This is a genomic window from Streptomyces sp. NPDC088706 (assembly GCF_044752765.1).
Taxonomy (GTDB): Bacteria; Actinomycetota; Actinomycetes; order Streptomycetales; family Streptomycetaceae; genus Streptomyces.
Genome location: NZ_JBIVLW010000002.1, coordinates 1 through 57671 on the forward strand (window position 1 = coordinate 1; position 57671 = coordinate 57671).

Annotated in this window: 34 protein-coding genes, 2 rRNA genes and 2 pseudogenes (1 of these 38 running past the window's edge); 21 read left to right on the forward strand and 17 right to left on the reverse strand. The window is 72.2% G+C overall.

What is annotated here, in order from left to right; all coding sequences use genetic code 11:
• A 23S ribosomal RNA gene (locus tag ACIQAK_RS05640) occupies positions 1 to 144 on the forward strand; the annotation flags it as partial.
• Positions 145 to 222: 78 nt separating this feature from the next.
• Positions 223 to 339 (forward strand): 5S ribosomal RNA (gene rrf, locus ACIQAK_RS05645).
• Positions 340 to 497: 158 nt separating this feature from the next.
• Here rrf and ACIQAK_RS05650 read toward each other — a convergent pair.
• The 5 genes and pseudogenes from ACIQAK_RS05650 to ACIQAK_RS05670 all read right to left on the reverse strand — a co-directional run bounded on the left by ACIQAK_RS05650 (position 498) and on the right by ACIQAK_RS05670 (position 6004).
• Complete coding sequence (locus tag ACIQAK_RS05650; protein WP_366387027.1) at positions 498 to 1811, reverse strand: DUF58 domain-containing protein; 1314 nt, start codon at positions 1809 to 1811, stop codon at positions 498 to 500.
• A 10-nt stretch (positions 1812 to 1821) separates the two neighbouring features.
• The gene (locus ACIQAK_RS05655) at positions 1822 to 2841 is read right to left on the reverse strand and encodes a MoxR family ATPase (protein ID WP_366387028.1); all 1020 of its coding nucleotides are present in this window, start codon (positions 2839 to 2841) and stop codon (positions 1822 to 1824) included.
• A pseudogene (locus ACIQAK_RS05660) lies at positions 2838 to 4094 on the reverse strand (DUF4350 domain-containing protein). The gene ACIQAK_RS05655 and the pseudogene ACIQAK_RS05660 overlap by 4 nt, the downstream one beginning before the upstream one ends.
• Positions 4091 to 4788: pseudogene (locus ACIQAK_RS05665) on the reverse strand (DUF4129 domain-containing protein). The pseudogenes ACIQAK_RS05660 and ACIQAK_RS05665 overlap by 4 nt, the downstream one beginning before the upstream one ends.
• Positions 4789 to 4792: 4 nt before the next feature.
• Positions 4793 to 6004 (reverse strand): hypothetical protein, encoded by a 1212-nt coding sequence (locus ACIQAK_RS05670; RefSeq protein ID WP_366387029.1) that lies wholly within the window; start codon positions 6002 to 6004, stop codon positions 4793 to 4795.
• 140 nt (positions 6005 to 6144) lie between these two features.
• On the opposite strand from ACIQAK_RS05670, the gene mtnA reads away from it, so the two are divergent.
• The 7 genes from mtnA to ACIQAK_RS05705 all read left to right on the forward strand — a co-directional run bounded on the left by mtnA (position 6145) and on the right by ACIQAK_RS05705 (position 14695).
• On the forward strand, positions 6145 to 7287 hold the full coding sequence (mtnA, locus tag ACIQAK_RS05675) for an S-methyl-5-thioribose-1-phosphate isomerase (RefSeq protein ID WP_366387030.1): 1143 nt from the start codon (positions 6145 to 6147) through the stop codon (positions 7285 to 7287).
• Between the two features lie 4 nt (positions 7288 to 7291).
• The gene (gene mtrA / locus ACIQAK_RS05680; RefSeq protein ID WP_007448372.1) at positions 7292 to 7981 is read left to right on the forward strand and encodes a two-component system response regulator MtrA; all 690 of its coding nucleotides are present in this window, start codon (positions 7292 to 7294) and stop codon (positions 7979 to 7981) included.
• A gap of 1 nt (position 7982) precedes the next feature.
• Positions 7983 to 10007 carry an MtrAB system histidine kinase MtrB gene (gene mtrB / locus ACIQAK_RS05685; RefSeq protein WP_366387031.1) on the forward strand — a complete coding sequence of 675 codons (2025 nt, stop codon included), beginning with the start codon at positions 7983 to 7985 and terminating at the stop codon, positions 10005 to 10007.
• 34 nt (positions 10008 to 10041) lie between these two features.
• Positions 10042 to 11871, forward strand: coding sequence for an LpqB family beta-propeller domain-containing protein (locus ACIQAK_RS05690; RefSeq protein WP_366387789.1), 1830 nt, complete (start codon positions 10042 to 10044; stop codon positions 11869 to 11871).
• Between the two features lie 140 nt (positions 11872 to 12011).
• Positions 12012 to 12740, forward strand: a complete 729-nt coding sequence (locus ACIQAK_RS05695; protein WP_366387032.1) for a ComF family protein — start codon at positions 12012 to 12014, stop codon at positions 12738 to 12740.
• 327 nt (positions 12741 to 13067) lie between these two features.
• Complete coding sequence (hpf, locus tag ACIQAK_RS05700; protein WP_366387033.1) at positions 13068 to 13757, forward strand: ribosome hibernation-promoting factor, HPF/YfiA family; 690 nt, start codon at positions 13068 to 13070, stop codon at positions 13755 to 13757.
• 185 nt (positions 13758 to 13942) lie between these two features.
• Entirely contained in the window at positions 13943 to 14695 is a 753-nt protein-coding gene (locus ACIQAK_RS05705) for a response regulator transcription factor (RefSeq protein WP_366387034.1), read from the forward strand.
• Positions 14696 to 14716: 21 nt separating this feature from the next.
• On the opposite strand, the gene ACIQAK_RS05710 is transcribed toward ACIQAK_RS05705, so the two are convergent.
• Complete coding sequence (locus ACIQAK_RS05710; RefSeq protein ID WP_366387035.1) at positions 14717 to 15904, reverse strand: DNA glycosylase AlkZ-like family protein; 1188 nt, start codon at positions 15902 to 15904, stop codon at positions 14717 to 14719.
• A gap of 55 nt (positions 15905 to 15959) precedes the next feature.
• Complete coding sequence (locus ACIQAK_RS05715; protein ID WP_366387036.1) at positions 15960 to 16571, reverse strand: GNAT family N-acetyltransferase; 612 nt, start codon at positions 16569 to 16571, stop codon at positions 15960 to 15962.
• 240 nt (positions 16572 to 16811) lie between these two features.
• On the opposite strand from ACIQAK_RS05715, the gene secA reads away from it, so the two are divergent.
• Positions 16812 to 19628, forward strand: coding sequence for a preprotein translocase subunit SecA (secA, locus tag ACIQAK_RS05720; protein ID WP_366387037.1), 2817 nt, complete (start codon positions 16812 to 16814; stop codon positions 19626 to 19628).
• A 68-nt stretch (positions 19629 to 19696) separates the two neighbouring features.
• Here secA and ACIQAK_RS05725 read toward each other — a convergent pair whose 3' ends face one another.
• Entirely contained in the window at positions 19697 to 20143 is a 447-nt protein-coding gene (locus ACIQAK_RS05725; RefSeq protein WP_366387038.1) for an Rv3235 family protein, read from the reverse strand.
• Positions 20144 to 20419: 276 nt separating this feature from the next.
• On the opposite strand from ACIQAK_RS05725, the gene ACIQAK_RS05730 reads away from it, so the two are divergent.
• The 3 genes from ACIQAK_RS05730 (at position 20420) to ACIQAK_RS05740 (ending at position 27037) form a co-directional block, all read left to right on the forward strand.
• On the forward strand, positions 20420 to 20926 hold the full coding sequence (locus ACIQAK_RS05730) for a DUF6912 family protein (RefSeq protein ID WP_366387039.1): 507 nt from the start codon (positions 20420 to 20422) through the stop codon (positions 20924 to 20926).
• Positions 20927 to 20966: 40 nt separating this feature from the next.
• The gene (locus tag ACIQAK_RS05735; protein WP_366387040.1) at positions 20967 to 21644 is read left to right on the forward strand and encodes an HAD family hydrolase; all 678 of its coding nucleotides are present in this window, start codon (positions 20967 to 20969) and stop codon (positions 21642 to 21644) included.
• Positions 21645 to 22039: 395 nt separating this feature from the next.
• Complete coding sequence (locus tag ACIQAK_RS05740; protein ID WP_366387041.1) at positions 22040 to 27037, forward strand: NAD-glutamate dehydrogenase; 4998 nt, start codon at positions 22040 to 22042, stop codon at positions 27035 to 27037.
• Between the two features lie 175 nt (positions 27038 to 27212).
• Here the strand turns inward: ACIQAK_RS05740 and ACIQAK_RS05745 are convergent, their stop codons facing one another.
• Entirely contained in the window at positions 27213 to 28022 is an 810-nt protein-coding gene (locus ACIQAK_RS05745; RefSeq protein WP_366387042.1) for an ABC transporter ATP-binding protein, read from the reverse strand.
• Positions 28015 to 28974, reverse strand: a complete 960-nt coding sequence (locus ACIQAK_RS05750; RefSeq protein WP_366387043.1) for an ABC transporter permease — start codon at positions 28972 to 28974, stop codon at positions 28015 to 28017. Before ACIQAK_RS05750 ends, ACIQAK_RS05745 begins: the two co-directional genes overlap by 8 nt.
• 154 nt (positions 28975 to 29128) lie before the next feature.
• Here ACIQAK_RS05750 and ACIQAK_RS05755 point away from each other — a divergent pair, with 154 nt between their 5' ends.
• Positions 29129 to 29737: a TetR/AcrR family transcriptional regulator gene (locus ACIQAK_RS05755; RefSeq protein ID WP_366387044.1), complete on the forward strand. Its 609-nt coding sequence runs from the start codon at positions 29129 to 29131 to the stop codon at positions 29735 to 29737.
• Between the two features lie 167 nt (positions 29738 to 29904).
• Here the strand turns inward: ACIQAK_RS05755 and ACIQAK_RS05760 are convergent, their stop codons facing one another.
• Together ACIQAK_RS05760 and ACIQAK_RS05765 are read right to left on the reverse strand one after the other, a co-directional pair.
• Positions 29905 to 31128 carry a hypothetical protein gene (locus ACIQAK_RS05760; RefSeq protein WP_366387045.1) on the reverse strand — a complete coding sequence of 408 codons (1224 nt, stop codon included), beginning with the start codon at positions 31126 to 31128 and terminating at the stop codon, positions 29905 to 29907.
• Positions 31129 to 31224: 96 nt separating this feature from the next.
• Positions 31225 to 34905: a CDP-glycerol glycerophosphotransferase family protein gene (locus ACIQAK_RS05765; RefSeq protein ID WP_366387046.1), complete on the reverse strand. Its 3681-nt coding sequence runs from the start codon at positions 34903 to 34905 to the stop codon at positions 31225 to 31227.
• A gap of 293 nt (positions 34906 to 35198) precedes the next feature.
• Between ACIQAK_RS05765 and ACIQAK_RS05770 the strand changes: the two genes are divergently transcribed.
• The 6 genes from ACIQAK_RS05770 (at position 35199) to ACIQAK_RS05795 (ending at position 45893) form a co-directional block, all read left to right on the forward strand.
• Positions 35199 to 36344, forward strand: a complete 1146-nt coding sequence (locus ACIQAK_RS05770; protein WP_366387790.1) for a CDP-glycerol glycerophosphotransferase family protein — start codon at positions 35199 to 35201, stop codon at positions 36342 to 36344.
• Positions 36345 to 36499: 155 nt separating this feature from the next.
• Positions 36500 to 37252: a methyltransferase domain-containing protein gene (locus ACIQAK_RS05775; protein ID WP_366387047.1), complete on the forward strand. Its 753-nt coding sequence runs from the start codon at positions 36500 to 36502 to the stop codon at positions 37250 to 37252.
• 11 nt (positions 37253 to 37263) lie between these two features.
• Positions 37264 to 38142 carry a TylF/MycF/NovP-related O-methyltransferase gene (locus ACIQAK_RS05780; protein ID WP_366387048.1) on the forward strand — a complete coding sequence of 293 codons (879 nt, stop codon included), beginning with the start codon at positions 37264 to 37266 and terminating at the stop codon, positions 38140 to 38142.
• A gap of 277 nt (positions 38143 to 38419) precedes the next feature.
• The gene (locus ACIQAK_RS05785; protein WP_366387049.1) at positions 38420 to 41902 is read left to right on the forward strand and encodes a CDP-glycerol glycerophosphotransferase family protein; all 3483 of its coding nucleotides are present in this window, start codon (positions 38420 to 38422) and stop codon (positions 41900 to 41902) included.
• Positions 41899 to 44754 (forward strand): CDP-glycerol glycerophosphotransferase family protein, encoded by a 2856-nt coding sequence (locus ACIQAK_RS05790; protein WP_366387050.1) that lies wholly within the window; start codon positions 41899 to 41901, stop codon positions 44752 to 44754. The genes ACIQAK_RS05785 and ACIQAK_RS05790 overlap by 4 nt, the downstream gene beginning before the upstream one ends.
• Positions 44751 to 45893 (forward strand): glycosyltransferase, encoded by a 1143-nt coding sequence (locus ACIQAK_RS05795; RefSeq protein WP_366387051.1) that lies wholly within the window; start codon positions 44751 to 44753, stop codon positions 45891 to 45893. Before ACIQAK_RS05790 ends, ACIQAK_RS05795 begins: the two co-directional genes overlap by 4 nt.
• Before the next feature lie 131 nt (positions 45894 to 46024).
• Here the strand turns inward: ACIQAK_RS05795 and ACIQAK_RS05800 are convergent, their stop codons facing one another.
• The 5 genes from ACIQAK_RS05800 to ACIQAK_RS05820 form a co-directional block, all read right to left on the reverse strand.
• Positions 46025 to 48268 carry a CDP-glycerol glycerophosphotransferase family protein gene (locus ACIQAK_RS05800; RefSeq protein ID WP_366387052.1) on the reverse strand — a complete coding sequence of 748 codons (2244 nt, stop codon included), beginning with the start codon at positions 48266 to 48268 and terminating at the stop codon, positions 46025 to 46027.
• A 189-nt stretch (positions 48269 to 48457) separates the two neighbouring features.
• On the reverse strand, positions 48458 to 49336 hold the full coding sequence (locus ACIQAK_RS05805) for a carbohydrate ABC transporter permease (protein ID WP_366387053.1): 879 nt from the start codon (positions 49334 to 49336) through the stop codon (positions 48458 to 48460).
• Entirely contained in the window at positions 49333 to 50619 is a 1287-nt protein-coding gene (locus ACIQAK_RS05810; protein WP_366387054.1) for a sugar ABC transporter permease, read from the reverse strand. The genes ACIQAK_RS05805 and ACIQAK_RS05810 overlap by 4 nt, the downstream gene beginning before the upstream one ends.
• Before the next feature lie 115 nt (positions 50620 to 50734).
• Positions 50735 to 52096, reverse strand: coding sequence for an ABC transporter substrate-binding protein (locus tag ACIQAK_RS05815; RefSeq protein ID WP_366387055.1), 1362 nt, complete (start codon positions 52094 to 52096; stop codon positions 50735 to 50737).
• A gap of 277 nt (positions 52097 to 52373) precedes the next feature.
• Entirely contained in the window at positions 52374 to 56225 is a 3852-nt protein-coding gene (locus tag ACIQAK_RS05820) for an FHA domain-containing protein (RefSeq protein WP_366387056.1), read from the reverse strand.
• Between the two features lie 475 nt (positions 56226 to 56700).
• On the opposite strand from ACIQAK_RS05820, the gene ACIQAK_RS05825 reads away from it, so the two are divergent.
• A protein-coding gene (locus tag ACIQAK_RS05825) for a protein kinase domain-containing protein (RefSeq protein WP_366387057.1) crosses the window boundary here: on the forward strand, positions 56701 to 57671 show its 5' portion. The gene runs 718 nt beyond the window's last position; only the first 971 of its 1689 coding nucleotides appear in the window; it begins with the start codon at positions 56701 to 56703; its stop codon lies beyond the right edge, outside the window.

The window sequence follows — 57671 nt, forward strand, 5'->3', positions numbered from 1 at the left end:
AAGCGGGAAGCCTGCTTCGAGATGAGTATTCCCACCCTCTTGAGGGGTTAAGGCTCCCAGTAGACGACTGGGTTGATAGGCCAGATGTGGAAGCCTGGTAACGGGTGGAGCTGACTGGTACTAATAGGCCGAGGGCTTGTCCTCAGTTGCTCGCGTCCACTGTGTTAGTTCTGAAATAACGAACGGCCGTGTTGTTGCCCGGTGTTCAAATTTTCATAGTGTTTCGGTGGTCATTGCGTTAGGGAAACGCCCGGTTACATTCCGAACCCGGAAGCTAAGCCTTTCAGCGCCGATGGTACTGCAGGGGGGACCCTGTGGGAGAGTAGGACGCCGCCGAACAATTTTTCCGGGAAAGCCCCGCACCGTATGGTGCGGGGCTTTTCTGCGTTCTGAACGTGGAGAGGACGTCGGGCGCCGGGCGAGTGGCGACGCATGGGCGTAGATCACCCCGTTACCGCCAGACCGTTGCCCGCTCATCATTCATTCCTTTCATTCCTTCAGAGGCGGCCCGCAGCCTTGAGCGCCAGGTAGGCGTCGGCGAGGGCGGGCGCAAGATTGTCCGGGGTGGCGTCCACGACGACGCCGCCGTGGCGCTGGAGCTTCTCTGCCGTGCTGCGTCGTTCAGCCTGGGCCTGAGTGCCGGCGGCAGCGTCGTACACCGGGTCCACCGTTCCCCGGCTCTGTGCCATCTCCTCGACCCGCGGGTCGGAGACGGCTGCCAGCAGCACTGTATGACGCTGGGTGAGCTGCGGCAGCAACGGAAGAAGCCCCTCCTCGATGGAGGCGGCCTCCAGAGTTGTCAGCAGAACGATCAGTGAACCGAGTGTGGCGTCTGCGAGGGCTGCCGCGCTGAGTCCCCTGGCGTCCGTCTCGACGAGCTCGGGCTCCAATGAGGCGAGGGTGTTGACGACCGTCGCCAGGACGTCACCCGGTGCGGTTCGGCCTCGTACCCGCGCCCGTACGCGGCGGTCGTAGGCGAGGAGGTCCACCCGGTCACCGGCGCGAGTAGCTAGCGCGGTGAGGAGGAGCGTGGCGTCCATGGCCGCATCGAGGCGTGGGACGTCGCTGACCCGGCCTGCGGAGGTGCGACCGGTGTCCAGGACGATGAGGATGTGCCGGTCACGCTCGGGACGCCAGGTCCGGACCGCGACAGCCGACTGGCGGGCCGTGGCCCGCCAGTCGATGGAGCGGGTGTCGTCTCCCGGTACGTAGGCGCGCAGGCTGTCGAACTCCGTTCCCTCACCCCGGGTCAGAACGCTGGTTCGTCCGTCGAGTTCCCGGAGCCGGGCAAGCCTGGACGGGACGTGCTTCCGGCTGGTGAACGGGGGCAGCACCCGCACCGTCCATGGGACGCGGTGCTGGCCCTGGCGTGCGGCGAGACCGAGCGGGCCGTACGAGCGGACCGTGATGCGCTCAGCGTGCCGGTCGCCGCGGCGGGTCGGCCGCAGAACAGTGGCGAGGCGTCGCTGTTCACCGGGAGGGATGGTCACGGTGCTGCGGGACGCGGCCTGTTCGGTGCCGGCGGGCCAGCTGCTCGGCGGCCAGGCGTCGCGGATCTGGGCCCGGAGTCGCCGCCGCGAGCTGCTGGTCACGGTGAGCTGCACTTCCGCCGCGTCACCGAGTCGAACAGATGTATCACCAGATCGAGTGAATCGAAGCGTACGCACTGGCGCTGCCAGGGCGTAGTCGCACAGAATCGCTAGTGAGAGCGGTGCGTTGACCGCGAGCATCCCGGTCCAGCTCGGAGCGAGGATGCCTACGGGGACTGATCCCAGCGCGGCCAGCAATGCGGTACGTCCGGTGAGGGCCATGGTCACCGCCTCATCGGGGTACGGGGACGTGGGCGAGCACCGAGGTGATGACGGAATCGGGGGTGACTCCCTCCATTTCCGCCTCGGGCCGCAGGTGGATGCGATGACGGAGCGTGGGGAGCGCCAGGGCCTTCACATCGTCCGGGGTGACGTAGTCCCGGCCGGTGAGCCAGGCCCAGGCGCGTGCGGTCGAGAGCAGTGCAGTGGCGCCTCGAGGGGAGACGCCGAGGGCGAGCGAGGGGGATTCGCGCGTGGCACGACAGATATCCACGACATAGCCGGCTATCTCGGGGGAGACCGCGGTCTTGGCGACGGCTGAGCGGGCCGCCTCCAGGTCGGCGGGACCTGCGACGGGGCGTATGCCTGCTGCCTTGAGGTCTCGGGGGTTGAAGCCGTCGGCGTGACGGGTGAGGACGTTGATCTCGTCCTGCCGGGAGGGAAGAGGCACCGTCAGCTTGAGCAGAAAGCGGTCCAGTTGGGCTTCCGGGAGCGGGTAGGTGCCCTCGTACTCCACGGGGTTCTGGGTGGCGGCGACGAGAAAGGGGTCCGGCAACGGGCGGGGGGTGCCGTCGACGGTGACCTGACGCTCTTCCATCGCCTCCAGGAGGGAGGCTTGCGTCTTGGGAGGGGTGCGGTTGATCTCGTCGGCGAGCAGCAGATGGGTGAAGACCGGGCCGGGCTGGAAGGAGAACTCGGCGGTGCGGGCGTCATAGACGAGTGAACCCGTCACGTCGCTCGGCATCAGATCGGGGGTGAACTGGACCCGCTTGGTGTCGAGTTTGAGGGAGGCGGCGAGGGCCCGGACGAGCAGGGTCTTGGCGACACCGGGGACACCCTTGAGGAGAACGTGCCCGCGGCAGAGCAGCGCGACGACGAGTCCGGTGACAGCCGGGTCCTGACCGACCACGGCCTTGGCGATCTCGGAGCGGAGGGCTTCCAAGGACGCGCGGGCGCTGTCGGCGGACTCCGGCGCCGCAGGGGTCACGGAGACCGCTGTGGGTTCGGCCGGCTCGGGGGTCGGGGCGCTCATGAAGTGCGTACCTCTCGTTCGAGGGCGTCGAGGTGCTCGGCCAGGAGGACAAGTGCCGCGTCGTTGGTGGGGGCCGGGCCGAAGAGCAGGGAGCTCAGGTCGTCGCCTGTGGTCGTGGTGCGGGCGGACACGGCAGGGAGGAGAACGTCAGGGGTGTGTGCCTCGCGGGCGGTTACGCCGGAGAGGCGGGCGATACGGGTTCGGGCGGCGGCTCGAAGCGAGTCGGCGGCCCGGTCACGGGCGTTGGCCTTGCGGTAGAGGCCTGCGCGGCCTTCCGCGGTTTCCGACGCGCGGATGGATACCGGTAGCCGTTCCATGACCAGGGGGCCGAGCCGGCGGGCCCGCCAGATCGCGGCGAGGGCCGCGGCGACGGTGAGTTAAAGCGTTCCCCAGAGCCAGCCGGAGGGGATCAGGTCGAGGAAGCTGCTTGCGTCCCCTGAGGCTTCCTCACCATTGCGGCCACCGCTGTTCCCGTCGTCGTCACTGCCGTTGGAGACGCCGTCATCGCTGGTGGCGGACGGATCAGCCAGAGAGGGGAGGTACCAGACGAGATGTGGACGCGAACCGAGGAGTTGCAGGGCGAGAGAGGCGTTTCCCTGTTTGTCGAGACGCTCGTTGTGGAGGAAGTCGGGGGAGCCGAGAAGGACGCTGTCGCCGTTCCGGCGGTTCTCGAGGAGCAGCAGGCTGGGGGTTCCGTCGCTGGGGTAGCAGGCGGTGGCGGAGGAGTCCGGTGGCGTGTAGCGGACGCCGCCCATGTCCGCCGTGCCGGCGCTACGGGCTGCGGGGAGTGCACACGACGGTGGGAGGGCGCGCACCGGGCGGTGGGGTGCGGCCCGTACGCCGGGGGCCAGCCTGGATATGGCTGCCCGGCCGGGGGCGATCAGGAGGGTGCGGCCGGCGGAGGCGGCTGTTGCCTCGTGGAGCCGACGCTGCTGCGACGGGGTCAGGAGATTGGGGCCGGTGACCAGGAGCGTGGTGTGGGGGCCCGTCGAGGCGGTGGCTTCGTCGAGGGTCGTTGCGACGGTGACGGATATCCCACGCTTCTTGAGGAGCTCCGCTGCCGCGCGGCTGCCTTTCGGGTCGGTGGAACGAGGGTCGAGGTGCCCGTAGTTGTCGCCGGAGCGGACGGCGGCGAAGGTGACGCCCCCGATGACGAGGATGAGCAGGGCGACCAGCAGTCCTTGCGCGCGCTTCCAGACCTGGTGCGGGGTGGGCGCGGTCGAGGTGGGGGAGGGGGCGGTGGCCGTGCTCATCCGGCGGCTCCCAGGAGGGCTCCGGGCAGCACGGGCTTCGCCTCGTCGAGCTCGGTGTCCAGGGCGCGCAGCGCCAGATATGTGGACTGGCCCGCGGTGCGGCCGCCGTATGTGACATCGTCGAAGTCCCGGGCGGCGGAGCGCAGTCGGGTGGCGTGGCCGGGCAGGGCGCGGCCTGCTTCCGCTGCGGCTTCGTCCGCCGTGCGGCCGGGGCGGGGGTCGAGCAGGGCTCGTTCCTCCAGCGACCGGACGATCGCACGCATGCGCTCCTGGGCGGCTTCGGTCCAGCGGAGAGCGGCGGCGTGTGCCTCGGCCGCGGCGCGGTGCTGGGCGGCGCTGCGGGGGCCGTCGCTCTCGAAGAGGGCGTCCGCGGGCCGGGGGAGGCACGCTGTGGGGTGCCGAGCCGCCACCAGAGGGCGAGGGCGAGGGCAAGGCCGATGACGAGAAGGACCAGGACGACGAGTCCGGCCGGGCCACCGGGGGCGGCGCCCGCCGCGGCGTCGAACACACCGGAGACCCAGTCCCAGAACTGGTTCAGGGCGCGTTGGAGGACGTTCGGATCGTTCTCGTGGTACATCGGCTCGGACAGCTCGCTCTCGGCCGCCTCCCGGGCGGGAACACGTGGAGTGTCCACGGGTACCTCGCCCGCGCCGATGACGTGCCGTGCCGCTGCGCTGGCCCCCGCCCCCGGCACCGCATCAGCTCCGAGGGGCGTCGGTGTCGTAGCCGGGCAGACCGGCGGCCCGTGCCAGGTCCAGGTCGAGCGCCTCGCAGCGGATGCGCTGGTCCACGTAGAGCAGTGCCATCACACCGGCGACGAAGGGGTAGACCAGCGTGGAGACGATCACTTCGCCGATGCCCGAGATGATCAGGAAGGGCCAGCCGAAGGAGGCGGCCCCGCCCTCGAAGAACTCGCTGACGTCGGTGCCGTCGGCGATGACCGCGACGACGCCGAAGGGGATGGAGACGAAGAAGCCGATCAGGATGACGAGCAGGTAGGTCAGGGCGAGGATGCCGAAGGTGCGCCACCAGGCGCCGCGGACCAACTTCGCCGACCTGCGCAGGGCGGCGATGATGCCTTGCCGTTCCAGCATCAGCGCGGGGGCCGCGAGGGCGAAGCTGACCTGGAGCCAGACGATCACGACGCACGCGGCGGTGAAGCCGAGGAGCGCGAGCGCCGCACCGGCTCCGGAGCCCATCAGCAGTCCTGGGCCGACACCGATGGTCATGACCGTTGCGATGATCAGGGAGACCAGCAGAGTCAGCCCCATCAGGGGGAGGACCCGCGGGCGCGCTTCGGCCCAGGCTTCGGAGAGCCTGACCGGGCGGCCCAGCACCGAGCGGCTGATCACCACGGTGACGATGGACGCCGTGAAGAGCGTGGCGATCATCGTGAGGAGCGATGCCGGGGCGAGGGAGAGCAGCGTCGTCCGGGCGGACTCGGACGCCTGACGGAGGGCTTCGGTACCGGTGGCGTTCGGGTTGACGGCGGTCGGCTCGGGCAGGAGGTAGCGCTGCATGAGGATGACGGCGACCTGGGTGACCACGGAGACCGCGAGGCTGAAGCCGAGCGCGGTACGCCAGTGGGCGCGCAGGGCCGAGACGGAGCCGTCGAGGATTTCGCCGAGGCCCAGGGGGCGCAGCGGGATGACGCCGGGCTTCGCCGCCGGGGGCTTTGCACTCCAGCCCGGGCGCTGCGAGCCGCCGCCCCAGCCGGGGGCGGGCGGGGGTGCTCCGGGGCCACCCGTCGGGCTGCTCGGCGGGGACCACTGCCCGGGCGGCGGCTGCTCGGGGGACCACTGTCCCGTCGGCCCGCTTCCGTCCTGGGGCTCGGTGGGGCGGGGAATGCCCGCCTTCTGGCCGTCGGAGGGGGCAGATCCGGGCGGCGCCCAGCCCGGAGAGTCGTTCATTCTCGCTCCTTCACCGTCCTGACCGCTCATCGGGGCGGCAGGTTGGCAGCCATCGTGCCACGGGCCGGTGCCGTGCGGACCAGGAGCCTTCTCTCCTTCGTGCCTTCATTTGTGGGCAGCTCACCGGGCAGACTGGGCGGATGGCTGATCAGGACGCGCAATCGCCGGTGGGCAGCGAGCCTCCCGCGCTTCCCGTACTCCGTTGGGACGAGCTCCCGGAAGGTCCCGTACTGGTGCTCCTCGACCAGACGCGGCTGCCCGCGGAAGAGGTCGAGCTGGTGTGCACGGATGTGCCCGCGCTGGTGCGGGCGATCCGGACACTGGCGGTACGGGGTGCCCCGCTGCTCGGGATCGCCGGGGGGTACGGGGTGGCGCTCGCGGCGGCGCGGGGATACGACGTGGCGGAAGCCGCCGAGCTGCTGGAGCAGACGCGGCCCACCGCGGTGAATCTCGGTTACGGGGTGAGACGGGTGGCCACGGCTTACCGGGCGGCCGCTGAGAAGGGGGCCGGGGCGGTGGAGGCCGCCCGTGTGGCGCTGGCCGCGGCGCAGGCCCTGCACCGGGAGGACGCCCAGGCCAGCGGGCGTATGGCGGAGCACGGGACGGCGTTGCTGGAGGAGCTGATGCCGGGCCGTGGCTACCAGCTGTTGACCCATTGCAACACCGGGGCGCTGGTCTCCGGGGGTGAGGGGACGGCGTTCGCGGTGGCGCTGCGGGTGCACCGGCAGGGGCGGCTGCGCCGGCTGTGGGTGGATGAGACCCGGCCGCTGCTCCAGGGGGCGAGACTGACGGCGTACGAGGCGGCGCGCAGCGGGATGGCGTACAGCGTGCTCACGGACAGCGCGGCGGGGTCCCTGTTCGCCGCGGGTGAGGTGGATGCCGTACTCATCGGGGCGGACCGCATCGCCGCGGACGGCTCGGTGGCCAACAAAGTGGGGAGCTATCCGTTGGCAGTGCTGGCGAAGTACCACCACGTGCCGTTCATCGTGGTGGCACCGACGACGACCGTGGACATGGACACGGCGGAAGGCACATCGATCATCGTTGAGCAGCGTTCAGGGCAGGAAGTGACGGAGCTCACATCGCCGCAGGCCGTATCGGTGGGAGGTGGGAGTGGGATGGTCGTCGCACCCCTCGGGGCCCCGGCGTACAACCCGGCTTTCGACATCACGCCGCCCGAACTGATCACGGCGATCGTCACCGAGGAGGGGGTCGTTTCCCCGGTCACGGGGGTCGGACTGGCAGAGCTGTGTGCCAGGTCATCGCAGGTAACGATTAGCTAATGGGATGATGTCGATTATGAAGGGACGCGTCCTTGTCGTCGACGACGACACCGCACTGGCCGAGATGCTCGGGATTGTGCTGCGTGGAGAAGGTTTCGAGCCGTCGTTCGTAGCGGACGGCGACAAGGCACTGGCCGCATTTCGTGAGGCCAAGCCGGACCTGGTGCTGCTCGACCTCATGCTGCCCGGAAGGGACGGCATCGAGGTGTGCAGGCTGATCAGGGCCGAGTCCGGTGTGCCGATCGTCATGCTCACTGCCAAGAGCGACACCGTCGATGTCGTGGTCGGCCTGGAATCAGGTGCCGACGACTACATCGTCAAGCCGTTCAAACCTAAGGAGTTGGTCGCCCGGATCAGGGCACGCCTGCGGCGGTCCGAAGAGCCCGCGCCGGAGCAGTTGACCATCGGTGACCTGGTCATCGACGTGGCCGGACACTCCGTGAAGCGAGAGGGGCAGTCCATCGCCCTGACGCCGCTGGAGTTCGACCTGCTGGTCGCCCTCGCCCGCAAGCCGTGGCAGGTCTTCACCCGTGAGGTCCTGCTGGAGCAGGTCTGGGGCTACCGTCACGCGGCTGACACCCGGCTGGTGAACGTGCACGTCCAGCGGCTGCGCTCCAAGGTCGAGAAGGACCCGGAGCGGCCGGAGATCGTGGTGACCGTCCGAGGGGTCGGTTACAAGGCGGGACCGAGCTGACATGGCCCGAGGCAGTGCTGCTCCGATCCCCGGGGAGCCGGGAGTCCGTGCGGAGCGGGCTGCCGGTCCGGGACGGAAGGCTTCTCGTATGAGCCGTTTCCTGCAGGGCGGCCGGTTGTTCCAGGACCGGGCGCCCGGCGGGCCCGTACCGCGTCTGCTGATGCGGTGGGTGCGCCGGCCGCTGCTGCCCGCCGTGCGGTTGTGGCGGCGCAATCTGCAGCTCCGCGTCGTCGCGGGCACCCTGCTGATGTCGATGGGTGTGGTGCTGCTGCTCGGTTTCGTCGTGATCGGGCAGGTCCGCAACGGCCTGCTCGACGCCAAGGGCAAGGCCGCCCAGACCCAGGCCGCCGGTGGTTTCGCCGCGGCCCAGGAGAAGGCGAACGCCACCCTGGCACCTGGTGGGCAGGGCACCGAGGGGCCCGACGGCGTGACCGCCAACACCTCCTGGCGCACCGAGCTCGTCGACCAGCTCGCCAGTGGCGGCAAGAACGCCTTCAACGTGGTCGCCCTCAGCGCGGACTCGGTGAACGAGGGCGCGGGCAGCCGCGCTCCGCGTGGTTCGGGCAGCGTCGAGGCCTCCAGCGTGCCCGAGCGCCTGCGCCAGGACGTGGGCAAGGGGCAGGGGGCGTTCCAGACGTACTCCTTGATCCGGTACGCGTACGGCAAGGAGTCGCAGCCGGGGCTCGTCGTCGGCAAGCGGCTCTACGACATCGACCAGCACCCCTACGAGCTCTACTACCTCTTCCCGCTCACGCAGGAGGAGAAGTCCCTGACGCTGGTCAAGACGACCCTGGCGACCGCCGGACTGTTCGTCGTCGTGCTGCTCGGTGCCATCGCCTGGTTCGTGGTGCGCCAGGTCGTCACGCCGGTGCGGATGGCGGCCGGTATCGCCGAGCGGCTCTCCGCCGGGAAGCTCCAGGAACGGATGAAGGTCACCGGTGAGGACGACATCGCCCGGCTCGGTGAGGCCTTCAACAAGATGGCGCAGAACCTCCAGCTGAAGATCCAGCAGCTGGAGGAGCTCTCCCGGATGCAGCGGCGCTTCGTCTCCGACGTCTCGCACGAGCTGAGGACCCCCCTCACGACCGTACGCATGGCCGCCGACGTCATCCATGAGGCGCGTGCCGACTTCGACCCGATCACCGCACGCTCCGCCGAGCTGCTCGGCGACCAGCTCGACCGTTTCGAGTCGCTGCTCTCGGACCTGCTGGAGATCAGTCGGTTCGACGCGGGCGCGGCGGCGCTGGAGGCCGAGCCGATAGACCTGCGGACCGTGGTGCACCGGGTGATCGGCGGCGCCGAGCCGCTCGCCGAGCGCAAGGGCAGCCGCCTCCTGGTCGTCGGTGACGACCAGCCGGTGATCGCCGAGGCCGACGCCCGGCGCGTCGAGCGGGTGCTGCGCAACCTCGTGGTCAACGCCGTCGAGCACGGTGAGGGCCGGGACGTCATCGTGCGGATGGGCGTGGCCCAGGGCGCGGTCGCCGTGGCCGTACGGGACTACGGGGTCGGGCTCAAGCCCGGCGAGGCGACCCGCGTCTTCAACCGGTTCTGGCGTGCCGACCCGGCGCGGGCCCGGACGACCGGCGGGACCGGACTCGGGCTCTCGATCGCCGTCGAGGACGCCCGGCTGCACGGCGGTTGGCTCCAGGCCTGGGGTGAGCCGGGGGGCGGGTCCCAGTTCCGGCTGACCCTGCCGCGTACGGCGGACGAGCCGCTGCGCGGTTCACCGATACCGCTGGAGCCCGAGGACTCGCGGCGCAACCGGGAGAACCGGGAGCGCGAGGAGGCGCCGACGGGGGAGAACCGGCTGGGGACCGTGCCGAGCCAGCACGGGGTGGAGCGCTCACCGCTCCCCGTGCCCGGCCGCGGCGCCACGGTGCCGCATCCGGTCCCCGCCTCGGTGCATCCGGCGGCGCTGCCCGGCAATGGAGCCCGGGTCGTGGCGCGCCCGGCTCCGGAGCGTTCCGGCGGCGCGGGTTCCCCAGCGCACCGTTCCGACCAGGAGGACACCACTCGTGGGTACTGACCGCCGTCGTGGTGGCCCCGGACGCGGCGTGCGGATGACCGCGCTGCTCGGCTGCTCCGTCATCGTGCTCGCCGGCTGCGGGTCGATGCCGGTGACCGGGGACGTCAAGGCGGTCGACGCCTCGCAGCCGGGGGACTCCCAGGTGCAGGTGTACGCGGTGGAGCCCCGTGAGGGCGCGGCGCCCAGTGAGATCGTCGACGGTTTCCTGGAGTCGATGACCAGCGACGACCCCGGGTTCCGGACCACGCGCCAGTATCTGAGCGAGGACGCCGCGAAGGCCTGGCAGCCCAGCCGGGGCACCACGGTGCTGGCCCAGGCCCCCAACCGCAGTGGGCCCCTGCTCCACGACGAGGAGCGGCGGGACTCCGAGACCTCGTACACCCTGACCGGCGAGAAGGTGGCGGCGGTCGACGCCCAGAGCTCCTACCAGCCGCTCGCCCCCACCGACTACTCCCAGCGGCTGCACCTGGTGCAGGAGAAGGGGGCGGACGGGAAGACCGAGTGGCGCATCGACATCGTGCCGGACGGCCTGGTGCTCGGACAGTCGGACTTCAAGCGGCTCTACCGCTCAGTGAACAAGTACTACTTCGCCACCGGCCGGACGAGCGGACAGCCGGCGCTCGTCGCCGACCCCGTCTACGTACGTACCGGCACCGATCCGGTCACACGGATGAGTACGGCGACGCAGACGGTCAGGACGCTGCTGGAGGGGCCGACGAACTGGCTGCGGCCCGTGGTCGACTCCCGGTTCCCCACCGGGACCGCGCTGCGCAAGGGCGTCGTCGCCCTGGCCCCCGACGACCAGAACGTGCTGAAGGTGCCGCTCAACGCCAAGGCCGACAGGGCGGGCCGGGCGGCCTGCCGGATGATGGCCGCCCAGGTGTTCCTCACCCTCCGGGACCTGACCTCCGCGCGGGTCGAGCAGGTGGAGCTGGAGGGCGGGAAGGGCCGGCTCTGTGCGCTGGACGCGGACGAGGCGGCGAAATTCTCCTCCGACATGGGCTCGGACGGGCCTGACAGCCAGTACTTCATCGACGCCAAGGGAAGGGTTCAGCGCCTTCCCGGTGCCATGGAGGGCGACGGCACACCCGAGGTGGTGCACGGCCCCCTCGGCACCGGCACGGTCGTGATGGGCGCTGTCGGGGTGTCCCGGGACGAACAGCGGGCCGCCGCGGTCTCGGCCACCGGACAGAACCTCTACGTCGCTTCCCTGGACGCGAAGGGCGAACTGCCCGCCCCCCTCGTGACCAGCACGGGGGGCAAGGCCGCCGACCGGCTGTCCGCGCCGAGCTGGGACGGGCGAGGTGACCTGTGGGTCGCCGACCGCGATCGGGCGCGCCCGCGCCTGCTCCGGCTGGTCAAGGGCGTGGGCGAGCCGCAGGAGGTCCGCGTCCCCGGTCTGGAGGGCGCGCGGATCGAGGAGCTGCGGCTGTCGGCGGACGGCGTGCGGATCGCTCTGCTGCTGACCGAGGACGGGCGTACGACGCTGATGATCGGCCGGGTCGAGCGGCGCGGGTCCGACGAGGCGCCGGCGATCTCGGTCGAGGACCTGCGCCAGGCCGCGCCGCAGCTCACGGACGTCACGGCCCTCTCCTGGTCGGGCCGCAGCCGTCTTGTGGTGGTGGGCAAGGAGGCGGGCGGTGTCCAGCAGGTGCGGTACGTGCAGGCGGACGGTTCCACACCGTCCTCCGGCGCCTCCGGGGTGCTGCCCGGTGTGAACCAGGTCCAGGCGGTCGCCGCGGCGGACGACGAGCTGCTTCCGCTGATGGCGGAGACCGAGGGCGACGGCATAGTGAAGCTCTCGCCGGGGGACAACTGGCAGACGGTCCTGGAGGAAGGCACGTCGCTGGTCTACCCGGGCTGATCCGCCGCCGGCCCACCGGGGCGGATCAGGATCGTCTCTCCCTGGTCTCCCCCCACCCGGGGCCCTCTGGAGGTTTCTCTCCCTCCGCAGGGTTTTCCACAGGGGTGGTCCGCTCCCCGGTGGCCGGGCACTGTGGAGCCATGCGCGAGTGGTGGCGGGAGTTCTCCGGCCTGGTCCTGCCGGTGGCCTGCGCGGGCTGCGGCAGGCCGCGTACGCAGCTGTGCCCGGCGTGCGAGATGGCTCTGAACGGGACGCCGCCCCGCAGCGTGCGGCCATCGCCCCGGCCCGCGGGGCTCCCCGCGGTGCACGCGGCGGCGCCCTACGAGAACGCCGTACGCGCGGTGCTGCTGGCCCACAAGGAGCGTGGGGCACTCGGACTGGCCGTACCGCTCGGACGGGCTCTGGCGGCCGCTGTGCGGGCCGGGGCGGGGCAGGCGGGAGCCGTGGGACCCCTGCTGCTGGTGCCCGTACCGTCCGCACGCTCCGCGACCGCGGCACGCGGCCATGATCCGGTGCTCCGGATCGCCCGGGCGGCGGCGGACGAGCTGCGGCGCACGGGCCGGGCGGTCCGGGTTCTGCCGGTGCTGCGGCAGCGCCGGGCGGTCGCCGACCAGTCGGGTCTCGGGGCACGACGGCGCCGGGCGAATCTCGCCGGGGCGCTGGAGGTGGCCACGGGGGGAGAGCGGCTGCTCACCCACGGGAGGGTGATCCTGGTGGACGACCTGTTGACGACGGGATCGACGCTGGCCGAGGCGGCGCGGGCCGTCACCGAGGCGCTCGGCAGCGGTGGGAGACCCACCGGCCGCGGAGCCTGCGCGGCGGCGGTCGTCTCCGCTTCTCCGTCCGCCTTCGAAATAAACCGGAACTGACCGAGAACTTGCATCGTTGCAGGTAATGGCTGGGTAAAACCCCCTGAACGGAGGTAGGTACCGGCAGCGGGTGCCGATACCCCGGTGTGCAGGCTATGTTCAGTTGTGAGGAGCGGTGAAGGCCGAACCTCGATGAATGCACCGTGAGGTTCCGGGCAGGTAACTCACCGATAGACCGCAAGCGCTCGAGCCGGTGGGGTAGTGACCTCTCCGACGGGGGAGGAGGCGAAAGTCACCGAGTCCGAGGCCCCCGGGGATCACCGGGGGCTGGTGCAAAAGGGAGATGCCCCGCCGTCGAAGCGGGGTGATCCGGGAACGGAGTTCTGCGTGGACATCGTCGTCAAGGGCCGCAAGACCGAGGTGCCCGAGCGGTTCCGCAAGCACGTGGCCGAGAAGCTGAAGCTGGACAAGATCCAGAAGTTCGACGGCAAGGTGATCAGCCTCGACGTCGAGGTGTCCAAGGAGCCGAATCCCCGTCAGGCCGACCGTTCCGACCGGGTGGAGATCACGCTTCACTCGCGCGGCCCGGTCATCAGGGCGGAAGCGGCGGCGGGCGACCCTTACGCAGCGCTCGACCTGGCCACCGGAAAGCTGGAGGCCCGGCTGCGCAAGCAGCACGACAAGCGCTACAGCCGCCGGGGCAACGGCCGTCTGTCGGCCGCCGAGGTCGGGGACGTGGTGCCGGGTGTCGCCTCGTTCGACGAGGACGGCGAGCTGGTCGGCGAGCAGCCGTCGGAACCCGTAGCGACCACGAAGGTCGGATCGCTCGAGGTGCAGGGTGAAGGGCCTCTCGTGATGCGCGAGAAGACCCACACCGCCGCACCCATGGCGCTCGACCAGGCGCTCTACGAGATGGAACTGGTCGGCCACGACTTCTACTTGTTCGTCGACTCCGAGACGAAGGAGCCCAGTGTCGTCTACCGGCGACACGCCTATGACTACGGTGTCATCCACCTGAGGACCGATCCGCTCGCCGCTGACGAAGCAGGCGGCGCGGGTGGTGCGCTCGGCGGCTGACGCCACACCGTCACGGTGCCCCTGGAGCGTTTTCACGCCACCGGGGGCACCTGCGCGCGAGGGCAGGACCACCGCTTCGGCGTCGCGGCATGGAATCATGGCGTCCCAAGCCAATCGGCGGCCGGTGAAACGCCGTTGGCGGACGACTGATGACTATCAGGCCGTGGCCTTCAGGGGGAGGAACGATGGCGGACACCTTCGGGCCCGTGCGCGATGCGAGTGGTTCCGACGACGGCGGTGCCCACACCGTCGGCGGCCCGGACGGTACGTCGCGCAAGGAGCCCATCCGGGTCCTCGTGGTCGATGACCACGCGCTCTTCCGCAGAGGTCTGGAGATCGTCCTCGCACAGGAGGAGGACATCCAGGTCGTCGGCGAGGCCGGAGACGGTTCGGAGGCGGTCGACAAGGCCGCCGACCTGCTGCCCGACATCATTCTGATGGATGTGCGGATGCCCAAACGCGGTGGCATCGAAGCCTGTACGTCCATCAAGGAGGTGGCCCCCAGCGCGAAGATCATCATGCTGACGATCAGCGACGAGGAGGCCGACCTCTACGACGCGATCAAGGCCGGCGCCACCGGATACCTCCTCAAGGAGATCTCCACCGACGAGGTGGCGACGGCCATTCGTGCCGTCGCGGACGGGCAGTCCCAGATCAGCCCCTCCATGGCCTCCAAGCTGCTCACCGAGTTCAAGTCGATGATCCAGCGCACCGACGAGCGCCGGCTCGTCCCCGCTCCCCGGCTCACCGAACGGGAACTGGAAGTTCTCAAACTGGTGGCGACCGGCATGAACAACCGGGATATCGCCAAAGAGCTGTTCATTTCCGAGAACACGGTGAAGAACCACGTCCGCAATATCCTGGAGAAGCTGCAGCTGCACTCCCGCATGGAAGCCGTGGTCTATGCCATGCGCGAGAAGATCCTGGAGATCAGGTAGCCGCGGCGGCGGCCAGGGCCCTCAGCGGTAGGCTCGCTGCAGCGCCCGGCCGATCTCGTCCCTGAGCGCGTCGCGCAGCTCCGGGGCGTCGATCCGCTCCAGCCGGATGTCCGTACAGCCCACCCAGGCCGCCGCCTCCACCAGGGCCTGAGCCATCGGGACCACCGCCTTCGGGCCGGCCAGGGACGCCTGCCGGGCGACCAGCGTGGTGCCCTCACGCGCCGGATCCACGCGGCCCTGGAGCTTCCCGCCCGCCAGCAACGGCATGGCGAAATAGCCGTGGATCCGCTTCGGCTTGGGGACGTACGCCTCCAGCCGGTGCGTGAAGCCGAAGATCCGCTCGGTGCGCGCCCGCTCCCACACCAGGGAGTCGAACGGCGACAGCAGCGTCGTACGGTGGCGTCCGCGCGGCTCCGTGGCCAGCGCCTCGGGGTCCGCCCAGGCGGGCTTGGCCCAGCCCTCCACCACCACCGGCACCAGACCCGAGTCCGCCACCACCGCGTCGAACTCCTCGCCCCGCAGCCGGTGGTAGTCCGCGATGTCGGCGCGGGTGCCGACCCCCAGCGACCTGCCCGCCAGCGCGACCAGCCGCCGCCGGCACTCGATGTCGCTCAGGTCGTCGTGGAGCACGGCGTCCGGGATGGCCCGCTCGGCGAGGTCGTAGACGCGCTTCCAGCCGCGCCGCTCGGTGCAGACCACCTCGCCGTACATCAGGGCCCGCTCGACGGCGACCTTGGAGGCCGACCAGTCCCACCACTCGCCGCCGTTCTTCGCGCCGCCGAGCTCGGTCGCCGTCAGCGGGCCCTCGGCGCGCAGCTGCTTGATCACGGTGTCGTACGCGCCGTCGGGCAGGTCGTGGTGCCAGTGCGGGCGGGCGCGGTAGGCGCGGCGGCGGAACGCGAAGTGCGGCCACTCCTCGACGGGTAGGATGCACGCGGCGTGCGACCAGTACTCGAAGGAGCGGCCGCCCGACCAGTACGCCTCCTCCACCGTGCGCCTGCCCACCGCGCCGAGCCGGGCGTAGGGGATCAGCTCGTGCGAGCGGGCCAGCACCGAGATGGTGTCCAGCTGGACGGCCCCGAGGTGGCGCAGCACCCCCGGCACCCCCGCCCTGCGGTCCGGAGCCCCCAGGAAGCCCTGGGCGCGCAGCGCTATGCGGCGGGCCTGGTCGGCGGAGAGTTCGACGGCGGGAGGAGGCACAGGCGTCATACGTCGAACCCTAGACCGCACCACTGACAGCGAGGGAGGGAATCCGGCCGCTGCCTCACCGCGCGGAATCCGGAGCGGCCCCGGGCCGCTCGGCGTGCCGTCCGGGGAGGTACGGGTGGGCTCCGGGCAGCCCCAGGTCGGACGGGAGCAGGGCCGCCGTCCAGGCGTCGCGCCGCACCCCCTTGTTGAGCAGCCCGGACCGCTGGTCGCCCTCCAGCCGGAACCCGGCCCGCAGGGCGACCGCGCGGGAGGCCGGATTGCCGATCTCGGCGCGCCACTCCAGCCGGTCCGCCCGCAGTGAGGTGAAGGCCCAGCGGGCGGAGCCGAGCACCGCCTCGGTGACGTACCCGCGACCGCGGTGCTCCTTGGCGGACCAGTACCCCACCTCGTACGTCCCCGGCCGGCTGCGGCGGGCGATGCCGAGCGCCCCGACGAGCGTCCCGGTCTCCCGCAGCACCAGCGCGAAGCTGTACGCCGAGTCGTCCCGCCAGCCGGCCTGGGAGAGCTTCACGGTGGACAGCTCCGCGTCGGTGAGCCGGTGGGGGGAGGGGAGCACCGTCCAGCGCTGGATGTCCGGGTCCTGGCAGGCCGCGTGCACCCGGTAGGTGTCCTGCGGGCCGAACGGCCGCAGAAGAAGGCGTCGCGTGGTGAGAATGATCGGCTCCATACGGTGATTCTCGGCAGCGGAGACCCGCGATGCGACCACTTTCGGGGCTTCCCGGCACCTTCCGCGCCTCCGGGCCGTTGTCCGTAGAGGGTGCGGCGAGGTCCACGCGACGGCAGCCCTCCCGACGCGGTGGTGTCCTCGCTTACGATGGCCGTTGCGGTGGGGCCCACCTGCCGTGCCCGCGCCAGAGTCCATCACACGACCCAGTGCCAGGCCCGACCGGCAAGGAGACCAGCCTCAGTGTCCGTCTTCAACAAGCTCATGCGTGCAGGCGAAGGCAAGATCCTGCGCAAACTGCACCGCATCGCGGACCAGGTCAGCTCCATCGAAGAGGACTTCGTCAACCTCTCCGACGCCGAGCTGCGGGCGCTCACCGACGAGTACAAGGAACGGTACGCGGACGGCGAGAGCCTGGACGACCTGCTTCCCGAAGCGTTCGCCACGGTCCGTGAGGCCGCCAAGCGCGTCCTCGGACAGCGCCACTACGACGTACAGATGATGGGCGGAGCCGCCCTGCACCTCGGTTATGTGGCCGAGATGAAGACCGGTGAGGGCAAGACCCTCGTCGGCACCCTGCCCGCGTATCTCAACGCGCTCTCCGGCAAGGGCGTGCACCTGATCACGGTCAACGACTACCTCGCCGAGCGTGACTCCGAGCTGATGGGCCGGGTCCACAAGTTCTTGGGCCTGAACGTCGGGTGCATCGTCTCCAACATGACCCCGGCGCAGCGCCGCGAGCAGTACGCCTGCGACATCACGTACGGCACGAACAACGAGTTCGGTTTCGACTACCTCCGCGACAACATGGCGTGGTCCAAGGACGAGCTCGTCCAGCGCGGCCACAACTTCGCCGTGGTCGACGAGGTCGACTCGATCCTGGTCGACGAGGCCCGTACGCCGCTGATCATCTCCGGCCCGGCCGACCAGGCCACCAAGTGGTACGGCGACTTCGCCAAGCTGGTCACGCGCCTCACCAAGGGTGAGGCGGGCAACCAGCTCAAGGGCATCGAGGAGACCGGCGACTACGAGGTCGACGAGAAGAAGCGGACCGTGGCCATCCACGAGTCCGGTGTCGCCAAGGTCGAGGACTGGCTCGGCATCGACAACCTCTACGAGTCGGTCAACACCCCGCTCGTCGGTTACCTGAACAACGCCATCAAGGCCAAGGAACTGTTCAAGAAGGACAAGGACTACGTCGTCATCGACGGCGAAGTCATGATCGTCGACGAGCACACCGGCCGTATCCTCGCCGGCCGCCGCTACAACGAGGGCATGCACCAGGCGATCGAGGCGAAGGAAGGGGTGGACATCAAGGACGAGAACCAGACCCTCGCCACGATCACCCTGCAGAACTTCTTCCGCCTCTACGACAAGCTCTCCGGCATGACCGGTACGGCGATGACCGAGGCCGCCGAGTTCCAGCAGATCTACAAGCTCGGCGTGGTGCCGATCCCGACGAACCGGCCGATGGTCCGGGCCGACCAGTCGGACCTGATCTACCGCACCGAGGTCGCCAAGTTCGCCGCGGTCGTCGACGACATCGCCGAGAAGCACGAGAAGGGCCAGCCGATCCTGGTCGGCACCACCTCGGTCGAGAAGTCCGAGTACCTCTCGCAGCAGCTCTCCAAGCGCGGTGTCCAGCACGAGGTCCTCAACGCCAAGCAGCACGACCGGGAGGCGACGATCGTCGCCCAGGCCGGCCGCAAGGGCGCGGTCACTGTCGCCACGAACATGGCCGGCCGAGGCACCGACATCAAGCTCGGCGGCAACCCCGACGACCTCGCCGAGGCGGAGCTGCGCCAGCGCGGCCTCGACCCGGTGGAGAACGTCGAGGAGTGGGCGGCCGCGCTACCCGCCGCGCTGGAGTCGGCCGAGCTGGCCGTGAAGGCGGAGTTCGAAGAGGTCAAGGAGCTCGGCGGGCTGTACGTGCTCGGTACGGAGCGGCACGAGTCGCGCCGTATCGACAACCAGCTGCGCGGTCGTTCCGGCCGCCAGGGCGACCCGGGCGAGTCCCGCTTCTACCTGTCGCTGGGCGACGACCTGATGCGCCTGTTCAAGGCCCAGATGGTCGAGCGCGTCATGGCGATGGCGAACGTCCCCGACGACGTGCCGATCGAGAACAAGATGGTCACCCGCGCCATCGCCTCCGCCCAGTCGCAGGTCGAGCAGCAGAACTTCGAGACACGTAAGAACGTCCTGAAGTACGACGAGGTGCTCAACCGGCAGCGCGAGGTCATCTACGGCGAGCGCCGTCGCGTCCTGGAGGGCGAGGACCTCCAGGACCAGATCCGGCACTTCATGGACGACACGATCGACGACTACATCCGGCAGGAGACCTCCGAGGGCTTCGCCGAGGAGTGGGACCTGGACCGGCTGTGGGGCGCCTTCCGGCAGCTGTACCCGGTGAAGGTCACCGTCGAGGAGCTGGAGGAGGCGGCCGGGGACCTGGCGGGCGTCACCGCCGAGTTCATCGCCGAGTCGGTCAAGAACGACATCCACGAGCAGTACGAGGAGCGCGAGAAGACCCTCGGCTCCGACATCATGCGTGAGCTGGAGCGGCGCGTGGTCCTGTCCGTGCTGGACCGCAAGTGGCGTGAGCACCTCTACGAGATGGACTATCTCCAGGAGGGCATCGGCCTGCGGGCGATGGCGCAGAAGGACCCGCTGGTGGAGTACCAGCGCGAGGGCTTCGACATGTTCAACGCCATGATGGAGGGCATCAAGGAGGAGTCCGTCGGCTACCTGTTCAACCTGGAGGTCCAGGTCGAGCAGCAGGTCGAGGAGGTTCCCGTGCAGGACGCGGCCGAGCGCACCTCGCTCACCAAGGAGGACGTTCCCGCCGCGCGTCCGGAGATCCGGGCCAAGGGCCTGGAGGCCCCGCAGCGTCCGGACCGGCTGCACTTCTCCGCTCCCACGGTGGACGGGGAGGGCGGCGTCGTCGAGGGTGACTTCGCCACCGACGGTGCGCAGTCCGGTTCGTCGGACGGCATGACGCGTGCCGAGCGCCGCAAGGCGCAGAAGAGCGGTGGCGGCGGCGGTCGCCGTCGCAAGAAGTAGCACCAGCAGCGCCGCATCGGCCGGGGCCGGACACCGCAGGGTGTCCGGCCCCGGCCGCGTGGTGAGCGTCACCGCGGGGCCGGCCCGGCGGTGACGAGGCGTTCGCCGCCCAGTTCCACGGCCGCGCAGCGCCAGCGCTGGTCGGCGCCCTGTTCCAGGCGGAAGGCCATGGCCTGCACCCGGTCGCCCGCCGCGATGCTGGCGAACGCCTCGACCACGCCGGTCGCGGGCTGGGCGCCGTGGCAGTGGCGCAGGACCGGGCGGCTGCCCCGGGCGGCCCCGAGCGGGGTGCTGGGGGCCAGTTCGGCGAGCTGGTCGTAGGCGTCGCCGATGGTGTGGCCGAGCATCCAGTGCACCGGGCGCTGGCCGCTGAGGACCGCGAGCAGCCGTTCGGCGAACCACTGGTGGGGCCGCGGCGGGCGGTGCGGCTGGAGCCGCCGGGACCGCTGGGGAGGTACGGCCTGCGGCCTGCTCCGGTCGCGTCGGCCGGCGGGCCTCGTGCTGTCCATGCTCATGTTCATCGCCCCCGTGAACCGGGCCCGGCGAATACCGGGCGGTAACTTGTGCTGGGGATCTTCTACGGGGACGGCCGACAACACCGCAAGGGGCTCCCGTGCCCGGTCAGGGGCTCGGCCGGATTCACCTATCCGGGGTACGAGCCTTGTGCCGCAAGGGCAGGCACGGGGGTGACGGGGCGTCGGGCGTGGACGGGTGCCCCCGGTTGCCGAAACCCGAAAGGGGGCCGTCCCCACGTATCCTGAAGGCGTCTCCGACTACGAAAGCGGCCTGCCATGCGCGTGTACGTCCCCCTGACCCTCTCCGGTCTCGCAGCGGCACATGCGAACGGCGAGGTCGGCCCGGGGCCGCTGACGGCCTACGCGGTGACCCCCGGACTGCGCGAGTGGTACGTCTCCGACGACATCGAGGAGCTGGAGTACGCGGCGCTCAACCGGGCCGCCGCCGCCTCGCTCCGCCTGATCGCCGGGAACCCGGACGAGGCCAGGCGCCGGGTCGTCGTCGCCGTCGACGTACCGGACGGGGCCGCCATGGCCGATCCCGATCACGGGCTGAGCGCGGCCTCGCTCGGCGAGGTGCGCGTCGCCACCGCGCTGCCGCTGGCCAGGGCGGCCGCGGTGCACGTGGACGCCGACGAGGCCGAGAAGGACGTGGCCGAGGCCGCGGCGGCCCTGGGGGCGGCGGACCTCGGCGACGACGACGCGCAGTTCACGGTGGACGGCGCGGAGGACCACGAGCTGCTCTGGTTCGGCGTCCAGGAGATTCCGCAGCTCATCGGCTGACGCCTCGGCGTTGTCGTACCCGGCGGGTATTTTTCTCTCCATGACACCCGGAAAGACACGCACGCATCTGGTCTGGGACTGGAACGGCACGCTGCTCGACGACATCCACGCCGTCATCCACGCGACGAACGCCGCGTTCGCCGAGGTGGAGCTGGCGCCGCTCACGCTGGAGCAGTACCGGGAGATGTACTGCGTGCCCATACCCCTCTTCTACGAGCGGCTGCTGGGGCGGCTCCCCACCGAGGCCGAGTGGGAGCGGATGGACGACATCTTCCACCGGTACTACGCGCAGCACCGGGTGGACTGCGGGCTCACCGCCGGGGCGCAGGACCTGCTGGCCCGGTGGCAGCGGGCCGGGCACAGCCAGTCGCTGCTGAGTATGTACGGACACGAGCACCTCGTGCCCGTGGTGCGCGGGTACGGGATCGAGTCGCACTTCGTCCGCGTCGACGGGCGGACGGGGCCGTCGGGCGGGAGCAAGGCCCTCCACATGGAGCGGCACTTCGCGGCGCTGGCCGAGGTGGACGGGATATCCCCGGAGAACTCGGTGGTCATCGGGGACGCGGTGGACGACGCCGTGGCCGCGGCGCATGTGGGGGCGCGCGCGGTGCTGTACACCGGGGGGTCGCACAGCCGGAGCAGTCTGCTGGCGGCGGGGGTGCCGGTGGTGGACAGCCTGGACGAGGCGGTCGCGCTGGCGGAGACATTCTCGGGCTGACGGGGGTCGGACGGAGGTACGGGGGTACCCGTGGCGTCAGGACGTTCCGGCTCACCGAGGCGAGGCGGCGCACTGTCCGAAGTGGCGAAGTCCGATGTCTTCATTTGTACACATGCGGCTCATGACGGGGTGGGGTGAGGGGGCGATAGCCTGGTGCCGTGATCAGCGCGATACGCCTCGGGGGCAGCGAAGCCCCCGGCCGCCGCCCGGAGTGCCACCGCACCCGGGCGATCCGCGATCTTCCGACCCCGGACCGGCCGACACGAACGGCCCTGGTGGTCCGGGGTAATTCTCGAAGCGGCGATAGCGCCTTCCCGGACCGGAAACCCCGCGTCATGGCGGTAGACGCCGTCTCACCTACGTCACGCAACGGCGCGCGACAGGAGCCAGAGGACATGCAGACCAAGCTGGACGAAGCCAAGGCCGAGCTGCTCGCACGGGCTGCCCAGGTAGCTGAAAACAGCCCGGGCGGTGGTGTCGGTGGCCCGGGCGGTACCTCCCGGGTGCGGGTCGCCGCCGCCGGGAGCGACGGGGGCGCCCGTCCAGGTCAGGACGCGGTGCTCGCCTACCTTCAGCGCTACTACCTGCACACGGCTCCCGAGGACCTCGGCGGCCGCGACCCGGACGATGTCTTCGGCGCCGCGGCCTCCCACTACCGGCTGGCCGAGAACCGTCCGCAAGGCACCGCCAACGTCCGCGTGCACACCCCGACCGTCGAGGAGAACGGCTGGACCTGCAGCCACTCCGTGGTCGAGGTCGTCACCGACGACATGCCCTTTCTGGTGGACTCCGTCACCAACGAGCTCTCCCGGCAGGGGCGCGGCATCCATGTCGTGATCCACCCGCAGGTCACCGTCCGCCGCGATGTCACCGGCAAGCTCATCGAGGTCTTCTCCGGCGGTCCCGGCATCCCCAAGAGCTCCAAGAGCCGTGCGGACGCCAAGGCCGAGCTGCCGCACGACGCGCTCGTCGAGTCCTGGATCCACGTCGAGATCGACCGCGAGACCGACCGCGCCGACCTCCAGCAGATCACCACCGACCTGCGGCGCGTCCTGTCCGACGTACGGGAGACCGTCGAGGACTGGGGGAAGATGCGCGACGCCGCCCTCCGGATCGCCGACGACCTGCCCGGCGAGCCGCTGGACGACCTGGCCGAGGAGGAGGTCGAGGAGGCGCGCGAGCTGCTGCGCTGGCTGGCCGCCGACCACTTCACCTTCCTCGGCTACCGCGAGTACGAGCTCAAGGACAGCGACGCGCTCGCCGCCGTACCCGGCACCGGCCTCGGTATCCTGCGCTCCGACCCGCAGCACAACGAGAGCGAGGACCACCCGGTCAGCCCGTCCTTCGACCGGCTGCCCGCCGACGTCCGCGCCAAGGCCCGCGAGCACAAGCTCCTCGTCCTGACGAAGGCCAACAGCCGGGCCACCGTGCACCGCCCCAGCTACCTCGACTACGTCGGCGTGAAGAAGTTCGACGCCAAGGGCAACGTCGTGGGCGAGCGCCGCTTCCTCGGCCTGTTCTCCTCCGCCGCCTACACCGAGTCCGTGCGCCGGGTGCCCGTCATCCGCCGCAAGGTCGCCGAAGTGGTGGAGGGCGCCGGCTTCTCGTACAACAGCCATGACGGCCGCGACCTGCTCCAGATCCTGGAGACCTACCCGCGCGACGAGCTGTTCCAGACCCCCGTCGACCAGCTCCGCTCCATCGTCACCTCCGTCCTCTACCTCCAGGAGCGCCGCCGGCTGCGGCTTTACCTGCGCCAGGACGAGTACGGGCGCTACTACTCCGCGATCGTCTACCTGCCGCGCGACCGGTACACCACCGGCGTGCGCCTGCGGCTGATCGACATCCTCAAGGAGGAGCTCGGCGGCACCAGCGTCGACTTCACCGCCTGGAACACCGAATCGATCCTCTCCCGGCTGCACTTCGTCATCCGGGTCCCGCCGGGCACCGAGCTGCCGCACCTCACCGACGCCGACGCCGACCGCATCGAGGCCCGTCTCGTCGAGGCCGCCCGCTCCTGGGCCGACGGCTTCGGAGAGGCCCTCAACGCCGAGCTGGGCGAGGAGCGCGCCGCCGAACTGCAGCGCCAGTACGGCCACTCCTTCCCCGAGGGCTACAAGGCCGACCACTCCCCGCGCGCCGCCGTGGCCGACCTGGTCCACCTGGAGACCCTGAAGGAGGGCGAGAAGGACTTCGCCCTCAGCCTGTACGAGCCGGTCGGCGCGGGCCCCGGCGAGCGCCGTTTCAAGATCTACCGGACCGGCGAGCAGGTCTCCCTCTCCGCCGTCCTCCCGGCCCTCCAGCAGCTCGGCGTCGAGGTCGTCGACGAGCGTCCGTACGAACTGCGTTGCGCCGACCGTACGCACGCCTGGATCTACGACTTCGGGCTGCGGATGCCGCAGACCGACGGTCACAACGGCCACCTCGCCGACGACGCCCGCGCCCGTTTCCAGGAGGCGTTCGCCGCCGTCTGGAAGGGCGAGGCGGAGAACGACGGCTTCAACGCGCTGATCCTCGGCGCCGGGCTGAACTGGCGCCAGGCCATGGTGCTGCGCGCCTACGCGAAGTACCTGCGGCAGGCCGGCTCGACCTTCAGCCAGGACTACATGGAGTCCACGCTCCGCAACAACGTCCACACCACCCGGTTGCTCGTCTCGCTCTTCGAGGCCCGCATGTCGCCCGGGCGCCAGAGCGCGGGCACGGAGCTGACCGACGGGCTGCTGGAGGAGCTGGACGGGGCCCTGGACCAGGTCGCCTCGCTGGACGAGGACCGGATCCTGCGGTCCTTCCTCACCGTCATCAAGGCGACCCTGCGCACCAACTTCTTCCAGCGGGCGGACGACGGCACCCCGCACGCGTACGTCTCGATGAAGTTCGACCCGCAGGCCATCCCCGACCTGCCCGCGCCCCGCCCGGCGTTCGAGATCTGGGTCTACTCCCCGCGTGTCGAGGGTGTCCACCTGCGCTTCGGCAAGGTCGCCCGCGGCGGTCTGCGCTGGTCGGACCGGCGCGAGGACTTCCGTACGGAGGTGCTCGGCCTGGTCAAGGCGCAGATGGTGAAGAACACCGTCATCGTCCCCGTCGGCGCCAAGGGCGGTTTCGTCGCCAAGCAGCTCCCGGACCCGGCCGTGGACCGCGACGCCTGGTTCGCCGAGGGCATCGCCGCCTACCGCACGTTCATCTCGGCGCTGCTCGACATCACCGACAACATGGTGGCCGGCGAGGTCGTGCCGCCCGCCGACGTCGTCCGCCACGACGAGGACGACACCTACCTCGTCGTCGCCGCCGACAAGGGCACCGCCAGCTTCTCCGACATCGCCAACGAGGTCGCCGTCGCGTACGGCTTCTGGCTCGGCGACGCGTTCGCCTCCGGCGGTTCGGCCGGCTACGACCACAAGGGCATGGGCATCACCGCCCGCGGCGCCTGGGAGTCCGTCGAGCGGCACTTCCGGGAGCTGGGCCACGACACCCAGACCGAGGACTTCACGGTCGTCGGCGTCGGGGACATGTCCGGTGACGTGTTCGGCAACGGGATGCTGCTCTCCGAGCACATCCGCCTGGTCGCCGCCTTCGACCACCGGCACATCTTCATCGACCCCACCCCGGACGCGGCGACCTCGTACGCCGAGCGCCGCCGCCTGTTCGACCTGCCCCGCAGCTCCTGGGCCGACTACGACATGGACCTGCTCTCCGCGGGCGGCGGCATCCACCCCCGCAGCGCCAAGTCCATCCCGCTGAACACGCACATCCGTGAGGCGCTCGGCATCGACTCCTCGGTCAGCAAGATGACGCCCGCCGACCTGATGCAGACCATCCTCAAGGCCCCCGTCGACCTGCTGTGGAACGGTGGCATCGGCACGTACATCAAGGCCGTCTCCGAGTCGAACGCCGACGTCGGCGACAAGGCCAACGACGCGATCCGCGTCAACGGCGAGGACCTGCGGGCCAAGGTCGTCGGCGAGGGCGGCAACCTCGGCGCCACCCAGCTCGGCCGCATCGAGTTCGCCCGCAACGGTGGCCGGATCAACACCGACGCGATCGACAACAGCGCCGGTGTGGACACCTCCGACCACGAGGTGAACATCAAGATCCTGCTCAACGGTCTCGTCCGGGACGGCGACATGACGGTCAAGCAGCGGAACAAGCTGCTCGCCGACATGACCGACGAGGTCGGCGCGCTCGTCCTGCGCAACAACTACGCGCAGAACGTCGCCCTCTCCAACGCCTGCGCCCAGGCCCCCTCCCTGCTCCACGCCCAGCAGCGCTTCATGCGGCGGCTGGAGCGGGACGGGGCGCTGGACCGGGCGCTGGAGTTCCTGCCCGCCGACCGGCAGATCCGCGAGCTGCTCAGCAACGACAAGGGGCTCAGCCAGCCGGAGCTGGCCGTGCTCATCGCCTACACCAAGATCACGACGGCGGACGAGCTGATCGCCACCGTCCTGCCCGACGACCCGCACCTCCAGAAGCTCGTGCACGCCTACTTCCCGAGCGAGCTGCGCGAGCGGTTCCCCGATGCGGTCGACGGGCACGCACTGCGCCGCGAGATCATCACGACGGTACTCGTCAACGACACGGTGAACACCGCCGGTTCGACGTTCCTGCACCGGCTGCGGGAGGAGACCGGGGCGTCGATCGAGGAGATCGTGCGGGCACAGTTCACGGCCCGTGAGATCTTCGGCCTCTCCTCGGTGTGGGACGGGGTCGAGGCGCTCGACAACAAGGTCGCCGCCGACGTCCAGACCCGGATCCGGCTGCACTCGCGGCGGCTGGTCGAGCGCGGTTCGCGCTGGCTGCTGGGCAACCGGCCGCAGCCCGTCGCCATCGCGGAGACCATCGAAGGGTTCCGGGACGGGGTCGAGCGGGTCTGGAACGAGCTGCCCAAGCTGCTCCGGGGCGCCGACCTGGACTGGTACCACTCGATCCTCGACGAGCTGACCTCGGCGGGTGTCCCGGACGAGCTGGCGGTCCGGGTCGCCGGGTTCTCCTCCGCCTTCCCGGCGCTGGACATCGTCGCCATCGCGGACCGCACGGGCAAGGACCCGCTGGAGGTCGCCGAGGTGTACTACGACCTCGCGGACCGGCTGCGGATCACCCAGCTGATGGACCGGATCATCGAGCTGCCGCGGGCCGACCGCTGGCAGTCCATGGCCCGCGCCTCCATCCGCGAGGACCTGTACGCGGCGCACGCGGCGCTCACGGGGGACGTGCTGAGCGTGGGGAACGGGACGTCCACGCCGGAGGAGCGGTTCCGGGCGTGGGAGGAGAAGAACGCGGCGATCCTGGCCCGGTCGCGGTCGACGCTGGAGGAGATCCAGGGGTCGGACGCGTTCGATCTGGCGAATCTGTCGGTGGCCATGCGGACGATGCGGACGTTGTTGCGTACGCACGTGTAGGGGCTGCCGTACGAGGGTGAGGGGGCCGGGGCCCGTTATGGGCGCCGGCCCCCTCGGCGTGGGAGCCCGCCCTCGAACGCCGGACGGGCGGCCGGATGTGGCTGGATGGGCTGGACGGGCTGGACGGGCTGGATGTGGCCGAATGCGGCCGGATGTGGCTGGACGGGCCGGGGAACTACTTGCGCTTGGTGAACGACTCGTAGGCCGCCACCACTTCCTCAGCCGGGCCGTCCATCCGCAGCGTGCCCGCCTCCAGCCACAAGGCCCGGTCGCAGGTGTCGGTGATGGACTTGTTGCTGTGGCTGACCAGGAAGACCGTGCCCGCCTCGGCGCGGAGTTCCTTGATGCGGTCCTTGCTGCGGCGCTGGAACTTCGCGTCGCCGGTGGACAGCGCCTCATCGATCAGGAGGACGTCGTGGCTCTTGGCGGCCGCGATGGAGAAGCGGAGCCGGGCGCCCATGCCGGAGGAGTACGTACGCATCGGGAGCGTGATGAAGTCACCCTTCTCGTTGATGCCGGAGAAGTCGACGATGTCGTCGTAGCGTTCGCGGATCTGCTCACGGGTCATGCCCATCGCCAGTCCGCCCAGCACCACATTGCGCTCGCCGGTCAGGTCGCCCATCAGGGCCGCGTTCACCCCGAGCAGCGACGGCTGACCTTGGGTGTGGACCTTGCCCCGGGTCGGCGGGAGCAGGCCCGCGACCGCCTTGAGCAGGGTCGACTTGCCGGAGCCGTTCGAGCCGATCAAGCCGATCGCCTCGCCCTTGTACGCCGCGAAGCTGACCCCCTTCACGGCGTGCACCTGGCGTGCGCCGGGGGTACGGCGGCGCGTGGTGAGCCGGCTGAGCGCCGAGGTCGCGCTGCCCCGGCCGGTGCGGGCGCCGTTGACGGTGTACGTGATGTGGACGTCGTCGACCACGACCGTCGGGACGCGCTCGTCGCTCGGGACACGCTGGTCCCCGGCAGAATCCTTGAGGTCAGCCACGTCCGTACGTCTCCTCCGCCTTCCAGAAGTACACGAATCCCGCCACCCCGCACAGCAGCGCCCAGCCGGCCGCGACCGCCCACGCGAGGGGCGGCAGCTGCGCCCAGGTGTAGCTGTCGATGAGCGCGTACCGCATGAGGTTGATGTAGAGCGCCGCCGGGTTGTACTCCAGCGCCACCATCACCGCGTGCGGCACCCGGTCGTCCTTGAGCAGGTGGTCCAGGCTCCACATCACGCCGGACGAGTACATCCAGGTCCGCAGCACGAACGGCGTCAGCTGCGCGATGTCCGGGGTCTTCGCCGTCAGCCGGGCCACGGCCATCGACACCCCGGTGTTGAAGACCGCCTGGAGGGCGAGCGCCGGGATCGCCAGCAGCCAGGAGGGCCGCGGGTACTGGCCGAACACCAGCAGGATCAGGGTCAGCGCCCCCAGCGAGAACAGCAGCTGCTGCAGCTGCTGGAGCGCCAGCGCCACCGGCAGCGAGGCGCGCGGGAAGTGCAGGGCCCGCACCAGCCCGATGTTGCCGCTGATGGCGCGGGTGCCCGCGGTGATCGAGCTGCTGGTGAAGGTCCAGATGAAGACCCCGGTGACCAGGAACGGAACGAAGTCCTCCACCCCGCTCTTCGTGTTCATCAGGACGCCGAAGATGAAGTAGTAGACCGTCGCGTTCAGCAGCGGCGTCATGATCTGCCAGATCTGGCCGAGCTTCGCCTGGCTGTACTGGGCGGTCAGCTTGGCCGTAGCGAACGCGGCGATGAAGTGCCGCCGCCCCCAGAGCTGCCGGATGTACGCGGGCAGCGACGGACGGGCACCGCTGACCGTCAGCCCGTGCCGGGCGGCGAGGGCGGCCAGTTCACCCGGCGCGTGGACCGGGGCGGCGGCCGGGGTGTCCTTGGCCGGAGAGGAGACCGGGGAGACCGGGGGCGGCGGGGCTGCTGTCTGGCTCACCACGGACGATCGCTTTCGACGGAAGCGGAAGGGGGGAACGGTACGGTCCCGTAGGGACGCCCTCGTTGGGACGGGACCGTATCGTCGTAACGCTGAGAGTAGGACGCTTGTACGTCGCAACGCAACCGTCCCGTCGTGGCGCACTATCATTCGGCCCATGACCACCGAACGGGGAACCCGCCGCCGCGCCCCCGCAGGCGCCGCCGTCCTGCGCGAGGACGTCACCGACGCCATCCGCGCGGCCGTCTTCGAGGAACTGGCCGCGGTGGGGTTCGCCCGGATGTCCATCGAGGGCATCGCACGACGCGCCGGGGTCGGCAAGACCGCCGTCTACCGCCGCTGGAAGTCCAAGCTCGCCCTCGTCCTCGACCTGGTCGCGGCCGTCGCCGCGCAGGGGATGCCCGCCCCGGCCACCGGTTCGCTGTACGGCGATGTGCGCGCCGTCCTGGAACTCGCCGCCTACGCGCTGCGCCACCCGGTCGCCTCGCAGGTCATCCCGGACCTGCTGGTGGAGGCGGCCCGCAACCCGGAGATCTCCGAGGCGATCAAGGCCGCCCTCCTCGACCAGCAGCAGGGCGTCGCCGCCGTGGTGGTGCGGGAGGCGGTGGCCCGGGGGGAGCTGCCGGAAGGGAGCGATCCGGACCGGGCCCTCGACCTGATCGTGGGGCCGCTGTACTGGCGCCTGGTCGTGGTCCGGGGCGAGCTGCCCAAGGGGTACCTCGACGATCTGGCCACCTCGGCGGTCGCCGCACTGCGCAACGCCTGAAGCGGAACCCACGCTGAAGCGGAGTCAACGCCCGAAGCGAACCAACGCCTGAAGCGGAACCAACGCCTGAAGCGGAGTCATCGGCCGAAGCGAACCAACGCCCGAAGCGAACCAACGCCTGAAGCGGAGTCATCGGCCGAAGCGGAACCAACGCCCGAAGCGGAAGCTCACCGCTCCGGTACCCGCGCCAGCACCTCGCCCGTACGCGGGCTGTACGCCAGCACCGACGCGTCCCCCGGCAGCCGCTGGAACCGGGTCAGCAGCACCCACCGCACCCCGTACCGGTCGGTGATCCGGTCCCGCTCCTCGCGCGCGGTCGCCGCGTTCAGGTAGGTGGCCACCGCCCGGCTCCGCGCGCTCCGCTCCGCCGTCGCGAGCCCCGCGTCCGGCAGCCCCTCCGCGAGTACGTACGCCCCGTGCCCGGCCAGGGCGTACATCGCCGAGCGGCTGTCCGTCAGCACCACCTCGCCGGGCGGGACGTGCGCGGTGGCCCACGTGTACGGCTCCCCGGTCATCGGGGCCCCGCCGGTCTCCGGACGGCTGGTGACCCCGGCGGCCGACGGGGGCTGCTCGGCGGTGAGCCCGTTGTAGTACGGCCACACCGCCGCCACGGCTGCCGCGCACAGCCCGGCCACCGTCCACTTCCGCAACGTCGGCCTGATCCGGGTCCGCTGCTTCACCGCGATCAGCGCGACCACGCCCAGCGCCGCACCCAGCGCCGTCGGGAGGTGGACCAGCAGGACGAGCCCGAGCAGGGCACCGATCCCGGCCGCCTCCGGCCACCGGAGCGCCCGCGACGGCAGCTGCCCGGCGCCCGGGCGGGGGACCCGGGTGATGGCGCGACCGGTCCACGCCCACAGATGCAGGGTGACCGCCACGGCGAACGTGCTCGGTGCGCTCCACCGCCCCGGATCCGCCCAGTGGATCAGGGCCAGTGGGACCAGCGCGAGGACCGGCACCCAGCGGTTCGGGGTCAGCAGCCGGGTCAGCCGGCCGATCCCGGTCAGCAGCAGTACCAGGTTGACGGCGGCGGACAGCGCCAGGACGGTCTGCCCGGAGAGCCCGCTGACCCGGGCGGTCAGGCCCTGCACAACGGCGTACGGGGAGTAGTGCGCGCTGGCCACGGCGGGCAGGTCCGTCATCGGGAACGTCGGGTGCAGCAGACTGCTCCGCAGCCGTTCGACGACGGCCGCGTTCAGCCCGGCCTCGCAGCACATCGGCACCCGCCAGGCGGCCGCCGACAGCACCGCCCACAGCAGGCCGCCCAGCAGGACGTACGGCGAGGGCAGCCACCGGGGCGCTGCGACGCGCTCGTGGTCTTCGGCGGCCTCGGGAGGGGAGAGTGGGGGAGGAGCGTCGGACGGGGCGGGGGTGGGAGAGGAGAGGGACACAGATCATGCGTTCCGTGCGCGAGGCCTTCCCTCCCGGCCGCCACTCTTCCGGGGGATGAGGGGCGGGCTTCTTCCGGAGAGAGCGGGTTGGGCTGTCTAGGGGGCGTCCGCCAGCAGCCGGTCCGCCACCCGCGCCGCCGCCCCGCCGTCGTCCAGGTCGCAGTAGTCACGGCGGAAACTCTCGTACGCGTCGGCGTGCCGGGCGGCCAGCGCCCCGGTGGAGCGCAGCGCCTGCGCCACCTCCTCCGTCGTGACCAGCAGGGGGCCCGGAGCCCGGGTCTCGAAGTCCAGGCAGAAGCCGCGCACGGTGTCGCGGTAGTGCTCCAGGTCGTACGTGTGGAACAGCATCGGGCGGCCCGTCAGCGCGAAGTCGAACATCAGCCCCGCGTAGTCGGTCACCAGGACGTCGGCGATGAGGAGCAGCCCGGCCGCGCCGGGGTGGTGCGAGACGTCGAGTACGCCGGGTCCGGCCGGGACGCTGCCCGTGACCCGGGGGTGCCGGCGCACCAGCACCGTGTGGCCGGGGCCCAGCGAGCGGGCGAGGGCGTGCGGGTCGAGCGCCGGGTCCCAGCGGTACGGGCCGGGGGCCGTGCGGTCGGGGGAGACGGACGGGGGGTGGGCCAGGTGGTCGCGGTAGGTCGGCGCGTACAGCACGACGTGGTGGTCGTCCGGTACGCCGAGCGTGCGCCGGATCTCGTCGGCCGCCTTGTCCCGGTCCGGCGGGAACAGCACGTCGTTGGCCGGTGATCCGGCTTCCAGCACCTCACCTCCGTACGCCAGGGAGCGGCGCAGCAAGGGGGTGGCGAAGCGGCTCGGGGAGACCAGTACCGACCATTGGGCCGACCGGTGCGCCAGGGTGGCGAGATGCTGGTGGTCGGCGTAGAGGGTGTCCGTCAGTCCGGTGCCGAAGCGGCCGAGCGGGGTGCCGTGCCAGGTCTGGACGACGGTCTGCCCAGGGCGCCGCTCGAACCACACGGGCAGCTGTTCGTCCGTGACGATCCGGCGCGAACGGGCCAGCGCCTCGTACCAGGCGGCGCTGTGCACGGGGACGGCCCGCGCGCCGGACGGGACGTGGGTCGTCCGGCCGGGGGTGGTCCCGGTGACCCACAGGTGCTCGCACTCCGTGCCCCGGCGCACGAGCTCGGCGTGCACGGCGCGCGGGGAGTCGCCGCCCGCGTAGAGGACGGTGTCCAGGAGCGGGAGGGTGGCGCGGTCGGCGCGGTGGTACGAGGCGCGCAGCAGCCGCCCGCTGTACGCGCTCCGCTCGCCGACCGGGAGCGGAGGGCCCGCGAGGACGGTCAGCCGGTCGCCGTTCCGCCGCTCCAGGGCGAGGATGGAGTCGCCGCAGGGGAGGTGCGCGGAGAGGGAGGCGAGGACCCGCACGGGCCGGCCGCCGAGGTGGAGGCTCCAGCGGCCTTCGGGCAGAGGCGGGACGATCGACGCCGAGAACCGGCCGGTCGCGTGGTCCACTGCGGCCTCCGCGACCGGGGCCGTCTCGTGCAGCGTCTCGTGGCGCAGGACGAGAGGGGCGCCGGGGTCCGCGTCCGGGACGGGGGTGCCGGGGTCCGCGCCCGGGACGGGGGTGCCGGGGTCCGCGCCTGGGACGGGGGTGCCGGGGTCCGCGTCCGGAGCCGTGGAGGCCGGGGCGTACGTCCCCGAGACCCGCAGGGACCCGTCCTCCAGCCGCTCCACCCCGTCCGCCACCGGCAGCCCGCCCAGGTCCACCACCAGCTCCCCCGCCGCGTCCGCACCCGCGGGCGGCGGCAGGTCCGGGGCGGCGGGCAGCGGGGCCCGGGTCCCGTCGGCGAGCAGCAGCCGGGTCCGCCACCGCGCACCACCCTCCGCCACGACCTCGCGGGGGGCCCGGTGCGGGGCGGGCGGTACGGCGGCGAGGCCGTCGAGCGGGACCCGCACCGTGAACGCCACGCCGTGCTCCCCGCTCTCCCCGTCCGCCACGCCCTGCTCCCCGTCCGCCACGCGCGCCGGGTTCTCCCCGTCCGCCCCGTCCACCTCGTGCTCCCCGCGCGCCGGGTCCTCTCCGCGCCCCTCGTCCGCCACGCACTCCACCGGGAACGACTGTTCCTCCGCCCCGTCGCGCGTCAGCAGAAGGGCCGTGGGGCCAGGGCCCTCGAAGACCCGGCCGGTCAGTTCGAGAGAGGCCCCCACGACCGTGCGCCCCGCCACGACCGCGCCCCCCGCCACCACCGCGCCCCCCGCCACGACCGAGGCCCCCTCCACCATCGCCCCCGGCCGCGACACCCTCACCCGCAGCCGGCCGCCGTGGTGGTCGAGCACCGCCCGCCGCCCGTCGCCCAGGTCGTGCGCCAGCGGCTGGTCCGCGCCCGCGTCCAGGGCGCGCACCGCCACCCGGCGTACCGTCCAGCGTGCGGCGACGACCAGGCCCACCAGCCAGCCACCGTCATCACCCGTCGCGGGCAGCCGGCCCGGGTCCAGGACCATCTCGAAGCCCGTGTGGTCGTAGTCGTGCAGCTCCTGACCGGAGCGCACCGACGCCTCGGGCATCGGGATGTTCCGCACCGGCACCCTCCGCACCCGACGGCCCCCGGCCGCCGCCCGGACCATCCCCACCGTGAGCCGCTGTCGCGCCGAACCGGCCGGAAGGTTGCGCAGGTAGGCGTACCCGCGCAGGCGGAGCTTCCCGTCCGCGCCCCACCGCGCCTCCACGAGCCGCGCGACCGCCGGTACGTCGGTGCGCGCGAGCCGGGCGCTCGCGCCGCGCACGCCGGGGTAGACCGCCCGCCGCCGCCCCGGCAGCCCCGCCACCGCGAACGTGCCGGTCCCGTTGACCCGTTCGAAGGCCAGGACGGCCAGCAGCTGACTCATCCGCCGCTCCCGCACCAGCCGCCACTTGATGCGCAGCTCCACCGGCAGCCCCTCCAGCACCCCGTCCCCCGCCCGGTCGACGAACGCCCCGGCCCCCTCCAGGAACGCCGCCCGGTAGGCGTCGCCGCCCATCGGCAGCCCGTCCAGGAAGTACCCGAAGTCGTCGCTCAGGCAGGACGCGTCATACGCCCGCCGCTGACCCGCGTCCCGGCCGCCCAGGAAGGCGCTGACCTGCTCGCAGGCGGCGATCCGGTCCCGTACGCCGGTGACGTCCGTACGCCGCCGGGTGATCGAACCCTCCCGCACCCGCCAGTGGTACACGTGCTCGTGCAGGACGTCGACGGAAGCGGCGAGGTAGTGCGCGGGGATCATCACCGGGGTGTCCTCGTACAACCTCCCCTCCGGGAAGGCGAAGGCGTGCCCGTCCCAGAAGGAGCGCCGGAACACCTTGTTCCACGCCACCCGGTCGGCCAGCAGGCGCGGGTCCCGGGTGATGTGGGTGCGCGGGCGCGTGGCGGTCAGCCAGCGGTACTGCCACGCCTGCTGCCGCCCCTGTCCGGTCAGCCGCCACACGTTGCCCGTCACCAGATCGGAGCCGGTCGACTCCAGCGAGGCCACCATCCGCTCGTACGCGTCGTGGACGACGAAGTCGTCGCTGTCCGCGAAGGCCAGGTAGGGCACGGTGGGGGTGGTGTGCCGGACCCCGGTGTTGCGGGCCGCGCTCAGGCCGGCGTTGCGCTGCCGGACCAGCCGGAAACGGCTGTCCCGGGCGGCGAAGTCCTCCGCGATCCGGGTGCTTCCGTCCGTCGAGCCGTCGTCGACCATCACCACCTCGATCGCGTCGAGGCTCTGGTCCGCCACCGAGCGCAGGCAGTCCTCGAGGTAGTCCTCGACGTTGTGGATTGGGACGACGACGCTGAGGAGTGGCTTCATGCTCTGGTCAACAGGGGGCGGGTCCCGGGGTCACCGGCACTGACCCGAACGGGTGAACGCGGGAAGCCGGGTGGGCAGCGCCGCGACTACTCTCGGCTGCCATGCCTCCCGCCGTGCCTGGTGTGTCCGCCGTGCCTGCCGCGCCCGCCGCACCCGCCGTGCCTGCCGCACCCGCCGTGCCCGCCGCGCCCGCTGCGCCCGCCTGGCTCACCGCGTCCGCCGCCGTCCGCGCCGGGGCGGACCGTGTCCGCCGGGCGGCCGGGAAGGCGAAGCGGTTCGTCCGCAGGCAGGCCATGCGGGCCGCCTACCGCATCGACCTCCACCGTCCGCTGGACCCGAACCTCGCCGTCTACGGCGCGTACTGGAACCGGGGCGTCGCCTGCAACCCCGCCGCGATCCACGCCAAGGCCCGCGAACTCGCCCCGCACATCAGGGGCGTGTGGGTCGTCTCCTCCCGGCACCGCGACCGGATGGAGCCGGACGTGCCGTACGTCATCGAGGGCTCGCGCCCCTACTGGCGGGCGATGGCCACCGCCACGTACCTGGTCAACAACTCCAGTTTCCCCGGGGGCTTCACCAAACGCCCCGGCCAGCGCTACCTCCAGACCCACCACGGCACCCCGCTCAAGACGATGGGCCTGGACCAGCGCGCCTACCCCGCTCTGGCCCGGAAGGCGGACTTCGCCAAGCTCCTCGCGCACGTGGGGCAGTGGGACTTCAGCCTCTCCGCCAACCCGCACAGCACCGAGGTCTGGGACCGCGTCTACCCGGCCCCGCCAGGCGCGTCCTACCAACGCCTCGACCTCGGCTACCCCCGTAACGACGTCTACTTCACCGCCACCGCCGAGGACATCACGAAGATCCGCTCCGAACTGTCCATCGCCGAAGGGCAGACCGCCCTGCTCTACGCCCCGACCCACCGCGACTACCGCCAGGGCTTCGTGCCCGATCTCGACCCGGAGCAGCTCGCCCGTGAACTGGGCCCGGAGTACGTGGTGTTGGTGCGCGCCCACTACTTCTACGGGCGGTCCGCCGGGGTCGGCGGTACGGCGGCGCCGACCGGGCGGGTCCTGGACGTCACCGCACACCCCCGGGTCGAGGAACTCTGCCTGGCGGCTGACGCGTTGATCACCGACTACTCGTCCCTGACCTTCGACTACGCCTGTCTGGACCGCCCCATCGTCGTCCACGCCCCCGACTGGGAGGCCTACCGGGCCACCCGCGGAACCTACTTCGACCTGCTCTCCGGCCGTCCGGGCGACACCCCCGGAACCGTCACCACCACCCCCGGGGAGCTGGCCGAGGCGTTCCGGACGGGGGCGTGGCGCTCGCCCGCGTCGGCCGCGCTGCGCACCGCGTTCCGGGAGCGGTTCTGCCCGTACGACGACGGGCACGCGGCGGAACGCGTCGTACGGCGGTTCTTCGGCGGCCCCGGGTGAGACGGAAGCCGCACGGCGGTTCGCCACCGGCCCCGGGCAGACGGAAGGCGCCCGCCACCCGAATGGCCCAGACCCGGCCGCTCCGCGCGATTCCTCTGCGGCGCCCGGTCGTTGATTCCGACAGCTCGCGCACACCGCCAGGTTGGGAGACGTCCATGCACCGGTCCGCCTACGAGCAGATGGAACTCTGCGTCCAGGAGTATCTGCCCGTCCAGGGGCCCACGTCCGGCACCTACCGGGTCGTCGACCTCGGCTCCCGCATCTCCGGCAAGCAGACCCGCACCCACCGGGCGCTCCTCGCCGGGCACCCCGTCGACTATTTCGGCGTCGATGTGCAGGACGGGCCCAATGTGGACGCGGTGATGAGGAAGCCGTACCGCATCCCCGCCCGCTCCAACAGCGCCGATGTCGTGCTGTCCGGGCAGGCGTTCGAGCACATCCCGTTCTTCTGGGCCTCCATGCTGGAGATCGCCCGGGTCCTGAAGCCGGGCGGTCACGCCTTCATCACCGCCCCCTCGCGCGGCCACGTCCACGACGCCCAGGACTGCTGGCGGTACTACCCGGACGGGTTCCGCGCCCTTGCCGCCCACTCCCGGCTCGAACTGCGCGAGGCCTACACCGACTTCCCGCCGCAGCAGGGGATCTGGCACGACTACCGGGCCATCGACAAGAAGGCCGCCTACTGGGGCGACTCCGTCGGTGTCTTCCGCAAGCCGCAGCGCTATCCCCGGCTGACGATGTTCGCCGTACGGGAGCTGGCGGTGTGGTGGGCGAACCGGGTCGGCGGCGTGGACGGTGTCCCGCTGCCCCGGCCGGCCGCCGGCCGCGAGCAGTGCGGGCGCCCGAAGACCGTGCCCGTGCAGGCGCCCTCGCTCGAAGAGGACCCGCCCAAATCAATGGCAGGTTGACGAAAAGTGACATGCGCCACAAACCGCGCGTACTGTCCCGGGGCATGGCTTGGCGCAACGCCGTCAACGGCGTCCTTCAGCAGCTCACCGGATACCAGCTCAGGCGCGTCACGGTGCCCGCGGCCCGCACGGCCCCGGTCGATCCCCCTCCGGCCCCCGCCCCCGCGGTGGCGGCGGCCCCGAAGCCGAAGTCCGCGGCGAAGAAGTCCGCTCTCACCTTCCCGGAGGACTACGACGACGAGGCCCGGGACATCATCCGGGCGGTCAAGCCGTACTCGATGACCTCGCCGGAGCGGCTCAACGCCTTCATCCTCGCCACCCGCTACATCGCCCGGCACAGCATCCCGGGCGACATCGTCGAGTGCGGCGTCTGGCGCGGCGGCTCCATGCAGGCCTGCGCCCGGACCCTGCTCTCGGTCGGGGAGACCGAGCGCGAGCTGTACCTCTTCGACACGTACGAGGGCATGACCGCGCCCACCGCCGAGGACCTGCGGCGCGACGGCCGCACGGCGCAGGAGCTGCTGGACGCGCAGGGCAAGGACCGGCCGATCTGGGCGGTCGCCTCGCTGGAGGACGTCCAGGCGGGGTTCGAGCACGTCCCCTACCCCAAGGAGCGCGTCCACTACGTACGGGGGCGCGTGGAGGACACGGTTCCGGAGCGGGCGCCCGAGCAGATCTCGATCCTGCGGCTCGACACCGACTGGTACGCCTCCACCAAGCACGAGCTGGAGCACCTGTACTCACGGCTGGTCAGCGGTGGTGTGCTGCTGATCGACGACTACGGCTACTGGCAGGGGTCGCGCCAGGCCGTCGACGAGTTCCTCGACAAGACCGGCGAGCGGCTGTTGTTGCTGCGCATGGACGAGGGCCGCATCGCCGTCAAGCCCTGACGCCGGACCCCTCACGGCAGCACCAGCGAGCCCCGTGCCTATCCCGGTCCGGGGCTCGAGCGCGTCGCGGGTCCGCAGCGGGGCTCGAACGCTCAGCGGCGCGCCCCCCGGATGCGTGACTCCGCCCTCCCCGTCACCCGAACGGCTCCCCTCGGGTGACCGGGCCCGGTGGCGCGGGTTGTACCCCGGGGCCCCCCACACGCCCCCAAGCTTCTTGATGATCATCCCCCTGATGGCATTCCCCGATGCCGTCCGCCCGGAAGGATCGTGCGCTGCGATGGCACCCCGTCTCACCGTCGTCGTCCCCCTCTACAACGTCGAGGAGTACCTCGGTGCCTGCTTGACCTCGCTCGCCGAACAGACCATGGCGGACCTGGAGGTCGTCCTCGTCGACGACGGCTCCACCGACGACGGGCCCGCGCTGGCCCGAGAGTTCGTGGACCGAGACCCCCGCTTCCGGCTGATCCGCCAGGAGAACGCCGGTTTGGGCGCCGCCCGTAACGCCGGGGTCCGCGAGGCCCACCCGGAGGCTCAGTTCCTCACGTTCGTCGACAGCGACGACGTCGTACCACCCGGCGCGTACGAGCGGATGCTCGCCGAACTCGACGCGTCCGGCTCCGACTTCGTGACCGGCAACGTCCTGCGGCTGCGGGCGGGCGGAGCGCTGGAGCAGTCCCCGATGTTCCGCAAGCCGATGGAGAAGGCCCGGGCGGCCACCCACGTCACCCGGGACTGGATCCTGCTCGGTGACCGCATCGCCTGCAACAAGGTGTTCCGCCGCACCTTCTGGGACGAGCACGCCTTCGCCTTCCCGGCCGGCGTGCTGTACGAGGACATCGCCGTCGTCCTGCCCGCCCACTTCCTGGCCCGCTCGGTCGACGTCGTCGAGGAGCCGGTCTACCACTGGCGCGACCGGGACGGCTCGATCACCACCCGAAGGGCCGTCCCCCGGGGCATCCGCGACCGGGTCACCGCCGTCACCACGGTGAGCGGTTTCCTCGCGGACCGGCCCGGGATGGCCGAGGCCAAGCGGCGCTACGACGCGCACGCGCTCTCCGGTGACCTGTGGCTGTTCATCGAGGCCCTGCCCGAGGGGGACGAGGAGTTCCACGAGGCCTTCCTCGAACACGCGGGGGCCTTCGCCGCCACCGTAGAGCCGGCCGTCCTGGCCGGTCTGCCCCTGGACCTGCGGATCAAGTGGCAGCTCATCCGCGAACGGCGGATCGCCGAACTCCTGGCCCTGCTCGCGGACGAGAAGGACGCGGGCAGCGGCCGGGACACCTTCCACGTGCGCGGTCTCCTGCGCCCCCGCGCACACCACCCCGCCGTCCGCGACCCGCTGCCGCCCGCCACCACCGCGCTCACCCCCGCCGACCTCCCCGTCCACGCCCACCTCACCGAGGCCGTGTGGCGGGACGGGCTGCTGCGGCTGACCGGGTACGCCTACGTCCGCAACGCCCCGGGCGGCCCCCCGCGGCTCGGCTGGCTGCGGTCCGGCAAGCGGCTGATCCCGCTGCGCCTGCGCGCCACCGGCGACGACGAGGCGACGGCCCGCTCGGGGCGCTCCTTGCACCGGTACGCGCGCGCCGGGTTCGAGGCGGTCGTCGACCCGCGCACCCTCGCCGCCAGGGCCAGGGCCGGGCGGACGACCTGGAAGCTGGAGTCCGTCCTGTTCGGGGCGGGGCGGCTGCGCCGGGGTCCGATGCGGCTGACCGGCACCCCGGCCCCGCCCGCCGCCCGGTACACCGACGAGCGGACCCGGGTCGTCCCCGTCCTCGCGGGCAACAAGCTGGAGCTGCGCACCGAACGCGTCACCGCCGTCCTCACCGGCCAGTCAGCCGCCGACGACTTCCTCCGCCTGGAGGTGAAGGTCCTCGACGACGACGGGCCCGTCGCCCTGCGGCTGACCGAGTGGCGCACCAAGGAGACCCAGGAGTTCGCCCTGCGCGGCTCGCTCGGGTCCCGGGCCGCCGACATCCCGCTCAGCTCCTTCCAGGGCGGCGAGGACGGCGGCGACGCCATCTGGGGCGTACAACTGGTGGGCGGGAGGCAGCGGTTGACCGTCGCCGCACCGAACGACGCCGGGGACGGGTGCTATCCGCTGCCCGGCGGGCGTGAGCTGTACGCGGCCGCCAACCCCTCCGGCGACCTCGTCCTCACCGACCGGGCCGTGCAGCCCGTCGTCACCTCCGTGGCGTGGACCGAGGGTGGGGGGCTGGTCCTCGAAGGCACCTTCCGTGAGCCGTCCGGTGCCCTCGGCGAGCTCGTACTGCGGCACAGCGGCCACCACGAAGAGGCCGTCCTCGCGGTGGAGTCGGGGGAGGGCGGCGGCTTCCGGGCCGTGGTCCACCCCGCCGCCGTCGACGGTCCGGGCGGACCGCTGCCGCTCGCCGAGGGGCGGTGGTACCCCTTCCTCCGCGAGCCGGGCGAGCGCGACCCCGACGCGTACCGGCCGCTGCGGCTTGGCACCTCGCTCCACGCGGACTTCCCCCGCCAACAGGCCCTGAACGGCAGGTCCTTCACCCTCCAGCGGCGCTACCACGACCGGCTCGTCCTGGAGTCGGGCAGCGCCCTGCCGCCCACCGAGCGAGGTGCGTACGGGCAGCGGATCCAGCGTGAGCGGTACGCCGGGCTCCGCGCCACCGACCGCGCCCACCTGCGACCGGCCGTCCTCTACTCCAGCTTCGACGGCCGGCAGTACTCCGACTCGCCCCGCGCGATCCACCGCGAACTGGCCTCCCGGACACCGGACATCGAGCACCTGTGGGTGGTCCGCGACCAGCAGGCCGCCGTGCCCGCGGGCGTCCGTGCCATCGCCCTGCACAGCGCCGCATGGTACGAGGCGCTCGCCCGCAGCCGCTGGGTCGTCACCAACACCCACCTGCCCCAGTGGTTCGAGCGGGCCGAGGGCCAGTGCGTCGTCCAGACCTGGCACGGCACCCCGCTCAAGCGCATCGGCCGCGACCTCGCGGGCACCCCGCACGCCGACGCCGCCTACATGGCCTCCATGGAGCACCGGTCCGCCCAGTGGAGCCTGCTCCTCTCGCCGAACAGCTTCTCCACCCCCGTCCTGCGCCGCGCCTTCGGCTACTCGGGCGAGGTCCTGGAGTGCGGCTACCCGCGCAACGACCTGCTGTACGCGCCCGACCGGGCGAAGGTCGCCACCGCCGTACGCGAGCGGCTCGCCATCCCCGAAGGGCGGCGCGTCGTCCTGTACGCCCCCACCTGGCGCGAGGACCGGCCACGGCAGGGCGGACGGTACGAACCCGACCTCCACCTCGATGTGGACCGGGCCCGCGACGCCCTCGGCGAGGACCACGTCCTCCTGGTCCGCCGCCACTACCTCGTCGGTGGCAGCCTCCCCGACACCGACTTCCTCCGCGACGTCTCCCGCCACCCGGACGTCGCCGAACTGCTGCTGATCAGCGACTGCCTGGTCACCGACTACTCCTCGATCATGTTCGACTTCGCGCAGACCGGCCGCCCCATGCTCTTCCACACCTACGACCTGGCCCACTACCGGGACACCCTGCGCGGCTTCTGCTTCGACTTCGAGCACCGTGCCCCCGGGCCCCTGATCCCCGACTCGGCGGGCGTCGTGACCGCCCTGCGCGACCCGGAGGCCGCCGTCGCCGGGCACCGGGAGGGGTACGCGCGGTTCCGGGAGGCGTTCTGCGATCTCGACGACGGGACGGCGGCCGTGCGGGTCGTCGATCGGATGCTCGAGGACGGCTCCGGACCGGAGGGGGAGCGGGCATGACCGACTTCAGCTGTGTGATCACCGGCGGCGGGGAGAGCGAGGGCGCGGGCGGCGCCGACGCCCTGCGCGCCTCCGTCGAATCCGTCGTCGGCCAGTCGCTGCGCGGGTCCGAGGCCGTCGTCGTCCTCCCCCCGGGCGCCGACGCACCCACTCGCACCACCGCCCGCGCCTTGGCGGACTCCGCCCCCGACCGGGTCCGCCTGATCCACGCCGACCCGGCCGCCCGCACCACCGGCGCCCTGCGCAACGCGGGTCTGGACGCGGCGACCGGACGGTACGTCCTGGTGCTCACCCCCGGCGAACGCCTCCACCCCCACGCCTGCCGCAACCTCTGGCAGGCGGGCGAGCGCAGCCGCGCCGACCTGGTCGCCGGACGGTGGAGCCGGACCGTGGGCGAGGGCGGCAAGGAGCAGGAGCCGCCGTGGCAGGAGCAGTTGTACGCCGCCTCCCGTACCGTCGCCCGGTTCGCCGAGGCGCCCGAACTCGTCGTCCGGGACGCCCTGGTGACAGGCTTCTGCCTGCGCCGGGAGGCCGCCCGGCGGCACGGGCTGCGGTACGAGGAGGACCTGGCGCACGGCGAGATCCTGTTCGGCCCGCTCGCCGCCGCGGCCGTCGGCCGGATCGCCCTGGTGCGGCGGCTGATCGTGACCGGCCGGGCCGTACCCGACCGGGCCCGCGACCTCACCGCCCTGGTGGAGGCCCACCGCCGGGTCGCGGGCTCCCTGGACGCCCACGGGCTGCCCGCCCTGCGCGAGGAGCGGGAGCGGGCCTTCGTACGCGACCACCTGGTGCCGCTCGCCCGCTCCTTCCCTCGGCTCCCCGTGGCTCGCCGCACCCGGACCGCCGCCACGGCCGCCCGCGTCCTGACCGCCCCCGTACCGCGCGAGCTGCCGCCGCTGGAACGGGTCGCGGTCACCCTGCTCGCCCGGGGGGACGCGGAGGGCGTCCTGACGGCGGCGTACGCGCTGAGCCGGCCCGCCACCGTCTGCGCCCCGCTGGTGACGGGCGAGGACGGGCGGGTGCGCTGGGGCGGCGAGGGCTCCGCGGAGGTGGACGTCAGCGAACTCGGGCACCAGCACCGGCTGTTCGGCGAGGCCCGGCTGATGAACCGGCTCACCCACTGCACCGCCGAGGGGAGCCGGCTGCGGCTGGCGGGCCGCCTGGTGCTGCCCCCGCACACCGGCCCCACCCCCGACACGCCTCTCACCGCCACCCTGGAGTTCCGGGCCCGGAACGGGGCGCGCGCCGTCGCGTTCCCGGTGGACGAGGTACGCCACGACGGGATGGGGATCACGTGGGGGGTGCGCGCCGACATCACCCGCCGCCTGCGCCCCCTCGGCGTACGCGACACCGCCTGGGACGCCCGGCTGATCGTGGACGCCGGCGGCGTCCGTTCCGTCAGCGACCTCTTCGCCCCGCAGGACCAGGTGGAGGCGGCGGCCCGGTTCGCCGCGCGTCCCCGGCTCGGCCGGCTCGCCGGGGACACCTGGGAGCCCTACGTCACCCTCAAGGACCATCTGGCCCTGCGCCTCACCGCCCGCCGCCGCCCGGCCCGGACCACCCGCCGCCTGGTGCGCTACGCCACCCACTTCCGACCCGCCCGCAAGGCGAAGGCCCTCGGCCGCGCCCTGCGCAGGCGGCTGGACCGCTACCGCTCCCGGGGCTTCAAGGCGCCCGTCTACAACACCTGGCTCACCCGGCTCCCCGTACGCCGGGGCTCCGTCGTCTTCGAGAGCCACATGGGCCGCTGCTACGGCGACAGCCCGCGCGCCGTGTACGAGGAGATCCGCCGCCAGGGGCTGAAGCTCCGCCCCACCTGGTCCTACGACACCTCCCCGGCCGGCTTCCCGGGCGACGCCCGCCTCGTACGCCGCTGGTCCTGGCGGTACCTGTGGGCGCTGGCCCGCGCCGAGTACTGGGTCGACAACCAGGGCTTCCCGCAGCACCTGCGCAAGCCCGCCCGCACCACCTACCTCCAGACCTGGCACGGCTCCGCGTACAAACGCATGGGCTTCGACGAGACCCGGGTACGCCTGCAGAACGCGCCGCAACGTGAACGCCTCCAGCAGGCCGTCCACCGCTTCGACCACTTCCTCGTCCGCTCCGAGCACGACGTGACCACCCTCGCCCGCGCCTACCGCCTGCCCGAGGACCGGCTGCTGCGCACCGGCTACCCGCGCAACGACGCGCTGATCGCGGAGCGCACCCGCACCGAGGCCGAGGGGCTGCTGCCGCGCCCGCCGCTCGCCGGGGCACTGGGGATCGACGACCACAAGAAGACCGTCCTGTACGCGCCGACATTCCGGGGCGGCCCGGCGGGCGGCAAGCAGGCCAGGCGCCGACTGCTGCTGGACGTGAGGGAGTTCGCCGAGCGGTTCGGGGACACGTACACCCTCCTCGTCCGGGCGCACTACCTGGAGGCCGCCCGGCTACCCGTCTGCCCGCCCGGCACGGTGATCGACGTCTCGCGCCACCACGACGTCAGCGAGATCCTCACCCTGGCCGACGTCCTGGTCACCGACTACTCCTCGATCATGTTCGACTTCGCGCTGCTGGACCGGCCCGTCGTCCTGTACGCCCCCGACCTCGACACGTACGCCGCCGAGCGCGGCAGCTACTTCGACCTGCGGGAGAAGGCGCCGGGCCCGGTGACCGCGACGCAGGAGGAACTCTTCGCCGAGCTGGCCGAGCTGAAGAGGTCCGACACCCGGCACACGCCGCAACGGGACGCCTTCGCCGCGGAGTTCGGCCCGTACGACCGGGGGGACGCCGCCCGGCAGGTCGTGGCCGCCGTGTTCCCCCCGCGAAGCGCCCGCCGCACCACCGACCACCACCAGGGGGCCGGCCGATGAGCCGTGACATCTTCATCGTCTCCAACAGCACCGACGAACTCGGCGGTGTCACCACCTGGATGCACCAGACCGCCCGCCTCTTCACCGAGCAGGGCCACCGCGTCCACACCGTCGGCATCCACGCATCCGAACGGAAGATGGCCCTGCCCGCGCAGCCCGGTCACCCCGTCACCGCCCTGTACCCGGCCCACCCGCCGACCCCCTGGACGCCCCAGGGCATCCGGGACCGCTTCCGCGTCCCGAGCCGGCGCCGGGAGGCGGCCCGGGTCGCGGAGAAGCGGCGGACGGTCGCGCGGCTCTCGGAGCTCTTCGCCGATGCCCGGCCCGGCGCGGTCGTCGTGGTCACCCAGGTCTGGGCGATGGAGTGGGTCGGGGAGGCTGACACCGCCGGTCTGCGGGTGATCGGGATGAGCCACGAGTCCTACGACTACTCCCGCGCGAGCCACCGCTACCGCTGGATCAAGAACCACTACAAGGACATCGACCACTGGCTCGTCCTCACCGAGGAGGACGCCGACCGGTGGGCGGGCGACGGGATGAACAACGTCGGCTTCCTCCCCAACGCCCTCGCCCGCCTGCCCCACGTGCCCTCCCCGCGCACCGGGAGGACCGTGGCCAGCATCGGCCGCCTCACCGACCAGAAGGGCATCGACCTGCTCCTCGACACCTGGGCCCTGGTCGCCCCGCAGCGCCCCGAGTGGCGGCTGCGCGTGTACGGGACCGGCGAGGACGAAGCCGCGCTGAAGGCGCAGTGCACCGGCCTCGGGCTCGACGGGTCCGTGGAGTGGATGGGGCGTACGGACGACGTGGAGGCGGCCCTCGCGGACGCGTCCGTCTTCGTCCAGTCCTCCCGCGGTGAGGGCTTCCCCCTCGCGCTCCTGGAGGCGATGGCCAGCGGGGTGCCCTGTGCCGCCTTCGACTGCGCGCCCGGGGTCCGCGAGATCGTCCGGGACAGGGAGGACGGACTCCTGGCCCCCGCCGGGGACACCGCCGCCCTCGCCGACCGGCTGCTCCGGCTGACCGGCAATCCCCGGCTGCGCGACGCGCTGGGCGACCGGGCCCGGTCCGGGGTCCAGCGGTTCGCCGAGCCGGAAGTGGTGCGGCGCTGGGAGGAGCTGTTCGCGTTCCTGGAGCGGTGAGCCGGTGTTCCTGGAGCGGTGCGTTCGTGTCCATGGGGCGGTGCGTTCGTGTCCATGGGGCGGCGGAGGGGAGGCGGTAGGGGGGCGGCGCCGAGGGGGAGCGGCGGCGAGGCGGTGCGGGTCGCCCCGGCTCAGCCGCCCACCCGCGCCCCCGCCGGATCCTGCCGCACCTGAAGGATCTCCGGCCGGGCCGGGGCCGGCAGCGGCAGCCCGTCCGTCTCCCCGAGGAAGACCCGCCGCACCACGCGCTCGGCGGCGTTGCCGTCGTCGTAGGGACAGAACCGCGCCCGGAACGCCGCCCGCAGCTCCGCCGAGCGCGAGCCCCGCCAGTGGTCGCTGGCGAAGATGTCGAACAGCTCGTCCTGACTGCGCGCGACCACGCCCGGAGGGAACGAGGTGATGTCGAAGTAGGTTCCCCGGGCCGCCTCGTACGCCTCGATGTCGCCCAGATGCAGGACCACCGGGCGGTCAAGGTTGACGTAGTCGAACATCAGCGACGCGTAGTCCGTGATCAGCGCGTCCGAGGCGAGCGCCAGGGCCTCCGGCGAGGGGTGGGCGGTGACGTCGATGATCCCGGGGTGGCTCGTACGCGTACGGCCGCCGCTGCCACCGCCGACCGCCGCGCGGCCGGCCCGGCGGGGTGCGCGCTCCAGGATCACGAACTGCGGGCCCAGCACCCGGATCAGCTGCTCCAGGTCGAGGGCGGGCCGCTGCACACGCCGGTAGTCGCGGTGCGTGGGGGCGTACAGGAGGGCCGTGGTGCCCGCCGGGATGCCGAGCACCTCGCGGAGCCGGACCACGTCGGCGGGGCCGGTGCGGCGGTAGACGTCGGTGCGTGGGTCGCCGTACTCCAGCGTCGTGTACGCGGACGGGTAGGCCCGCTCCCGTACGAGGGTGGAGTACGGGTTGGCGGAGAGGGCGAAGTCCCACGTGTCGACGGAGCGCAGCAGCTGCTCGAAGTCGGTGTTCCCGGCGGCGGCGGGCCGGTCCAGCAGGTCGGTGCCGATGGTCGCGAGCGGGGTGCCCCGGTGGGTCTGGAGCACGATCTGGCCGCGCCGCTTCACCAGCCGGCGGTCGAAGGCGCCGTCGTGCACGAGGTACGTGGAGCGGGCGAGGGCGCTCCAGTACGCGAAGGAGCCGGGCGCGAGGGCGCGGGCGCCGGGCGGCACGGTGTGGGCGTCGGCGGGACGGCAGATCCACGCCGTCCGCACCGCCGGGACCAGCTCGCGCGCCTTCGCCTCGATGGCCGCCGGACTGCCCGCGTACGCCCCGCCCCCGTCGGCGGCGAACACCGCGTCCCTCGCGCGTAGCGGCAACCGCAGCTGGACCCGGTAGTGCGCCTGGAGGGCCGCGCCCCGCACCGCCGCGCGCAGGGCGGCCCCCCTCCGCCGCAGCCCGTCGCCGATCCGTCTGCTCGCCGCCAGCGCCCGGTAGGTGCGCCGCGCGCCCAGCCGCATCAGGCCGTGGCGGAGCTGGGCGCGGCGGGGGACGGAGGCGCCTGGGGTGCGGTAGCGGCGGCAGGAGGCGGTCGCCCGGCGGAAGAACGCGGCGCGGCTGGGGTGCGGCAGCCGGTCCCGGGAGGCGTAGACCGCCGCGAAGTGGTCCAGCATCCGGCGGAACAGCACCGGCCGCCACACGGCGAGTTCGGGGCGGGCGTCGACGAACGCGAAGACCCGGTCGTACTGATGGAAGATGTCGAAGTGCTTCTCGCTGGTGGTGGAGAGGATGTTGCCGCGCCGCCGCTGCCGGTAGGAGACGCAGACCGCGTCCAGCACCGCGATCGACCCGGCGGACATCAGCACCGGGTAGGTCCAGGGCGTGTCCTCGTAGTAACCGGGCGGGAAGGTGAACCCCTCGGCCTCGACGAACGCGCGGCGGTAGGCCTTGTTCCAGACGACCATGAGGAGTTGCAGCAGCTCGGGGCGGTCGGCCAGCCGGAAGGTGTCGGGGCCACGCTCGGCGAGCCGGTCCGCGAGGACGTTGCGTACGCTCCGGCCCGACCAGTACGTCCGCGCGTAGTCATACATCAGCACATCGGGGTCGCCGGTCGCCCCGAGCCGGTCGGCGATGGTCTGGAGCGCCTCCGGGAGGAGGGTGTCGTCACCGTCCAGAAAGAGCAGGTAGTCCCCCGACGCCCGTTCCAGACCGGCGTTGCGGGCCGGGCCGAGGCCGGCGTTGTCGGGGAGGTGGAGTGCGGTGACGCGGGGGTCCCGGCGGGCGTACTCGTCGGCGATCGGACCGCAGGCGTCCGGGGAGCAGTCGTCGACCACGATGATCTCGTAGTCCTTGAAGGACTGGCTCAGTACGGAATCCAGACACGCGTGCAGATACGCCTGGACCCGGAATGCGGGCACGATGACACTGAACCGGGGCACTACACATCCATGGGTCGTTCGCGGGAACCAGGTGGCCCGCAAACGTCGGATGGAATGACAGGGTTACGCCGGACGTGGCATTCGGGCGACATGTGCGACGAAGCGGTCCCGTTCCGGTGAACGGGACCGCCTCCGGCTGACGTACGGCTGTACGTGCCGTCGTCCGTAGGGACGTGTCTCCTTCCGGCCCTACTTGACGGCCCCCGCCATGACGCCCGAGACGAACTGCCGCTGGAAGGCGAAGAACACCGCCAGCGGGATCACCATCGACACGAACGCGCCCGGCGCCAGGACGTCGATGTTGTTGCCGAACTGGCGTACCTGCTGCTGGAGCGCCACGGTGATCGGCGGCGAGTCGGAGCCCGCGAAGATCAGCGCCACCAGCATGTCGTTCCACACCCACAGGAACTGGAAGATCCCGAGCGAGGCGATCGCCGGACCGCCCAGCGGCATCACGACCCGGGTGAAGAGACGGATCTCGCCCGCCCCGTCGAGCCGTGCGGCCTCCAGCAGTTCGCGCGGGATCTCCGCGAAGAAGTTCCGCAACAGGAAGATGGCGAACGGCAGCCCGAAGGCCGTGTGGAACAGGACGACCCCGAGCGTCGTCTCGAAGATCCCGATGGTGCCGAAGAGTTCGGAGACGGGGATCAGGGCGACCTGTACGGGGACCACCAGCAAACCGACCACCAGCAGGAACCACCAGTCGCGGCCGGGGAAGTCCATCCAGGCGAAGGCGTATCCGGCCAGCGAGCCGATCACCACCACCAGCACGGTGGAGGGCACGGTGATCATGATGGTGCTGACGAGCGAGCCGGTGATCGTCGAATTGTCCAGCAGTCGCTGGTAGTTGTCGAAGGTCAGCTCGGATGGGGCGGTGAAGACCTTCCACCACCCGGTCGCCGCGATGTCCTCGGGCCCGCGGAGCGAGGAGAGCAGCAGGCCGATCGTCGGCATGATCCAGAACAGGGCCACCAGGATCAGGAAGACCCGCATCACCCCGCCACCGGCGCGCGCCGTGATCCGGGCGCCGAGGGACTGTTTGGCCTTGTGAGTTCCGGGAGTGGTCATCGCCGCCCCTCCTTCCGTATCCGGCGCACATTGAAGAGCATCACCGGCAACACCAGCAGCAGCAGAAGCACCGCGATGGCACTGCCGATGCCCAGGTCGGCGTCCGTGCCGAACGAGGACCGGTAGAGCTGGAGGGCCAGGACGTTCGCGTCGTCCTGGGTGGAGCCCGGCGCGATGATGAAGACCAGGTCGAAGACCTTCAGTACGTTGATCATCAGCGTCACCAGCACCACCGCCAGGACCGGCGCCAGCATCGGCACGGTGATCCTCCGGAACACCTGCCACTCGTTGGCACCGTCCACCCGGGCCGCCTCCAGGAGTTCGCGTGGCAGGCCCGCCAGGCCGGCCGCGATCAGCACCATGGCGAACCCGGCCCACATCCACACGTAACTCCCGATGATCCCGGGCGTGACGAGGGAGGGGCCGAGCCAGTCGACGCCGTTGTAGGGCTCGCGGAAGTTGTCGGCGGGCAGCCGCAGCAGCGACCCGTCCGCCGATGCGGGCAGGGTGAACACCCCGTCCGCCCCGGCCGTCGCGGTGGCGACGACCTTGCCGTCCTTGACGGCCTCGACCTTCAGGCCCTTCAGGCCCAGCTCCCCGGGGTCGACGACGTTGGGTTTCCCGCCGCCGCCCCGGGTGAAGTCCAGCCAGGCCGTGCCGGTGATCCCGTCACCGTCCGCCGCCGGGGCCGCCTCCGCCGGGCGGGCGGCGCCGGGCATCTTGGCCGGGGCCACCCCGACCAGCGGCACCTGGACCGGCTCCCCGGCCCGTACCGGCTCCTTGGAGACGTACGACCCGCCCTCACCCTTCTTCAGCGGATGCACGGGCAGCGGGCGCGCCTTGGGGAAGCCGGCCGACTCGTTGAACGTGTCGTGCACGCCCACCGCGACGGCGTTGGCCACCCCGCGCTCGGGCGCCTGGTCGTAGACGAGGCGGAAGATGATGCCCGCCGCCAGCATCGAGATCGCCATCGGCATGAAGACGATCAGCTTGAACGCCGTGCCCCAGCGGATCCGCTCGGTCAGCACCGCGAAGATCAGCCCCAGCGCGGTGGCGACGGTCGGGGCGAACACCACCCAGATCGCGTTGTTCTTCACCGCGGTGAGGATCGTGTCGTCGGTGAACAGCGCCTTGTAGTTGTCGATCCCGGCGAAGCCGGTGCCGGCCTGGTCGAAGAAGGACCGGTAGACCGAGTAGCCGATCGGATAGAGCACCAGCGCGCCGAGCAGCACCAGCGCGGGCAGCAGGAACGCCGCCGCGATGGCCCTGCGGGTGCCGGTCACGCTCCTGCGGGTCTTCGCCGGGGCCGGGGCGGGAGGACCGCCGGGTGCCGGGCGCGGATTCGTGTCGGCGGGAGGCACCGCACCGGCGCCCCCCGCGTTCGTGGTCGCCACCGCGTCAGCTCTGGTACGCCTTGGCCGCTTCGGACTCCAGCTTCGCTTGAGTCCCCGCGACGTCCTTCGGGTTCTTCAGGAAGTCCTGGAGGATCTTCCACTCGCCCTTCCCGGGCGTCCCGCCGAACGACTGCGGGGCCTGGTCGGACATGTCGAAGCGGACGTCGTCGCCGGCCGCGACGAGCGCCTCGGCCATCGTGCGCTGCACCTCGTTGGGGTACGCGGCCGCGTCCAGGGACTTGTTCGGCGAGATGAACCCGCCCGCCTCGGCCCAGATCTTCGCCGCGTCCGCCGAGGCCAGCCAGGTCAGCAGCGCCTGGGCGCCCTTGCTGTCCTTCAGTGCCACCGCCGCGTCGCCGCCGGTCACCACGGGGGAGTCGGCGCCGACCGCCGGGAACGGGAAGACCTTGGCGTCCGTGCCGATCTTCGCCTCGGTCTGCGCGATGTTGACGGAGACGAAGTCGCCCTCGAAGACCATCGCGCCCTTGGGCTGGTCGCCGCCGGTGAACGTCTGGGTCACCGAGGTCGGGAACTCCGTCTGGAGCGCCCCGTCGGCGCCGCCCGCGATCAGCTCCGGCTTGCCGAACAGTTCGGCGAGCGTGGTCAGCGCGTCCTTGACGGACGGGTCGGTCCACGGGATCTCGTGCTTCGCCAGCTGGTCGTACTTCTCCGGGCCGGCCTGGGAGAGGTAGACGTTCTCGAACCAGTCGGTGAGCGTCCAGCCGTCGGCACCCGCGACGGAGACGGGGGTGACACCGGAGGCGGAGACGGTCTCCGCGGTGGTGATGAAGTCCTTCCAGGTCTTCGGTTCGGCCGCGCCCGCGTTGTCGAAGGCCGCCGCGTTGTACCAGATCAGGGACTTGTTGGCAGCCTTGAAGTAGACGCCGTACTGGGTGCCGTCCACCGCCCCGAGGTCCTGCCAGACCTTGGCGTAGTTCTTGCTCAGCTGCGCCTTCGCCTCCGCGCCGGCCGGCTTGGCCCACTTCTTGGCCACCGCCTGCTGGATGGCGCCGACCTGCGGGATCATCGCGACGTCCGGGGGCTCGCCGCCCGCGATCTTCGTACCGAGGAAGTTGACGATCGGGTCCTGGGCCGGGACGAAGGTGACCTTCGCGCCCGTACGCTTCTCGAACTCGCCCAGCACCTTGGTGAAGTTGGCCTGCTCGGGTCCCGTCCAGACCGCGGCGACGGAGATGTTCTCCCCGTCCAGCTTCGGCAGGGCGACGGTGGGGGCGCTGTCCGTGCCCTTGTCCGTCCCGTCGCCCGACTTCTTCGACCCGCCGTCGTCCCCGCAGCCGGTCAGCGCCAGCGCGCCGACCGCCGTGAAGACGAGTGCGGCCCTGCGTATGGAAAGGGTTGTACGCATTCCTGCCCCGTCTCTTCCGTACGCGCCCGACCACGTTGTCGTCGCCCGGGCTGCGTCGTCCGTGCGCACAGTCCTACGCCCGGTGTCCGGGCCCCGCAATACCGCCGTCCGGCCCGACACGGTGATCGTGATGGCCTCGTGACGTCGTATCAGTCAATGCCGGGGAATGCGGCGGAATGAGGTGAGGGACGGGCGGGCAGGGGCAGGAGTGTCAGGTCGGATGAGCGTCTCCTGGCGGTGCGTCGCGGTGAGTTGACGGGTTCGGTGGGCGGTGGCGTCACGTCGGGAACGGGATCAGTGGCGGCAGGCGCTCGGCGTTCACCGAACGGGCCGCGCGCTCCAGGGCGCTGGCGAGCAGCGCCAGGTCCGTCGGCCCGTTGCCCAGCTCGCGGACCGGGCGCCGGGTCGGCGGATCGCCCATCCGCTCCCACTCCAGCGGGACGACGGTGGGCCGCAGCGTCGCCGTACGCGGGATGCGTCCGGTCACCCTGCCGCCCTGGAACGGGGTCACCCGGCCGTCCGGATGCCCCAGCCTGCCCCGGCCCGGGGCGGGTTCGTCCGGGGAGGGCGGCAGGACCGGGGCGTCGAGCACGATGCGCAGCCTCGCCCCCCGGGCCAGCTCGGTGTCCTCCGTCCGGTCCGGGCGCGCCGAGGTGGCGACCAGGTGCACCCCGAGCCGGCCGCCGTCCCGGGCCACGGCCTCCAGCGCCCGCACCACGGAACCGGCGGCGGGACGGCCGGGGCTGCCGAGCCCCGGGGCGACCAGGGCGTCGAAGTCGTCGACCAGCACGACCAGGCGCGGCAGCGGAGAGGGGTTCGGGTCCGTCACCCGGGCGGCGACCTGGCGCAGCCGCAGGGTGCCGCTGGCCGGGGAGTCCAGGTCGCCTTGGCGCTCGGCGCTGCTCGGCGGACGCCGGCCCGCGATGCGCCGGGACTCCTCCCGCCGGGCCGCGTCCGCGTGCCGGGCGTGCCAGGCGGCGAAGTCCAGCGGGCCGAGCAGCTCGGCGCGGCGCTTCAGCTCACCGCCCAGGGCCTGCGCGAACTCCCGCATCCGGACCGGGTCGGAGGCGACGAGGTGCGTGAAGACGTGCGGCAGCTCCGTACAGGGGAGCAGCCCCTGTACGGAGCTGCCGCGCTCCTCGGGCTTCCCGCCGGCCCCGTCGACCAGCAGGATGCCGAGCCGGTCGGGCCGGGCGGCGGAGGCGAGCGAGGCCGCGATGGCCCGCAGCAGCTCGGTGCGCCCGCTCCCGGCGGGGCCCTCGATGAGCAGGTGAGGGCCCTCGTCGGCGAGATCGACGCTGAGGGCGCCCCGGGGGCCGGCCCCGAGGACCAGCACGGGCCGCCCGGCGTGCACGGCCTGCGCCGGGTGACCTGCCGGGGCCTCACCACCCTGCGGGCCGACCCGGGGGGCGGTACGGGCGGGGTACGGGGTACGGCCGGAGTCCCGGTCGCCTGCCCCCGGGTACGGCGTACGGCCCGGGTCCCGGCTGTCCGGTGCCGGGTACGGCGTACGGCCCGAGTCCCGGTCGCCTGCCCCCGGGTACGGCGTGCGGCCGGAGTCCCGGTTGTCCGGTGCCGGGTACGGGGTGCGGCCGGAGTCCCGGTTGTCCGGTGCCGGGTACGGGGTGCGGCCGGAGTCCCGGTCGCCTCCCCCCGGGTACGGCGTGCGGTTCGAAGCAGGAGTGTCCTGGGAGCGGTGGCCGTCGGTGGCCGTGCGCTGGGGGCCGATGCGGGGGCCCGTGCTCAGCGTGCGGCCCGAGCCGGGGGTCTCCAGGTCCGCCCGGGACGGGGGGACGGCGGCGGCCCGGGGCACCGAGGCGCCCGGCTGGTCCTCCGCCGTGGAGGCCCAGCGGGCCATCAGCGACGCCGGGGTCGCCCGGGCCAGGCCCAGCTCGTCGAGCAGCCGGGCGGACGGCGGCAGCGCCGCTGTCGTCGGGCGGCCCGCCAGCGCGGCCGAACCCTCGTCCCGCAGCGGCGCCAGCGCCCGCCCGAACCGCTCCGCCCAGGCCGCCGACACCGCGTCCACGGCGGCCACCGTGCCGTGGCCCGCCGCCTGGCCGCCCGCCGTCCGCAGCAGTCGCAACGCCGTGGCGACATCGCCGCTGAGCATGGCGACCGCCCCGCACTCGCGGAAGGCGATGGATGCCCGGCAGGCGATGTCGTACGTCGCGGCCACCGGCGAGGTGGGGGAGGCGGCCGGGGTCTCGGCCAGGCAGATCAGATGAATCCCGGCCGCCGCCCCCGCGCCGGCCAGCCGGGCCGTCGTCTCGCGCAACGCCGCCGTACCCGGGTCGCCGTCCAGCACCACCACCGTGTGCGGGCCCGTGTGCGCACGGGCCGCGTCGGCCACCTCGGCCCGGTCCAGGTTCGGCCAGCCGGGACCGAGCGGCCCCTCGTCGAGGCGGCGGACCAACTCGGCCGTGCGGGCCTCCGCCTGCTCACGGTCGTACGCGAGGAGGAGCCGGCAGTCCTGCCCGTGCATCGGGCGCAGATGCGGCAGCCACCCCAGCCAGGACCACTCGTGCCGCCGTTCCTCCAGGGAGCGGGAGCGGTCCGTGGAGATGAGCACGACCTCCAGGTCGAAGGGGGAGTGCAGCGCGGCGAGCTGCGCCACCGTGGCGCGGGCCAGCCCCGCCAGCCGGGCGCGCGGCCCGGCGATCCCCAGCGAACCGGCCTCCCGCAGCCCCACCGTCACCGGCACCGACGGCACATCGGCCCGGTCGGTCGTCCCGAGCCGCACCACGAGCGCCTCCGGGTGCCCTTCGTGGCGCTCCCACAGCCGGGGCCCCGGGCCCAGCGCGGTCAGCAGCACCGCCGCCGGGTCCGGCCAGGTGCCCTGGGGCGCGGACGGCACGGCGGAGAAGGGGGAGAGCGGGGAAGCGGGGGAGGCCAGGTGACCGGAGTCGCCGACGGAACCGGCGGAACCGGCGGAGGCGGAGGCGGTGTATGGGTCTGTTCCCCGGGCCTCCGGGAAGGGGGCGTGCGACGGGAGGGACCCGGTCTCCTGCCACGCGCCCCGGCCAGGCTGCTCCGCGACCTGCGCCTGCTCGCTCCTGGCGCCGCCCCCGCCCTTGAGCCGCCGGGCCCAGGCACCTATCCCCCCGCGCCGAGGCGCCTCACCCGCACCGGACCCGTCGCGCCCACCCCCACCGGACCCGTCGCGCCCACCCGCACCGGACCCGTCGCGGCCACCCGCACCGGACCCGTCGCGGCCACCCGTAGCGAAGGAGTCCCCGCCTGCTGCTCCGAACGGCTCCCTGCCGCCGTGAGTGCGCTGGTGCGAGGCCGCGTCCGGCGCGCCGTGACCGGGCCAGGGCTTCTGGCCCTCATACCCCGTCGGCTCCGGGCGGGAGGCGTAGGGCGGATGCCCGTACGCGTGCTCCCGCCCCTCGTCGTCGCCGCGGTAGGAGCGGGCCGCGAGGGGGGAGGACGCGGGCGTCGTCCCGGAGGAGGGGCGCACCGGGGCGTGCGGGTCCGTCTCGACGCGGCTCACCCGCAGGTGACCCTCGCCGTCGGGGGCCGTCGGCAGCGTCACAGCGCGGGAGCCGGCCGTGAGCCGGAGGGCCGACTCGCCGAGCCGCAGCAGGGCGCCGGGCGGGAAGCGGACGGGCCGGTCGCGGACCTCCGTACCGTCCAGAGAGGTGCCGTTCGTCGAGCCGAGGTCGGCGACCGAGACCCGGCCGTCCTCGGAGACCGTCACCGCGCAGTGCAGCCGGGACACGTCCGGGTCGTCCAGCGGGACGTCGGCCTCGGCGGAGCGACCGATCCGGATCTGCCCGCCGTGCAGCAGATGGACCCCGCCCGCGTCCGGCCCGGCGACCACGTGGAGCTGGGCCGGAACGGCGTCGTCCGTCGCCTCGTCATCGCCGGGGACCTGGAGCGAGAGCACCGCGCCGTCCACGAGGGGTGGTTCACCGAGGGCGATGCGCTGGGCGTCCAGCCGCTCCCGTCCGGCGAAGAGCACCACAGCCCCGCCGCCCTGGGAGCCCTCGGGCCCGGAGACGGCCTGGGCCAGACCGGAGGCGACAGCGGCCAGCGCCGTCCCGGCGGGGGCGGTGACGAGCACGTCGCAGGCGCGCGCCGGGGTCTGGCCGCTGCGCGGCGCTAGGACGGTCAGCCGGATCTGCATCGCCGTCGGCGGTCCCTTCTGCGCGGGGTGCCCGGCAGGGGAAAACCCTGTGATTCCCCCCACCCGGCACGGACAGGTCGTCCGTACAGGTCGTCACGGACCCCCAGGCTCCGACCCTCGGATCCGTGCTTGGAGGCATCCTCGCACCTGCCACTGACAACACGCCCGGCGGTCACCTTTAAATGATCTTGAATGGTCGGCTGTGGGCGCAAAAGTGCCTGCTTGCGTCCGGTTCCCGCCGCTCGGGCCGCCGTGACCAGGGCCGCCTGCCGGGAGCCGGGCGGGCCTGGGGTACTGCTGTTCGAGTCTCCGATTCCCGGGCGTCAACCGTGAGCGGCAACCATCTGTCCGGTGTGCGCGTCTTCCCCCGAAACGCGACCCCTCGGCCCCTCCTCCAGCGGCATTAGAGTGGGCCGGAACATCCGGGCGGGACCGGGGGGACCGCAAGCACCACGATCAGCAGGGAGCGCATGACGTGCGGCCGGTAGGCAGCAAGTACCTGCTCGAGGAGCCGCTCGGACGCGGCGCCACGGGCACCGTCTGGCGAGCCCGCCAGCGGGAGACCGCGGGCGCCGAGGCAGCCGTCGCCGGTCAGCCCGGCGAGACCGTGGCGATCAAGGTCCTCAAGGAGGAGCTCGCCAACGACGCCGATGTCGTGATGCGGTTCCTGCGGGAGCGCTCGGTGCTGTTGCGGCTCACGCACCCGAACATCGTGCGCACCCGCGACCTGGTCGTCGAGGGCGATCTCCTCGCCCTGGTGATGGACCTGATCGACGGTCCCGACCTCCACCGCTACCTGCGCGAGAACGGCCCGCTCACCCCGGTCGCCGCCTCCCTGCTCACCGCGCAGATCGCCGACGCGCTCGCCGCCAGCCACGCCGACGGCGTCGTCCACCGCGACCTCAAGCCGGCCAACGTGCTGCTCGACGAGCGCGACGGCCGGATGACCCCGATGCTCACCGACTTCGGCATCGCGCGCCTGGCCGACTCCCCGGGGCTGACCCGGACGCACGAGTTCGTCGGCACCCCCGCCTATGTGGCGCCGGAGTCCGCCGAGGGCCGCCCGCAGACCTCCGCCGTGGACATCTACGGCGCGGGCATCCTGCTGTACGAACTGGTCACCGGACGACCGCCGTTCGCCGGTGGCACCGCCCTCGAAGTCCTGCACCGGCACCTCAGCGAGGAGCCCCGCCGCCCCTCCACCGTCCCCGAACCGCTGTGGACGGTCATCGAGCGCTGCCTGCGCAAGGACCCGGACCAGCGGCCCAGCGCCGAGAACCTGGCCCGCGGCCTGCGTACGGTCGCCTCGGGCATCGGCGTCCACGCGAACTCGGCCCAGATCGCCGCTGCCGAAGGGGTGGGCGCCCTGCTCGCCCCCGACCCGGCGCCCACGGCCGTCCCGGAAACGCCGGGAGCCGCCGACCCCACGCAGGTGCTGCCGAGCAA

Excerpts from the sequence above, each read along its gene's own strand:
- ACIQAK_RS05740 (WP_366387041.1), top strand. The coding sequence starts at position 22,040 with ATGCAGACCAAGCTGGACGAAGCCAAGGCCGAGCTGCTCGCACGGGCT.
- ACIQAK_RS05695 (WP_366387032.1), top strand. The coding sequence starts at position 12,012 with ATGCGCGAGTGGTGGCGGGAGTTCTCCGGCCTGGTCCTGCCGGTGGCC.
- ACIQAK_RS05805 (WP_366387053.1), bottom strand. The coding sequence starts at position 49,336 with ATGACCACTCCCGGAACTCACAAGGCCAAACAGTCCCTCGGCGCCCGG.
- ACIQAK_RS05820 (WP_366387056.1), bottom strand. The coding sequence starts at position 56,225 with ATGCAGATCCGGCTGACCGTCCTAGCGCCGCGCAGCGGCCAGACCCCG.
- ACIQAK_RS05655 (WP_366387028.1), bottom strand. The coding sequence starts at position 2,841 with ATGAGCGCCCCGACCCCCGAGCCGGCCGAACCCACAGCGGTCTCCGTG.
- ACIQAK_RS05690 (WP_366387789.1), top strand. The coding sequence starts at position 10,042 with ATGACCGCGCTGCTCGGCTGCTCCGTCATCGTGCTCGCCGGCTGCGGG.
- ACIQAK_RS05765 (WP_366387046.1), bottom strand. The coding sequence starts at position 34,905 with ATGAAGCCACTCCTCAGCGTCGTCGTCCCAATCCACAACGTCGAGGAC.
- ACIQAK_RS05790 (WP_366387050.1), top strand. The coding sequence starts at position 41,899 with ATGACCGACTTCAGCTGTGTGATCACCGGCGGCGGGGAGAGCGAGGGC.
- ACIQAK_RS05715 (WP_366387036.1), bottom strand. The coding sequence starts at position 16,571 with ATGGAGCCGATCATTCTCACCACGCGACGCCTTCTTCTGCGGCCGTTC.
- ACIQAK_RS05650 (WP_366387027.1), bottom strand. The coding sequence starts at position 1,811 with ATGGCCCTCACCGGACGTACCGCATTGCTGGCCGCGCTGGGATCAGTC.
- mtrB (WP_366387031.1), top strand. The coding sequence starts at position 7,983 with ATGGCCCGAGGCAGTGCTGCTCCGATCCCCGGGGAGCCGGGAGTCCGT.
- ACIQAK_RS05815 (WP_366387055.1), bottom strand. The coding sequence starts at position 52,096 with ATGCGTACAACCCTTTCCATACGCAGGGCCGCACTCGTCTTCACGGCG.
- ACIQAK_RS05785 (WP_366387049.1), top strand. The coding sequence starts at position 38,420 with ATGGCACCCCGTCTCACCGTCGTCGTCCCCCTCTACAACGTCGAGGAG.
- ACIQAK_RS05755 (WP_366387044.1), top strand. The coding sequence starts at position 29,129 with ATGACCACCGAACGGGGAACCCGCCGCCGCGCCCCCGCAGGCGCCGCC.
- ACIQAK_RS05735 (WP_366387040.1), top strand. The coding sequence starts at position 20,967 with ATGACACCCGGAAAGACACGCACGCATCTGGTCTGGGACTGGAACGGC.
- ACIQAK_RS05795 (WP_366387051.1), top strand. The coding sequence starts at position 44,751 with ATGAGCCGTGACATCTTCATCGTCTCCAACAGCACCGACGAACTCGGC.
- ACIQAK_RS05710 (WP_366387035.1), bottom strand. The coding sequence starts at position 15,904 with ATGACGCCTGTGCCTCCTCCCGCCGTCGAACTCTCCGCCGACCAGGCC.
- mtrA (WP_007448372.1), top strand. The coding sequence starts at position 7,292 with ATGATGTCGATTATGAAGGGACGCGTCCTTGTCGTCGACGACGACACC.
- ACIQAK_RS05780 (WP_366387048.1), top strand. The coding sequence starts at position 37,264 with ATGCGCCACAAACCGCGCGTACTGTCCCGGGGCATGGCTTGGCGCAAC.
- ACIQAK_RS05670 (WP_366387029.1), bottom strand. The coding sequence starts at position 6,004 with ATGAACGACTCTCCGGGCTGGGCGCCGCCCGGATCTGCCCCCTCCGAC.
- mtnA (WP_366387030.1), top strand. The coding sequence starts at position 6,145 with ATGGCTGATCAGGACGCGCAATCGCCGGTGGGCAGCGAGCCTCCCGCG.
- ACIQAK_RS05730 (WP_366387039.1), top strand. The coding sequence starts at position 20,420 with ATGCGCGTGTACGTCCCCCTGACCCTCTCCGGTCTCGCAGCGGCACAT.
- ACIQAK_RS05770 (WP_366387790.1), top strand. The coding sequence starts at position 35,199 with ATGCGGGCCGCCTACCGCATCGACCTCCACCGTCCGCTGGACCCGAAC.
- ACIQAK_RS05775 (WP_366387047.1), top strand. The coding sequence starts at position 36,500 with ATGCACCGGTCCGCCTACGAGCAGATGGAACTCTGCGTCCAGGAGTAT.
- ACIQAK_RS05705 (WP_366387034.1), top strand. The coding sequence starts at position 13,943 with ATGGCGGACACCTTCGGGCCCGTGCGCGATGCGAGTGGTTCCGACGAC.
- ACIQAK_RS05725 (WP_366387038.1), bottom strand. The coding sequence starts at position 20,143 with ATGAGCATGGACAGCACGAGGCCCGCCGGCCGACGCGACCGGAGCAGG.